Genomic DNA, 44,004 nt, shown 5'->3' with positions numbered 1-44,004 from the left:
TTATCCACTGAATAATACATTGTCTGAGGTCAGATTCTGGTGCAACGGAAATTTGCTCGACGTTCAGAACGTCAAAAACAAGGACCTTGAAGGTGTGCACTTTTAATTCTTAAAGTGTGCACTTTTGAACTTTAGCTAACATGAAAAAAAGGCATCTAAATAAAGAGGTTAACAACTCGGTTCCCCGTCCACGCATTCATTACACTTTCAAGAGCGTACAAAGGAAGGGCCCCGTTTTCAAGGAGCCTGTCATGGAACTCTTTGATGTCAAACCTTGCGCCGAGGGCCGTCCTTGCCTTTTCCCTGATCTCAAGTATTTTCAGTTCGCCTATCTTGTACGCGAGCGCCTGTCCCGGCATGGCAATGTAGCGGTCTACCTCCACCTCTATTTCATGCTCTTCCTCGCCGGAGTTTTCCATGCAGTATCTTATCGCCTCATCACGGCCCCATTTAAAAAAGTGGATGCCTGTATCCACCACCAGTCTGACGGCGCGCCATATCTCAAAGTTGAGTCTTCCGTATTCGGAGAAATCGTCCTGATAAAAACCCATCTCCCTGGAAAGCTTCTCTGCGTATAACGCCCACCCTTCGATAAAAGCGGTCGAGCCTTCGTATTTCCTGAACTCCGGCAGGTCTTCCCTCTCCTGCATTATCGCTATCTGGAGGTGATGCCCCGGAACAGCCTCGTGAAAAGACAACGCTTCTGTAATGAATCTGGGCCTCTGCTCAGGATTGTAAGTGTTGGCGTAAAAATAACCGGGCCTTGAAAAATCACGCGGGGGCGGATAGTAATACGCTGCTGGGGCAGACTGCTCCCTGTATTGCTCGATCTCTTTAATGTCGTACCTTGCCCTTGGCAGTCTCCCGAAATATTCAGGCAGCTTCTTGTCCATCCGGGATAAAATCTCCCTGTAGACATCAAGTATCTCCTGCCTGCTGCTGAAATTAAGCTCCTTCCTCTCCTTCACATAATCAGCGAACTCCCTCATGCTCCCGCTGAAGCCGGTTTTCTGCATAAGCTTTTTGATGTCCGATGTTATTCTTTCAACCTCTCTCCTGCCGGTTTCATGGATCTCTTCCGGGGAAAGGTCCGAGGTTATGTGATACCGCACAAAAAATCTGTACATATCAATTCCGTCCGGCAGCGCCCAGAGGCCTTCTTTTTCCCTGCAGTGTTCCATGTATTCCTTCTTCAGATAATCAAGCAGTTTTGCGTAAGCAGGTGTCACGCGCAAGGAAAGCGCTTCTCTTACCAATTTCCCAATCTCCTCTTTATCCTGCTCTGAAAATCCCTCTTTCAGTTTCGTGACAGGCGAAAACATCGGGTGGCCTTCAGGTGTAAATTTCGTGAAAGTCTCAACCTGTCCCGCTGTAAGCTCCATGACCTTTTTAAAAGCCGTAATTTTATGCGCTATACCTTTTTGCAGATTTTCAATTACCTGGTCTATCAGGCGCGGAAAGGCGTTCAGTCTCGCAATATAATTTTCAGCGTCCTTCCGGGTGTTGAATGGATGAAACTCAATCAACTGGGGAAAATCGATGTGCGGCCCGGTCATCTGGTCCAGGGGGATGTAATGAGTTTTGAAATCATACATCCTGATATGATTTTCGAGGGTCGTCTGAATAAGCTTGCGGTCCAGTCTATTCTCCGGAGTCAAAAGAGCTTCATCGATATCTCCGATCTTCGTCGAAAGGCTTTTAAAATAATTGACCTGCCCGGTGATCGCCTCCTCCGACAGGTCTTCAAGCGCGTCATCATACTGGTGGTCCCCGATATAAGTCGCAAAAGTTGGATGCGTCTTTAATATGTGTTCCCAGTAGTCTTTGAGATAATCCTGCAATTCTTCGTTTTTGTCGTTCATTTAATTTCTCCGATTCCTGCGCAGGTCTTTCGGCGCATGTAACATTGTAGCAGATTTTTTTCGTGAGAAAAGCTTTGCCGGACCAATTTGGTCCTGTTGTGTCTGAATTTCTTCTGGCGTGAAATTTCTTGGCAAAAATATTTATTGAGAGATAAAATACGTCATTAATTTTTTTGAATCAGGAGGGGACAAGATGCAGGCAATAGTGCCGTTGGAAGTAATCGAAAGAAGGATTCTGCTTATAAGGGGACAGAAGGTTATGCTCGACAGCGATCTCGCTCAACTTTATGGAGTAGAGACGAGAACACTTATTCAAGCTGTCAAAAGAAACATTGGACGATTTCCAGCCGATTTTATGTTTCAGTTGAATTATCAAGAGATTGCAACTTTGAGATCACAATTTGTGATCTCAAAAGCCGGCAAAGGCGGTCGCAGATATACGCCATATGCTTTCACGGAACAAGGCGTTGCTATGCTCTCAAGTGTATTGAACAGCGAACGGGCAATCCAGGTGAATATCGCTGTCATGAGGGCTTTTGTTAAATTGAAAGAAATGCTCTCAACAAACAAAGAGCTTGCCTATAAGCTGGCGCAGCTTGAGCAGAAGATGGAAAAGCATGATGGGGAAATTAAAGTAATCTTTGACGCGATAAGGCAGTTGATGGTCCCGCTGGAGACGAAGAAAAAGAAGATCGGGTTTAAGAGGGAAAAAGAGGGATAACGATAAGCAAACATTATCCCCTCTCCCCCTGCGGAGAGGGTTAGGGTGAGGGGTTATTCCAATGAAAACATTCTACGCGCACAGCATTGAAGGAAAGCCGGTTGATGACTGGCGTGGAAGGGAATAAATGACTGAATATTACGCGCATTCAGAAAATAGTCGTAAAGAAAAACATAGTTTATTAAAACATCTGCGCCAAACGGCGAAGTTCGCGGAATCCTTTGCACGTAAAGTTGACTACAAAGAAATTTTTAAGATAGCAGGCTTACTCCATGACTTCGGCAAATATCAGCCTGACTTTCAGAATTATCTTGAAAACGGAGGAAAGCGAGGAAGCGTTCCTCATGCAGCGTGGGGTGCCGGGTATGCTCGACTCCATAGAATTATTGAGGCGTCAATTGCGATTGACGGGCATCATAAGGGGTTGCCAGACAATTCGGCATGGAAGAGTGATACGGAACCGTTCAAGCGGGGCGAAGTCTCTGGCTTTGAAAATATTACAAGAAATTTTCTGGATGATGCAGGGGTTAATGAGGCAGATATTAAGAATCCTGATTCATTGTCGTTTACTGGTAAGTCACAGCGTGAAATTTTTATCAGATATCTTTTTAGCGCACTTACCGACAGCGATTGGCTCTCAACGGAAGAGCATTTTGATCAGGGCAAGTTTGATATGCGTGTCGGCGCTGTCTTGTCGACGGACACGATGATAAGCAAACTTGAAGAGGAATTCTTAAAGAAGTCAATAGATGGTGAAATCAATCAATTGAGAAATGACGCCCGTAATCAGGCCATTCAGAAAGCGGATATGCCGTGCGGATTTTATTCATTAGCTCTTCCAACCGGCATGGGTAAGACACTGACTTCTATGGCATGGGCGTTACGCCATGCAAAAAAGAATGTGTTGAAGCGAATAATAATAGTCCTTCCTTACATAAACATCATAGATCAGACTGCCCAGATTCTGAAAAGCATTTTTGGCGAGGAATTGGTACTTGAGCATCATTCTGCCTACAATGAGAATGACCACAACGGTCATAATTTGATGGGCAGTTGTTCTCCCATCGAGGAACGTAAAAAACTTGCATGTGAGAATTGGGATTATCCCGTTATTGTAACGACAACCGTTCAATTCTTTGAATCGCTGTTCAGCAACAGACCGTCCCAATGCCGCAAGGTTCATAATATAGCGGAATCTGTCGTGATATTTGACGAGGTTCAGGCAATTCCAAAAGAAGTAATATTGCCGACACTCCAAATGCTTAAAGATGTTCAAGCCGTTATGAAGACTTCTTTTCTATTCTGCACAGCTACGCAACCTGCTTTTGAAAAGAGACAAGGCTTTGACGGCATAAGTGAAATTTGTCCTCTAATTGACGACCCTGCTGCACTTTATGACAAAACAAAGCGCGTTGAGTATAACTTGTTGAACGATTTAATACCGATTGATTACAACAGGTTGCTTAAGGCTATTGTACAAACAGGTGACTCTACTCTTGTAATATTCAACACGAAGAAGGCTGTGTTAGAGTTTTATAATTGCACTCAGGAACAGGGGAATTGGAAAGAGAAATATCATTTATCAACGTCGATGTGTCCCTCGCATCGAAAAGCTGTGATTAAAAAAGTCAGAGATGCACTGGACGCAAAGAAGAAAATATTGGTGGTTTCCACTCAGCTTATTGAAGCGGGTGTTGATTTTGATTTTCCTGTGGTATTTCGTGCTATGGCGCCGCTTGAAGCTGTTATTCAATCAGCAGGCCGTTGCAATCGTGAAGGAAGTTTAGGTGAGTTGGGTGGAAAAGTATTTCTGTTTAAGTTGCAGGACAGCGGTATGCCGAATAAAACATACGCCGCCTGCGCAGGCCATGCAGAAGAGCTGATTAAACAAGACATAAACCAATTACATGGCCATAGGATGTTTAATGAATATTATGCTCAAGTAGTACGGCTCTATGTTGACCCTGACAAGTACAATATAAACGAAGCAAGAAGGCAATTTAATTTTGAAACTGTAAACGATGCTTATCATATAATTGAGAATGCCACCGAAGGATTGTTTGTCTATAACTACAGCGATGAGAGCAGGCAGTTGTTACATTCACTCGAATACAAGGAGTTCTTATCAAGAGACGACTACCGGAAAATGCAAATGTATACGGTACAGGTGTACAGGCATTTCATTTTCCAGAATGGTTCTATGTGTAAAACAATGCCGCAAGGTTTTAAGGTGTGGTACGGGAACTATGACAGTGAAACAGGTATTTCCGTAGCGCCAATAGATACTGATAAATTGATTCTTTAATCAGGAGGTGTATATGCTCGATGATCGAGTTGTAAAGGTCAAAGTAAAGGGCGATTTCGCGTGTTTCACAAGACCGGATTTGAAGGTTGAACGCATGACATATCCATGCATGACGCCATCGGCAGCGAGGGGTATTCTTGATTCTATCTTGTGGAAGCCGGAATTTCAGTGGTATGTCAGGAGAATAATTGTCTTGAAACCTGTTCGATTTGCCACAATCAAGCGCAACGAAATAAAGTTCAAACAGAACGTGACCCCGATCGTTGTTGATGAAGTTCTTGATTCTGGGAAGCCGAAGAACCGAGTTCAACGTAACAGCGTGGTTTTAAGGGAAGTGGCTTACATCATTGAGGCGTCAATTTATCAAAAGCAAGCATCTGATAGAAACAGGCCTGAAAAATATATTGGAAGAAAAGGAGTTGACGCTGATAATGACGGAATGTTTATCCGCCGTGTTAAAAGAGGCCAGTGTTGGCGCAGGCCGTATCTTGGTGTGCGTGAGTTCTCCGCCGAGTTTATGGAGCCGGATGGGATTGAGCAACCGATAAATGAAACAATTCCTGTTGGCAGCATGCTGTTCGACATATTCTATAACAATGGCAAACCGGAACCCTTGTTCTTCCATGATGTAGCTGTACGAAACGGCGTTTTGAACTGCGAAGTTCCTGAAAATGACAAGATGATGCAGTCCAGTCATGTCCAACCGCCCACAGACAGTGAAACCTCTGCCTTGATCTACGAGTTTAATCAGCGGGAAGAAAGAGAGGCGTCATTATGATTAAAGAGTTGAGCGAGTTTGGAAAGCCAGTCTGTGAGCAAAAATATGGAGAATGGAATCATGTTGCACTCAAAGAAGAACCTGTTTCGATTGATCTTGTCATTGATGACAATGGAAATTTTTGCAAATTCGTGCTGTTTGAAAAGAAGATGACGATAACTGAAACTCTAAACTCAAAGAAAGGCAAGGCTCGTTTATTACTGGACAAAGCAGAAGAATTGCTTTGTTATGGAGCTAACTCATCAAAGAAGTATCAGTTGTTTTTGGATAAACTTAAACAGTATGGCGAATTGGCAGACTTGAAACCGGTTCTAAGTTTCTATGGAGAGAATAGAAAGAACGGTATCGAAAAGGCGATGCAAGAATTCACTATACAAATACCTGATGAGAAAAACAGAAAGGGCAATATAGGATTTCGAATTCAAACGGAGGACATTCGCATTCATGAAAAACACGAAGTTAGACAGAAAATGATTGCAGAATATGAAACAATTAAGAAAGATGTCCCCAAGAAGAACTGTTCTGTTTGCAGCAAGAGTGACTATCCGGTTGAAGATGAGCCGCACGGCATGATTAAGAAAGTTCCAGATGGAAAGTCAAGTGGAAGCGCCCTTGTTTCTTATAATGATACGGCATTTGAGTCATATGGGTTAGAGGGTAACGAAAATTCAGCTATATGTGCCAACTGCGCCAAGACTTATGTTGAAGGATTGAACTGGCTTTTAAAAAACGACTACGAAGCTCCTCCAAAAAACAAGAAAGGTAAAGGGAAAAAAGAGTTTCGCTATACAAATCGTAAGAATTTCGGGTCGGACACGGCGATGGTGTTCTGGACTCGAAAGAATGAGAAACTGGAAGAAATAGACTACCTTGAAGAGCCCAATTCTGATGATGTAGCGAGGCTGATTGAATCAGTGGCATCCGGTACAGAAAGAGACAGCCGTTATCTTGAAGCTGACCAGTTTTATTCATGTACGCTTTCAGGCTCTGCGGCGCGTATTGCTGTACGTGACTGGATTGAAACGAGCCTGTTTGATTTTCGAAAATCCATAGCGAAGTGGTTTCAGGATATTGCAATTGACGAATACGACAAGGATTTCAAGAAGACTCAAACACATTATGCCCGGCTGTATGAACTGGCACGAAGCTGTCAGAGGAAAAACAAGGACGGTAAAAACGATAAAGACGATACATCATTGGCAAGAGTGGCTGCTCATTTATGGAACACGGCATTAAAGAATACATCGCCGCCGTTATGGATATTGACAAAGGTTCTTCAGCGCGCACGTTTAGACGGGGTCACTGCTGAACGGGCGGCTTTAATCAAACTCATTTTAAACAGACACAATAAAGGGGGTGATTTTATGATTACAGAAATGATTCAAGAGGGCGATAGGCCGGTGGCCTATGTCTGCGGGCAGATTTTTGCAAAACTGGAGAGTATCCAATATGCTGCTTTAGGGAATGTGAACGCCGGAATCCGGGAGAGGTATTTTACATACGCCATGACCTCGCCCGCATCCGCATTCGGGAGATTATTCAACCTGAATTCAAAGCATTTCACCAAGTTGAAAAGCGAAAAACCCGGGCTTGCTGTTACTTTGGACAAGGAGTGTCAGGCGTTATGTAAAGATGTTGATATTCATAGCTTCCCGGCTACTTTTTCACTGGAGCAACAAGGCCAATTTGCAATCGGATATTATCATCAGAGGCAATTACAATTTAGCGGGAATAAATCAAAAGAAAACAAGGAGGAGAAATAACATGAGCGAGATAGTAAAGAGTCGGTATGATTTTGTTTTTTTCTTTGATGTAAAAGACGGCAATCCCAATGGCGACCCCGATCAGGTCAACTTGCCCAGGGCAGATGCAGAGGATCAGCATGGATTGGTTACAGATGTTTGTATTAAGAGGAAGGTCAGGAATTATGTTGCTTTAAAAAAGGTAAAAGATGAAGATGGGAAAACCATTCCTGAAAAGCGTTATGACATTTTCATCAGACAAAGAGATATCAATAGCGCGGATAGTTATTTAAATGCAATCATCGGAAAGGCCCCAGGCAACACAGCATCTGAGAAGCGTACAAAACTCTGTGATGATTATTGGGATATCAGGACATTTGGCGCGGTGTTAAGCACAGGGGAGAAAGAAAGCGGTGAAGCCGCCGAAGAAGAAGGAGATGATGCAGCTAAAGGTAAGAAACAAAAGAAAGATAAAGTAAGAGGGGCTGGCACTGTCCGGGGTCCCGTGCAATTTACCTTTGCGCGGTCAGAAGATCGCATTTATCAGGCTGAACATTCCATAACGAGGTGTTGCGTTACTACTGAGAAAGAAAGAGATGACCAGCTTAAAAATGACCGTGAATTTGCATCGACCTTCGGAAGAAAAGCTACTGTCCCTTATGCACTTTACCGCATGCATGGATTTATTTCTGCTGTTGATGCAAAAAAGACCGGATTTTCCCAGGATGATCTAAAACTTCTATGGGAGTCTCTTATAAATGCTTTTGAAAATGACCATGCGGCTGCCAGAGGAGAAATGAACCCAAGAAAGCTGGTCATATTTAATCACAACCATCATTTAGGTAAAGAACTGTCAGGCAGACTGTTTGAGCGTGTGAAAGTTACGAAAAATGCAGAACTGCCGAGAGGGAAAGATGATTATACGATTACTGTAGATAGGAACAATCTTACGTCGGGGATTGATGTTCAAGAATGGCCGGAAGAGAAGGTGTTTTAAAGACAATCTAATAAAGAAAGAGGGGACAACACCAAATGACTAACCAGAAAAATATCCCGCAACTCATCCCGCCGCATGGCGGCTACCGCGATCTCCAGTCTTACAAAATGTCGGAGATTGTTTATGACGCCACGGTAGTATTCTGTGACCGCTTCATTGACCGCCGTTCACGCACTCATGACCAGATGGTGCAGGCGGCGAGAAGCAGCAAACAGAACATCGCCGAGGGCAGTATGGCGTCAGGCACATCCAAGAAAACCGAGCTGAAACTAATCGGCGTAGCGAGAGCGAGCCTTGAAGAACTGCTGCTCGATTATGAGGATTTCTTGCGGCAGCGAGGGCTGTCGCTCTGGGGGAAAGAGCATGAGCAAGCGCTTGTTGTGCGCAAGCTCGCGCACAGCAAGAATAGGTCTTATATGACCTATAAGACTTCTATCGAGTATTCGCCGGAAATGGCGGCGAATACTCTTATCTGCCTGGTCCATCAGACAAACTACCTACTGGACCAGCAGTTGAGAGCTTTGGAGAAAGATTTTTTGAAAGAGGGTGGTTTTACGGAGAGGCTTTATTCTGCGCGTTCGCAGGCGCGCAGAATAAAGAAATAGGTCGTATATGTCTTATACAACTCATAAGACCTATGCTTTTTCAGAAGAAGACTTAATTCAGCTTTCTGCTTTGCAGCATCTTGTCTTCTGCGAGCGGCAGTGCGCGTTGATCCATATTGAGCAGTTGTGGTCTGAAAACGTACTGACTGCTGAAGGAAAGATCATGCATGAGAAAGTTGATACCGCAAATCGTGAATCAAGAGGGAAGATTCGCATTGAGTATGGCGTGCCGATGCGTTCTCTCCGGCTTGGATTAATCGGCAAGGCTGATGTGGTGGAGTTTCACAAAAGAGACGACAGGACATGGCGGCCTTTTCCAGTGGAGTATAAGCGCGGCAAGCCCAAGCTGGATGACTGTGATAAGATCCAGCTTTGCGCTCAGGCGATTTGCCTTGAGGAGATGATGGACGTTGAGATACCGGAGGGTGCTTTATTTTACGGTCAGACGCGCCACAGATATGATGTGAAATTTGACAGCACATTGAGGAAGGAGACGGAGGACGCGGCGATGCGATTACATGAGTTTATTGCATCCGGCATTACTCCTTCGCCTGTTTATTCGGCAAAGTGCAGGAAGTGTTCGCTGGTTGAGCTATGCTTGCCGAAGGTGAGTAAGAAGGCGTGTAATTATTTGGCGAGGATGATCGAAGAATGAAAAAACATCTCAACACATTATTTATCACAACGCAGGGATCGTACTTACTTAAAGAAGGTGAAACTGTAGTCGTCAAGGCAGATGACGAAGTCCGCCTGCGTGTGCCTGTTCATACGCTTGGCGGGATTGTGTGTTTTGGACAGGTATCATGCAGTCCGTTTCTCATGGGCTTCTGCGCTGAGAATGGAGTGGCAATCAGTTTTCTCACGGAGAACGGTAGGTTCCTTGCAAAGGTCCAGGGGCCGGTGTCAGGCAATGTTTTGCTCAGACGTGAACAGTACCGCCGCGCAGATGATTGCAAATCATCAGTAGAAATTGCAAAGGCAATATTGACCGGTAAGATCGCCAACTGCCGCACAGTTCTTTCGCGTGTATTGCGCGATCATCCTGAAAAGATTGATACCGGCGAAATCACAAGGGCGGTCAATAAATTCGACAGCGCTTTGAGAGGATTGCAGAAGGAGTCAGATTTGGAAGTCCTGCGAGGAATCGAAGGTGAATCGGCAAATACTTATTTCGGCGTATTTGATCATTTGATCACAGCGCAGAAAGAGGATTTCAAATTTTGCGAACGCAACCGCCGTCCGCCGCTGGACAATGTAAATTGCCTGCTGTCGTTTTTGTATACGATTGTAATGCACGACATCCGCTCTGCCTTAGAAACTGTAGGGCTTGATCCGGCCGTGGGATTTCTGCACAGGGACCGTCCCGGCAGATACGGACTTGCTCTGGATATGATGGAGGAATTCAGGCCGTTCCTTGCAGACCGCCTCACTCTTTCATTGATAAATCTTTGCCAGGTGCAGGGCAAGGGATTTGACAGGAAAGAGTCAGGGGCTGTGTTGATGGACGACGATACAAGAAAGACCGTGCTGGTTACATACCAGACACGTAAGCAAGATGAGATAATGCATCCTTTCCTGAAAGAGAAGGTCACAATCGGACTGCTGTTTCACACGCAGGCATTGCTCATGGCAAGGTATCTGCGCGGCGACATGGACGCATATCCGCCGTTTGTATGGAAGTAAGAATCAAAAATATACCACAGAGGGAATAAAGAAGGGACAAAGGCACAAAGAAAGAGGGCAAGCGAGAGGAAATGAGAAACTATAGGGACCTTTTTGTATGGCAAAAATCGATGGCATTGGTAACCGAAGTTTATTCGATAACAAGATTGTTCCCTAAAGAAGAACTCTATGGATTGGTATCGCAAATAAGAAGGAGTGCAGTATCAATACCAAGCAATATTGCAGAAGGATATGGCAGACATTCTACAAACGATTACTCTCGTTTTTTACAGATAGCAATTGGCTCTTTATATGAATTACAAACTCAACTGGAGATTTGCTTGAATTTAGGGTATCTATCAAAAGATACTTTTGAAAAGATTTATGAACAGAGTAGGGAGATAGAAAGAATGCTGTGTAGCTTAATTAAAAAAGTAGGGTAATTACTTAGGTACAAAGGGGCAAAGGCACAAAGGAAAGATGAAAAAAAGATTTCGTGCACTTGATTAAAGTTTACACCTTCTTCTCCTTTTTACTTAGTGCCTTTGTGCCTCTGTGCCTTAGTTGGAGGGAAAATGTTTGTGCTTGTGAGCTATGATGTCGCAACGGAAAAACGCGGACAGCGCCGCTTGCGCCGGGTGGCACGTGCCTGTCAGGATTTCGGGCAGAGGGTCCAGTACTCCGTATTTGAATGTATTGTCGATCCGGCTCAGTGGACGATGCTGAAAGAGAGATTGATTTCAGAGATTGATCCTGAGACGGACAGCCTGAGGTTTTATTATCTCGGCTCCAACTGGAAGCATCGTGTTGAGCACGTAGGAGCAAAGGCCGGGATAGAGCAGGATGGGCCATTGATTATTTGAAAAAATAATTAACCACAGAGATCACGGAGGAACATATTGATAGTGAGAGAAGAAATAGTTACACAGGAGATTTATTAATGATAGAAAACATCTCTGTGCCCTCAGTGGTTTCTTTTATCTGCGAACCTCATGCTTACATACATTTCCGCATGGGTTCGCATAAGTAAAATTTGGTTTATAAAATATAACAGTCTGTAAAATGATCCTTGACAACAAGATGTTTGCGGGAATAAAAACAGTAGGTTCGCAAATAGCTAATGATTTGATTATTAATTTCGTAGAGTTGTAAAAGAACAGTCGCGCCCCGCGCGGGCGCGTGGATTGAAACTGATACGTTTGGGTTGCAGGATGTTGAGTTTCTTAGTCGCGCCCCGCGCGGGCGCGTGGATTGAAACGACTATCAATAAAATTAAAGGGTTAGGTTTATTGGTCGCGCCCCGCGCGGGCGCGTGGATTGAAACCCATTGTTCGTCATTTCGTCTTCCCTCCCTTTTTGTCGCGCCCCGCGCGGGCGCGTGGATTGAAACAATTGTCATATTAGGCATGGGTTAATGTAAGAGTCGCGCCCCGCGCGGGCGCGTGGATTGAAACTCTTATATCATAGTTGAGCGGGGATTGTCAATTGTCGCGCCCCGCGCGGGCGCGTGGATTGAAACTTATCATATGTGCCGTTTTTACGGTCTTTAGCGAGTCGCGCCCCGCGCGGGCGCGTGGATTGAAACTTATCATATGTGCCGTTTTTACGGTCTTTAGCGAGTCGCGCCCCGCGCGGGCGCGTGGATTGAAACCAAAAGCGTCTCCAAGTGCCTTTGCTATCTCTGGGTCGCGCCCCGCGCGGGCGCGTGGATTGAAACAAGATAGGACTTCCCTATCTTTTTGAGACTTGCGTCGCGCCCCGCGCGGGCGCGTGGATTGAAACGTAGCCGCCGTGATAACCGGCTAATATCCCGGCCGTCGCGCCCCGCGCGGGCGCGTGGATTGAAACATTTCCGCTTGGAAGTGTTATTTTTACAAACGCTCGTCGCGCCCCGCGCGGGCGCGTGGATTGAAACTCGATACTTTAAAACCATTCGCTCCGATTTTTTGTCGCGCCCCGCGCGGGCGCGTGGATTGAAACACAATATTACAAAGAGACGGCGGAGCTATTCCAAGGTCGCGCCCCGCGCGGGCGCGTGGATTGAAACCACACAGCGCAGTGTTGTCGATAGTTAAGACAACGTCGCGCCCCGCGCGGGCGCGTGGATTGAAACCTTCTGACGATACCTGCTTGCGGATCGCCGCGCGTCGCGCCCCGCGCGGGCGCGTGGATTGAAACCATCCTTTTATCGCAACATATATAACAGGCTCCTGTCACGCATTGCGAAACTGGAAAACTTATGCTGAATGGTTTTTCTTTTTCAGCCGCTGGTTAAGGGCCTGGCGGGTTATGCCCAGGAGTGAGGCCGCGCCTCCCTGGTTGCTGTGGGCGCATTTCATCGCCTCGGATATTACATAGTCTTCGACTTCCTTTAAGGTCGGGAAATGTCCGAAGATCTCAAACATGGAAACAGTGTCTCCATCAAGAGGCATAAGGCGGGACTGGGAAGATATGCCCTTCTTTTTCATAAAACCCTTAAAGCTCTCAAGAGAGAGTTTTCCTGATTCATGCTGCGCCACCGCGTCATGGACCATTGCCTGGAGCTCCCTGACATTGCCGGGGAAATTATAGTTGGACAGCAGGGTTATCAACTCCGGCGAGACCTCGGGCCTTTTTTTCTTCAGGGACTTCGATGACTCCTCAAGGAAGTGGTCAAGCAGCAAAGGGATATCCTGAAGCCGCTCGCGAAGCGGAGGGATCTGAATATTATGGGAGCAGAGCCGGTAGTACAGGTCCTTACGGAACTGTCCCTCCTCTATCTGTTTCTCAAGGTCCTGATTGGAGCAGCCGATGACGCGTGCGTTGCTTTTTTCAGGCATATCGGAGCCGAGCGGATAGTAGATCTTTTCCTCAAGAAGGCGCAGGAGTTTTACCTGAGAAGATTTATTCAGGTCTCCTATTTCATCAAGCATCAGGGTGCCTCCGGACGCCCGGACGATCAACCCCTCCCTGTCCTTTTCAGCGCCGGTGAAGGCGCCTTTTTTATGGCCGAACAATGTATCCGAGAACATCGTATCGTCAAGTCCTGCTACGTTGACCGCGATGTGAGCCCCCTTCAGCCCGCTCACCTCATGTATGATTCTTGCGATGAGCTCTTTGCCCACACCGGTCTCCCCGGTAATGAGAACGGGCTTCTGGGACTTTGCTATCGCCTCTATGTAATGAAAAACTGCAAGCATCTTTTTGCTCTTCGTAATGACGGGCGCAAACGACTCCTGGTGCTCCAGCTCCCCGGTGAGAAGATGTTTTTTGAGGGAGGATATCTCATTCATGAGGTTGCCCATTTCAAGCACCTTCTCCAGGCTGGACAAAAACCTGCTTTCCTCCACGGGCTTGACGAGATAATCCGCAGCCCCGGCCTTCATGCATTCCACGGCCTTTTCCAGTTCATTGATCGCGGTCATGACAATGATGGGGATATGGGGGAATTCCAGTTTTATCTTAGAGAGCAGGTCCATGCCTGAGACGTGCGGCATGACCAGATCAAGGACTATCGCCGCGACATTTTGTTTTGCGAGGAGAGGGAGGACCTTGCGGCTGTCTTTGACCGTCAGGATATTTTCAATCCCGGCGCTTCTGAGCATAAGGCTGTAGCCGAACAGTATTTGCTGCTCGTCGTCTACCAGAAGTATCGGTGAAGTTGAGTTATTCATTCTTACACCTTTTGCAATCAGACTTCAGAGATCAGCGCTCAGTTAATGCTAAGCCTGTTGATGGCTTACGGCTAAGCGCTGACGGGTTTTGTTTTTTGTCTTATATTATACACGGGAAGCTTGACGGTTGCAGTTGTGCCCTTCCTGTATTCGGATTCAAATTCCAGCGTCCCTCTGTGCTCTTTGATAATGGCATATGAGATCGAAAGCCCCAATCCCGTGCCTCCCCTTTCTAGCTTGGTGGTAAAGAAAGGCTCGGTGATGCGCTCAAGGGTATCTCTCGTCATTCCCACGCCCTCGTCTTTGACCCTGATTATTACATACTTCGATTTTTTATTGTAAGAGGTGGACACGCGGACCCCGCAGCTCTTGTCTTTCAGTGATTCCAGCGAGTTCATTATAAGATTAATTACTACCTGTTCTATCTGCTGGGAGCTGCCTCTGACCGACGGGATATTCTTGCCGCAGATCAATTGAAACTTTGCCGTGCACTTATTGATGTGATTATTGAGAATGGTCTTGGCCGCAACCACAATGTCATTAACATTGACCTTCCCGTCCAGGTTTGCCTTTTCGGGTTTGGCAAAATTTCTCAGGTTGTTCACTATCTCCTGTATTCTTACGGAGCCGTCATCGATCCCTTTGATCACCTCGGGCATGAGCCTTTGCACCTCGGAATAAGGCAGTCCCGCCGCAAGAAAATCTCCGTTCTTTTTGGAGAATTTCTCAAGGACTCGGCCTACGTCCTTCCATGTCTTGGCAATGAACTGCGCGTTGGATTTGATAAATGTGTTGGGGTTATTTATCTCATGCGCCACGCCTGAGACGAGTGTGCCAAGCGACGTCATCTTGTTGGCGTGGATAAGCTTTGCCTGGATCAGCCGGGACTCTTCTTCCATGCGCACCCTGACGGTTATATCTCTTGCAACCTCAATAACGCTTTTTACCTTTCCCGACTCGTCCGCAATCGGAAAGGCCCTGACGTCTAAAAACCTTCCGTCCGGAGATGATACCTGGCCGTTCTCTTCCCTGCCGGTTATAAAACTCATCAGCGTGGGACAGCTCTTCTGGTTGGATGAGAAATTGGAACACATCCTGTAACAGTACTGCCTGCGTGAATGAGATTTGTCATAGCTAAGCTCCGAGGAGGCGGCTTTGTTGGCCCACATTATTTTCAGCTCGGGTGAAAGCAGGACGATATTGTCCGGGATAGCGTCCAGGAGGACGTTGAATTCCTGCGAGAGTTTTTTGAATTTACTCTCGCTCTCGCGCAAAGCTTTTTCGACCTTCACTCGGACCGCGATCTCATTCAGCATCTCTTCATTGGCCGTCATTATCTCCGATGAGGCGTTCATCAGCTCCGCTGTCCGCTCATTGACGCGCATCTCTAATTCGTCATGCGCCCTTCGCAGCGCCTCTTCCATCTGTTTTCTTTCAGTGATGTCCCTGACAATATGGATCAGGCCAATGAGTTGATTACTGTTATCGAACTGCGGCATGGCCCTTATCTCAACGTACCTTTTTAGATGGGGCTCATATCTTTCAAAGATAACAGGCTCTCCTGTCTTTAGGCATTGGCAGCTGGGGCAGCCTGTTGGGGGCGAGCCTTCACCGTGGTAATGTTTATAGCATTTTGCCTTTGCGCCGTTTAAGAAAGACAGACCGAGGATTTTCTCCGCCGCTTTGTTGGCGTGGATGATGTTGTAGTCTTTGTCATGGATGGTGATCATGTCGGTGATGTTGTTGAAGGTCTCCTCCCAATTCAGTATTGACTGGAGGATAAGTTGATCGGCGCGCCTGTGGTCGCTTTCAAGCTCGGAAATGCGCCTGCGCATTCCTGCTAATTCTTTTTCGAGTTGCTCTCTGGTCTTTTCGTCATTCATGACATGCTGCTTTTGAAAAGCTTGTATTATTATAACCTACTTTGAGTCATTGTTCACCCTTGGTTTTTTCTGTGTCTCCTGAACGTCGCTAATCCGCATATTGTCAAAATGCTTGCTGTTAAAAACGGGTATTTGATTGAATAAACAACCGGTGTGAGCATCACTCTCGTGACCGCCTTTAATGATTTATGCTGTGAAATATAATCCGCAGCGGGCGGGGAATATCTGTAATAGAAATCTATCACAAAGGCCCGCCCAAGCGGATTTGTCAAAAGGTGTTTGTCCCTGAACTCTCGCAACTCCATCACTTCATCAGCAAGGTAACTGCCATAGGCTGCCGTGGCTATAAAACAATCACCGGGGCCTTCATTAGGAGCACTTCTTCCGTCTTTGCCGCTTGTGCTTTCTCCGGTGCCCGCAGTTTCCCCGGCATCACCGGGACTTTCATTGCCAGTAACCTCTGCGCAGCCCAAATCGCTTTCATCTGTCACGCCGTCACAATTATTGTCAATTGAATCACTGCATGTTGCATTACCAAACGGGCCTTCTTTTGCCGCCGGGCTGATTTCCGGGTCATTGTCATTACAGTCAACGGTAGGGCCGTTAACGCAATTGTCCCCTCCAGGATCACCGTATCCGTCGCCGTCTTTGTCATTACATGGCAGATCGAGTTTCCAGACTGAGTTGGTCCGATTAATCTCAATGTCCTTTGCTTTACCGCCGATTACATAAAATGCATTATTTAAAAACACGGCCATATGATCGACAGTAGGGTAAGGCAGAGGGATTTCAGTGCTGAATGTGTTAGTTGCCGTATCATATATTTGAAAATCGCCGGTTGGCACAATATCCGCACCGGCCAGGCCAGTCCACTTTGCGGCGGTCCAGCCGCCGATGAGATGTATTTTCCCGTCGAGGACCGGCGCAGAGCTGCTGCATGGAAATCCTCGCGGTAAAGATAGCGCTCCCATGCCTGAAGTAGTCCAGGTGTCTGAATCGAAATCATAGGCAATGACCTCAACCACTGCGTTATTGCTAATGTGATCAATGCCCCCGATAAGGTAAGCTTTTGGTCCCGCGACTGAAACCGCCATATTATTTATAAGCATCGGCATGTGAGCAACAAGACGCCATGTGTCCGTGGAAGGATTGTAAGCCTCTACCACATCAGAATAAGTTTCAGGAACAGTATTGCTTTTCCCGCCGAAGAGATAGATCTCTCCTTTGTAGACAACTGCCGGGGCTGAGGACACGGCAGCAGGTTTAGCCGCTTTCAAAGTCCAGGCATCGGTTGCAGGATCGTACTCTTGAACAAAGTTAAGAATTGCGGAAGGGCTTCCGCTGAGCGCGCCAAAGACATAAAGCTTATCATTCACCACCGCGCCGGACAGTTCTGCAACGGCAGTTTGATTGCTCTCCTGGGAACTCCATTTATCAGTTTCAGGATTATACATTTCTACCGATCTGAGATTTGATGAACCTCTCCCCCCGAAAACATAAATCTTCCCGTTAATAACGCCGCCTGTGAATTGATAGCGCGCGACACTTAAGGTTGCCGCCGCTTCCCATTCACCGTAATATGAATAAGCGGCTGCGGGCGTAAAATATGATGCAAGAACAGACACTGCCAGTGCGAATACAACAATGCTTTTTGACATGATTTGTCCCCCCGTGGTTTTTTGGTTATTAAATGCGGATTCAAGCCTGTCCCCTCTTAAATCCCGTGCAGTAATTATTATGTATCCTGTCCGGAAATTTCAAGCCGTTGTAACTTCAAACGCCGAAGATGATATATTAGTAGCATGAAAATTTTGATACGCGGGGTAAACTGGATCGGGGACGCGGTCCTCACCACCCCTTCTATCAGGGCCATACGCCGCGCATATCCTGATGCCCGCATAAGCCTGCTCGTCAAGCCGTGGGTCTCCGAGATATATAAAGAGAATCCTGACATCAATGAGGTCATTCTCTACGATGAAGGTTATAAAGGCATCGCGGGAAAATTAAAGCTGGCTAAACGACTGCGGCAGGAAAGATTCGATATCGCGATACTTTTTCAAAATGCATTTGACGCCGCTTTAATTACCTGGCTTGCGGGAATACCTAAACGGATAGGCTACAAAAGGGACGGCCGCGGGTTCCTTCTGACAAAGGCCATACCCGTAACAATAGACATCCTCTCACAGCATCAGGTCTACTACTATCTGAACATTCTTAAAGCCATCGGCATTGAAACAAAAGAGACACATCCTTACATTTATCTCTCCGATGAAGAAAGACAATGGGCGAGAGATGTGTTTTTTAATCCCCAATCCCCAACCCCCAATCCCCGGCTTTTAATCGGCATTAATCCCGGCGCAACTTACGGCTCTGCAAAAAGGTGGATGCCTGAAAGATTCGCGGAGGTGATACGCAGGACCATTGATGAAGTAAACGGAAGGGTCATAATATTCGGCAGTAAATCAGAGGTTGAGATTGCGGATGAGATTGTTTCATCTGTAGGGGCGATTCGCAAATCGTCCTTACTCAACATGGCGGGAAAAACCACCTTGCGGCAGCTCGCCTCATTAATCTCAGAATGTGATGCATTCATAACCAATGACTCAGGCCCCATGCACATGGCCGCCGCTCTTTTTGTTCCGGTTGTCGCAATATTCGGGTCAACTAACAAAATGACAACCGGCCCTTTCGGGGAGGGACACAGGATTATTGTAAAAGACCTTTCTTGCTCACCTTGCATGGAAAGAGAATGTCCTGAAGGACATCTGAAGTGCATGGCGGAGATTTCCGCAGATGACGTATTCGCCTCATTAAAAGAAGTCCTCCCGATGCGCAGCGCCGTCTTTCTTGACCGCGATGGAACAATCATTGAAGACAAGAATTATTTAAACAGCTTTGATGAGGTGGTAATTTCCCCTGATGCGAAAGAGAGTTTGCAGAAATTGAAAGACTCCGGCTTTAAACTGATCGGCGTAACCAATCAGTCGGGGATTGTTAGGGGAATTGTAGATGAAAAATTTGTGATTGAATTAAGCGCCTTCCTGCAAAAGGAGCTTGGGATAGATAATTTCTACTACTGCCCTCATCATCCTGATCAGCATTGCCCCTGCAGGAAACCTGAGCCGATGATGCCCCTTATGGCAAGGCTCAGGCACGGGACAACTCTAAGGTCTTCCTATGTGATCGGGGACAAGGAGTTGGACGTGCAGTTAGCCTGGAAAATCGGGGCCAGGGGAATTTTATTATCACCTTCACAGCCTGAAAGCACCTGCGCCGCATACGTTGCAAAAGACCTGACCCGCGCTGTCCAATGGATATTGGACAATGAAAAAGAGTAACCCCGAAATTATTAAAGTCTATTGCCTGCAAATCCGATAAAAGAAGCAGGAGATTTTTTATGCAGAAGATTCCTCTTTCCCTCGCCGCGCCCGCAATGGTACTGGCAAGAGATGTCAGAAAGATTGATGACGACCCTTCAAGCCCGCCGGTATGCGGCAAGGGGATCGCCCTGACCGAAGCATTGATTGCCCGCTTGGACAGGATGGGCATTCAGGCCGTGTTTGTTGAGGGACACCCAATTAAGATCGAAGGCGAAAATACTACCGGTGATATGTTGAAAGCGCTGGAGATACGTTTCAGCAAGGTCGCGGGCGATCCGTTAATGGATAAATTAAAAGAACTCTACAGGCAGCATATCATTGAATCCATGGGAGAAGAGGATGCAGGATAGAAGGACCGAGATAGGCCGCATCATAAAGGACACCCGATCACTTCCGACCCTCCCCGGCATTATTACAAAACTGACAGCGCTTGCGGAGGACGGCAAGGTATCGGTCAATGAAATGGCAAGGGTTGTCTCATCCGACCAGGTGCTCTCCGCGAAGGTCTTAAAGCTCGTCAACTCTCCCTTTTACGGTTTCTCGGGCCGCATCTCGACCGTTTCCAAGGCGCTGATTCTGCTTGGGGTAAACGTCGTGAAAAGCCTTGCGATCAGCAGTTCCATCTTTGAAATGATGGAAAAGAATATTTTAGGGCTCTGGGAGCATTCCCTGGGGACCGCTGTTGCCGCCAATATTATCGCGAGAAGACTGAATCTCCCTGAATGGGAAGAGATTTCCACTGCAGCTCTTTTGCACGACATCGGAAAGGTGATCATAAAAATAAGGCTCGAAAAGGAGTACGATGACCTCCTGTCCCTGATCAAGGAAAAAGAACTCTCAATGATAGAGGCCGAACGGCAACTGCTTGAGATCGACCACGCGGAGATCGGGCAGTGGCTTGCAAGGACCTGGAACATGCCTGAAAAGCTCATAGAGCCGATCGCGTTTCACCATAATGTTGAAAAATCATCCGCGCAGCAGGTGAAGACCGCGGTCGTGCATATCGCCGATGTCCTCGTCAAGGCCAGCGGCTTCGGTTACAGCGGGGACGGCTTCGTACCGCGCATCCAGCCGGTCGCGTGGGAGAGGCTCGGTTTAAATGAAGAGATTTTGAAAGATATCATAGAGGATTTTGAAGACCAGTTGATCGAAGCGAAAAATTTCAGTTTGGAGATCCAGGCCAAGAGTGAGCCCCAGGCGTAAGGTAGCATTGGTCTCAAAGAACCACGAGCTGTGCGCTCAAATCAGGCCCCGGCTGCTGAACAGGGACTTTCACGTCACTACTTTTTCAAACATCTATACGGAGCTGGGCTTTATCTACTCAGACCCCCCTGATGTCATGATCGTTGACCTGTCAATGCCTGATCTGGAGCCCCTGAAATTTGTCACTGAATTAAGGAAAGACAATTATTTCAGTACGATCCCTGTTATAGGATTGGTCGGCGAGAACACGAGTGAATCATTCAACTGGGAGAATTATCCACTCGATGATTTTATCACCCTTCCTGTTAAATACCCGGAGCTTTTCAGCCGCATCTCACTTGCGGCGCACAGGATACAGAGAATATTTGACAATAACCCGCTCACAAAACTTCCCGGCAACACATCCATCCACCAGGAGATAGAAAAAGCGCTGGGCAAACCGATGGCGGTCTGCTACGCGGACATAAACAACTTCAAGCCGTTCAATGATACTTACGGGTTCAGCCGGGGCGATGAGGTAATAAGGATGGTTGCAAGGATAATGTCAAACGCGGTCAGGGAAAGCGGAGGGTTCGCGGGCCATATCGGGGGTGATGATTTTGTATTTATAGTGCCATTTGACCATGCCGAGGGGATCTGCAAAACGATCATAGCCAACTTCAACATCATTATCTCCGACCTTTTCGGATGCGAGGAAAAAGAAAAAAGCTATTATATCGCCAAAGACAGAAAGGGCCATGAACAGAAGTTCCCCTTATTGGGAATAGCTATCGGCGTGGTCCAGGCTGATTCACCGAAAATCCGGCATCACGGGAAGGTTGCGGAAGTGGCAGCCGAACTGAAAAAGCTTGCCAAGAGATCCAACGAAAGCCGCTACGTCATAGACCGCAGGAAGACCTGATTTTCTCAGGCAGCACGGAGATGCAATTCTCGAAAAAGCCGAAGTGGAGACGTGTAACAAAGTGATATTTTACGGCAGACCAGGTTCATTCGTTACGATCTTTAGTATCCTGTTGTAATCTTCCGTTGTATCAACATCAATAATTACACCTTCATCAGTTACCGGGACAAGGATGACTCTGTCGGAATGCTTTCTGATAATATCTCTCAGTGTGCCGTCGGGGAAAATATCTTCCAGCAGATTTTTCGGCAAGAGCACGGGGTGGCCTTTCTTTGTTTCATATTGCGGGATCAGGATCTTGTCCGGTCCCTCTTCGTGATGGGCGACAAGGGTTTTTATCGTCTCGACCGAAACAAGCGGCTGGTCCGCAAGGCTTATCAGTACGCCGGTAGATGAATTCAGTACCGACTTCAGGCCGGTCCTCACGGATCCAGCCATATCGCTTTCTGGAACATTATTGAACACGATATACACCGGGAGTCCCTTCACCGCCATGACCGTGCGCATATCCCCGCTGCCAAGCACTACGACGATATCTTTTATTCCTGATGATATCAGGGCGTCGAGACAGTGCCTTATCATCGGCTTATCTTTAAGTGGAAGGAGTTGTTTCGATTGGCCCATCCTCTTTGATGAGCCTGCTGCAAGACAGATCGCTGAGACCTGATAGGGCATTTTCCCTCCTGTGCTGAATGATCTGCGCCATAATGCTTATAGCTATCTCCTCAGGCGTCACAGAACCGATGGAGAGTCCAACGGGAGTAATGATCCTGCTCACTGCTTCTTCCGAATGTCCTTCATCCCGGAGTGTTTTGAAAAGCAGTGCCTTTTTACGCCTGCTGCCAAGCAGCCCTACATAACATGCCTCTGTTTTTAGCGCGGCCCTCAATGCATCGAGGTCGTGATTGTGTCCCCTTGTAGCGATCACAATGTATGTATTTTTATCATTATCGAGTTTGGCGAATATGCTACCGAATTCATGAACGACAATATCATGCGCATGGGGGACGTTTTTCCTGTTTGCGTGTTCTTCCCTGTCATCACTGACCGTTACATGAAAACCTGAAAACCTTGCCACTGCCGAAAGCGCCTTCCCCACATGTCCCGCGCCAAGTATCACGAGACGCGGCTCGCGTATGACCGGTTCAATAAAGACAAGGACCTTCCCCCCGCAGACAAGGCCCCCGTGTTTTTCAGTGAGCTCAAACGGGATGGTCTGCGGAGCGCCGTTTTTCAGCGCCATCAATGAAGCCTGCACTACTTCCGCTTCGATGCATCCGCCTCCAAGGGTCCCCATAATGGAGCCGTCGTCCCGAACGAGCATCTTGGCCCCTTCCCTCTGAGGCGATGAGCCGATGCACTGCACTATAGTCGCAACAACGCACGCCCTTCCCTCATTTTTCAACCTGATTATCTCTTCATAAATTTCCATATCCAAATACTCCTGATTTGTATTTATGAGCAGGCATGGTTAAAAAATATATTGTGCGATACCTTAGCCGGTCATAGATGGCTGCACTGAATCCCTTCTAAAGAAGATTCCCGGCAAGCGGGAATGACATCTTCAGGCAGGCAATTTCAAAAAATTATCGCGTTCAAGATGTTTTTTAACCATGCCTGCTCATAATCAGTATTCTATGCCTTCACATCCTCTGCCCGTATCGGCAGACGATGAATGCGTTTACCGGTAATTGTAAAAAGCGCATTCGACACCGCTGCGGCAATGGGCGGCACCCCGGGTTCTCCAACGCCACCGGATTTCTCCTGACTCGGCATGATGTGGACCTCCACAACCGGCATATTTCTCATGCGCATGAGTTTGTAATTGTTAAAATTGCCCTGTATCACGCGTCCTTTCTTAAACGTGATCTCGCTGAATAGCGCTGCTGAAAGTCCGAAGACGATGCCCGATTCCATCTGCGCCTCGATGGTGTCGGGGTTTACGATCTTTCCGCAATCAACAGCGCACACTACTTTATGCACTTTCACCTCGCCGTCTTTGCCCACCGAGACCTCCGCAACCTGCGCGACATAACTTCCGAAAGATTTATGCACGGCAATGCCGCGCCCTTGTCCAGCGGGCAGCGGACTTCCCCAGCCGGCCTTCTCCGCGACAAGCTCAAGGAGCGCCTTGCGCCTTGGGTCTTTTGAAATCAGACTCCTGCGGAATTCATAAGGATCTTTGCCTGCCGCAAAGGCAAGCTCATCGATAAAGGTCTCAACGACAAATCCCGTATGTGAATGGCCGACAGACCGCCACCACTGAACTGTAATTGGATACGCCGGTGAATGGAGATCAACGAGGATATTCGGAATGTCATAAGGGATGTCTTTTGCTCCTTCAACAGACGTTTCGTCTATGCCTTCTTTAACAAGCATCTTTTCAAAGGCTGTTCCCGTGATGATGGACTGCCCTGCGATCGTGTGCTTCCAGGCGGTCGCTTTTCCATTTTCATCAAGGCCCGCGGAGATCCGGTCATACCACATCGGGCGGTAGTAGCCTCCTCTTATGTCATCTTCACGCGTCCACATTACCTTGACGGACTTCTTCACTGCCTTTGCCACCTCTGCCGCCTCGGACACAAAATCCGAATGAGGATTTGCGCGGCGTCCGAAACCGCCTCCCAGAAAAGTTGTGTGGAGGTTTACCTTCTCAGGCTTCAATCCAAGAATAGCCGCGGCTGAATTTCTGTCATTTGTCTGAAACTGGGTGCCCGTCCAGATATCGCAACTGTCGCCATGCAGATCAATTGCCGCGTTCAAAGGCTCCATAGTGGCGTGCGCCAGATAGGGGACTTCATATTCCGCGCTTATCTTCTTCACTGCCTTTTCAAGCGCCTCATCCGGTGAGCCCTCTTTTCTTGCGACTGCACCGGGTGTCTTTACGAGCCCGGCGTATTGCTTTCTCTGTTTCATAGTGTCGAAATCAGCAAGCTGCCCCTCGTCCCATTTGATCTCAAGAGCGTCGCGTCCCTGTTTGGCGGCCCAGAAGTTTTCCGCGACCACCGCAACCCCTGAAGGAATCTGCACAACTGATTTAACGCCTGAAACCGCTTTGGCTTTCCTGTCATTGAAACTTTTTACCTTGCCGCCAAAGACAGGGCAGCGCACAACAACAGCAGTGAGCATGTCAGGGACTTTCACGTCTATTCCGAAGACCGCCTTTCCCGTTACCTTCTCAGGCGTGTCAAGACGCTTTACCGGTTTGCCGATGAGCTTATATTCCGCCGGGTTTTTCAACTTGACTTCCTGAGGCACGCTCATCTGTGAAGCCTTTTCCGCAAGCTTGCCGAAAGACAACTGCCTGTTTGATCCGGGATGAATGACAAGACCGTTCTCCGCCTTGCAGGTAAACGGGTCAACATTCCACATCTCCGCTGCCGCCTGTATCAGCATCATCCGCGCTGCAGCGCCCGCCTTGTGAAGCTGGTCCCATGTTGTCCCGACACTGGTGCTGCCGCCTGTGCCCTGAATACCCCAGACTGTATGATTGTATGCGGGATCAACCGGCGCGGGCTCAATGCGGACCTTTGTCCAGTCAGCCTCAAGCTCCTCCGCCACCATCATGGGCAATGAAGTATAAACACCCTGCCCCATCTCCGACTTGTTGACGATTATGGTCACAATATCATCCGTGCCGATCCTGATGAATGCATTGGGTGCAAAGAGCTTTGCACCCTCACCCGAGGCTTCCTCATGACGGGGAAATACTCCGAGCACAAATCCACTTCCTATTAATGCGCCTGTTTTCAAAAAGTCCCTCCTGCTTATGTTGATGATCACGCTCATGACTTGCCTCCTTCCGCCATCATCTTTGATGCGCGATGGATGGAGCGGCGGATCCTTTGATAAGTACCGCAGCGGCATAGATTCCCTGTCATTGCATTATCAATATCATTGTCAGTGGGTTCAGGGTTTTCTTTCAGCAATGCGACAGCCGACATTATCTGTCCGGGCTGGCAGTATCCGCACTGCGGCACCTCGTCCTCAACCCACGCCTTTATCACTGGATGCTCTTCGGGTATACCTTCAATGGTGGTGATCTTCTTGCCCGCCGCGTCCTTCACCCGCGTCTGGCATGACCTTCTTGCCTTGCCGTCGATATGGACCGTACATGCGCCGCACTGCGCCATGCCGCAGCCGAACTTTGTGCCGTGCAGCTCAAGATGCTCCCGGATCACCCACAACAGGGGCGTATCGGGGCTTACGTCAATGTTATATATTTTCCCGTTGACATCAAGAGAAATCATGAGGACCTCCAATTGCAGTAATAAAAAAACCCGTTAACGGCTTTTATCCTGTCAAAATTATCTCACAGAATAACCGGGTCTGCAACCGGAAAAGAACGGAAGTGCAAAAGAACAGAAGAGCAAAAGAGCGGAAGAGGAGCAAGTCAGCGCATCGCTCAAATGTAATCATACCATGCTTTTCCAGTGAAGGATTAGTCGCGGGGGTCCTATTTTTCCTCTTCCAAAAATCATATGTCTTAGATTAGAATAACCACTGAAAGTTTTCAGTGAGACGATACAATAAAAAAAATGATTGAAAAAAATTTCAAAAAAGTGCAGATTATTATGCATAGAAATAAAAAACTATAACCCTAATATAGGAGGAGGTAAGGATGGCAGCAAAAAAGAAAGCCGTAAAAAAACCTGCAGCAAAGAAACCCGCCAAGAAAAAACCTGCAGCAAAGAAGACCGTTAAGAAGAAGAGAGCGCCGAACCCTGCATTCATGAAACCCATGAAGATCAGCGACGCCCTTGCGGCAGTTGTCGGAAGCAAGCCTATACCAAGGACCGAGGTCACCAAGAAACTCTGGGCGTACATCAAGAAGAACAAACTCCAGGATTCTGTCAACAGGAGAAACATCAATGCTGATGATAATCTGAAGGCAGTATTTGGCGGGAAAAAGACAGTCACGATGTTCGAGATGACCAAGCTGGTCAACAAGCACCTCAGTTAATAAAAGCGGTTTAGTTTTTTCTATAAACAAACAGGCGCAGGCATCAGTCTGCGCCTGTTTTGCTTTCTGCTCTGTTTACAATCCTTCCGCCGTTTTATTAAACTCATTTTATGAGACCCGCGTTCATAACAATTATCCTGTTGTCCTTATCAAATGTTTTTATGACCTTTGCGTGGTACGGTCATTTGAAGCACCTGAATACGAAGCCCTGGTATTTTGCGGCGCTGTTAAGCTGGCTTGTGGCATTATTTGAATACCTGCTGCAGGTGCCGGCAAACAGGATAGGATATACAAGCATGAGTCTTCCTCAATTAAAGATCATGCAGGAGATAATCACGATCTGCATCTTCATCCCCTTCGCGTTGTTCTACATGAAACAACCGTGGAAGACCGACTACTTCTACGCCTTTCTCTGCATTTTAGGCGCGGTGTATTTTACGTTTAAGAGCTAAAAAACAGTAACGCGTAACAAGTGACGGGTAAAGACTTTTTCTTCCCGTTACTCGTTACGCGTCACCCGTTACTATTTTCCTGTTTATTCCTTAAATAAATTTTCGCCGTTTGCTTCTTCCTCGTCCTGTTCGGCGAAACGCGCTACGCTGACGACCTTGTCGTCTTCTGCGAGGTCTATGAGCCTTACTCCCTGGGTGGCCCTTCCGATGGTGGAGATATTTGATGCCTTTATGCGGATCAGTTTACCGCTGCTTGCAATGATGATTATCTCATCATCGCTTGTCACCTGAAGCACCCCGACGACCTTGCCGTTCTTGGGTGTTACCTTTATCGTGAATATGCCTTTACCGCCCCTGCTCTGCAAGCGGTATTCTTCAGCCTTGGTCCTTTTTCCGTAACCTTTTTCCGTGACCGTCAGAAGCGTTGTATCGTCATCAAGGATATCAACAGAGACAACCTCATCATCCTGTTTTAATCTCATTCCCCTGACACCGTGAGCGACCCTGCCCATCTCCCTTACGTTGTCTTCGTTAAATCTTATTGACAGGCCATTCCTGGTGCTGAGATTAATATCTTTTTTACCGTCTGTCATCCGCACGCCAATGAGCTCATCATCCTCATCAAGTTTAATTGCGTTTATGCCTTTTGTCCGGGGATTGCTGTATGCGGCAAGGGATGTTTTTTTGACAACTCCCTTTTTGGTTGCCATGAAAAGGGAAGACCCTTCCGTGAATTCCTTTATTGCAAAGACAGCGGATATTTTTTCATATTGCGATAACTGTAAAAGATTTACAATTGCCTTTCCCTTGGCGGCCCTACCCATCTCAGGGATCTGATAAACCTTAAGCCAGTAAAGCCGTCCGAAGTTTGTGAAGAAGAGCACATGGTCGTGCGTTGACGCGGTAAAGAGGCGTTCCACAAAATCCTCTTCCCTCGTCTCCATGCCCATCGACCCCTTTCCGCCCCTCCTCTGGCTCCTGTACTGCGTGAGGGGGTTCCGCTTGATATAGCCGTTATGAGAAATGGTGACCACCATCTCCTCTTCCTGAATGAGGTCTTCAAGGGTTATCTCCTCTGCCTCCTCCGCGATTACAGTGCGCCTCTTGTCCGCGTATTTTTTCTTTATCTCAAGGAGGTCGTCTTTGATGATATTGTCTACAAGCGTGGGGCTTGCGAGGATCGCCTTAAGGCGTTCGATCTCCCTGATCGTATCGAGATAATCCTGGATTATTTTGTCCCTTTCAAGGCCGGTAAGTCTTTGCAGCCTCATATCGAGGATGGCCTGTGCCTGGATCTTTGACAGGGGAAATTTGCTCATCAAACCCTCAAGCGCCTCATCGGGCGTCTTTGATTTGCGGATCAAGGAAATGATCGCGTCAAGATTATCTAGCGCGATCTTGAGTCCTTCAAGGATATGGGCCTTCTCTTCGGCCTTGCGCAGTTCAAACTTCGTCCTCCTGACAATGACATCACGCCGGTGCTGGAGGAAATAAGAAAGCATCTGGGCGAGGTTCAGGACCTTTGGCTGGCCGTTGACGATCGAGAGCATGATGATGCCGAAGGTGGTCTCCATCGGGGTGTGTTTATAAAGCTGGTTCAGCACCACCTGCGCGATCTCGCCGCGCTTGACCTCCATGACGACCCTTATGCCTTCCCTGTCGGATTCATCACGGAGATCAGAGAGCCCTTCGATCTTCTTTTCACGCACAAGCTCGGCAATCTTTTCAATGAGCCTTGCCTTGTTGACCTGATAAGGCAGCTCTGAAATAATGATGCTCTCCCTGTCCCCCTTTTGGGGTTCAATTTCCACTTTGGCCCGTATCTTTAAATGTCCCCGGCCCGTATGGTAAGCGTCAATGATCCCCTTTCTCCCGTGAATAGTGCTGCCTGTCGGAAAGTCGGGGCCTTTAATCTTTTTCATTAGTTCTTTAACAGTGACCTCGGGGTTTTCTATCATCATCACAAGCCCGTCAATGATCTCTCCGAGGTTATGGGGAGGGATGTTTGTAGCCATGCCGACAGCTATGCCCGCTGACCCGTTGATAATAAGATTCGGGACCTTTGAAGGGAGGACAATAGGCTCTTCCGTGGTCTCGTCAAAATTCGGCGTAAAATCCACTGTCTCTTTATCGATATCAACGAGCAGCTCTTCGGCAAGTTTCGTAAGGCGTGATTCCGTATAACGGTACGCCGCGGCAGGGTCGCCGTCAATGGAGCCGAAATTCCCCTGGCCGTCCACGAGCGGATAACGCATATTAAAATCCTGGGCAAGGCGCACGAGCGCGTCATAAACCGCGGAATCGCCGTGCGGGTGGTATTTCTTCAGGACCTCGCCGACGACGCCGGCGCATTTGGAATATTTTTTTGTCGGTAAAAGCCCTTCCCTCAACATCGCATACATTATCCTGCGCTGAACGGGCTTCAGGCCGTCCCTGACGTCAGGAAGCGCCCTGCCCACGATCACGCTCATCGCGTAATCAAGGTAGGAAGTCTTCATCTCTTCTTCAATATTTATTGTAAGTCTTGCCATGTAGTCTCCTTCTTAAAACAGGTGAAAATATAAGACAGAATTCATAAGTGAATTATTAAAAACGTGACCCGAAATTATAACATTTTCAATGAGTATATTGTGAGAGAATTTGCAGTAACCCTATGCTCTTTGCTCCATGCCCCTGGCTTTTTTAATTAGTCTTTAAAGACATGCCCCAACAGCAAGTCAAAGACATCCCGTGCTTTTACGGTTTGTGAATTGAGAAGCTTTGGTTCGGTGGTCATAAAGACAGGCCCCTCGTCATCATTGCCGGTCACCCTGCCGTGAGAGCCTTTGACAAGGCCTGCGTCAAGAGGTATCACGTCCATGAGATAGCGGAAGCCGAGGGCCTTTTTCGCGAGCGTCAAGCCGATCTTTAATTTCGGAAATTTAATTGCGGGATCAATAAAAAGCTCACACGGGTCATATCCGGGCTTTGAATGGATGTTTACGGTCCTTGCGTAATCAGGCGCCTTTGCATCATCGTCCCAGTAATAATAGGTGAACCAACTGTCGCTTTTTGAGATGAGGACCAATTCGCCCGACCTCTCGTGATCGAGCCCGAATGCTCTTTTGCCTTCCTCATCCAGTACGCGCTCGACCCCTCGTGAATTTTCAAACAACTCTTTCACGGTTGGGACGTCAGATTTGTTTTGAATATAAACATGTGCTATTTGATGGTCTGAGACTGCAAAGGCGCGGCAGGCGCCGAAGTCAATATATTCACGGCCCAGGTCAACCTTGAGGGAAAGATAGCCTGCGTTCCTCAATACCCTGTTCGGGTGGATCGCGTTCTTCACAGGTGTTATTCCATATTCGGAAAGAACAACAACCCTGCATCCTCTATCTCGAAAGAAGTTGATGAGCCTTCCGCAGAGGGCATCGATCCCGGCAAGGTCTTTTTTAATATCTCCGTCAGGGCCAACTTTCTGAAGGATGTAATCGAGATGAGGCAGATAAACAAGATTGAGCGTTGGCTTATACATATCTTCAATTGCCATCGCGGCCTTTCCGATCCATTCGCTCGCCACAATAGAGGTTGCCGGGCCCCAGAATTGGAAGAGCGGGAATTGTCCGAACTCCCTGTTGAATTTGTCGCGCAGCTCAGGAGGAATGGAATAGCAGTCAGGGAGTTTTAATCCATCAGCGCAATACAACGGCCGCGGCGTCACTGCCCAGTCCGCGTCAGTCACCATGTTGTACCACCAGAAATTATTCGCGCAGGTAAAAGTAGGGTCGCGCCTCTTTGCGACATGCCATATCTTCTCTGACTGCACAAGCCTGTTGGACTGACGCCAGAACAATACCTCAGAGAGGTCGCGGAAGTACCAGCCGTTCCCGACAATGCCGTGCTCTGAGGGAAGCTTGCCTGTTAAATATGTCGATTGAACGGAGCAGGTGACAGCAGGGGTAATTGTTTTTATGTTCGCGCTGTTTGAAAGCAGAGAGCGCAAATTCGGTGTATGCCCGCCGATAAGCGAGCGGGTCAGCCCGACAACATTAATGACAACGGTGCGTTTCATAATAATATCCACAGATTTCGCAGTTTACACAGATTAAATTTTAATACTAACTCATAAATTAGGCGTCATGCCCGAGGTTCTTAATCGGGCATCCAGTTCTTTAATTGTCTGGATTCCCGCTCAAAAGACCGCGGGAATGACATTTATAATTATCCATAAAAAAGATCTGCGTCAATCTGTGTAAATCTGTGGCTACTCATCTATCTGTGCTTTCACCCAGAGTATCTCCCGGATTATTGATTGAGTAACTGTCTCCGTCTGCAATTCAGCGGGAAGGACATTCCATGTGTATGTTTCAACCTCAAGCAGGTTGTTCTTATTTAGAAGAGAAATAACCTCCTCCGTAAAATCTCTTGTCGTGCCATATGAGTCAGCCTTGTCAAGAAAGACAGGCACGTGAAAATGAATTCTCCACTCATCTTCCGCATTTTCCTGATAATCGTGTAACGCGTCCGAAAGGTCATTGTAGCGTACCAGCGTACCATCCCGTTTCTGAATCACTGTTTGATGAAGATAGCACGGCTCCGCAAACTTGTCCAGCGTTTCTCTATGCGGTTTTATTAATCGCAGAGCTGACGACACCTGGACCTTGCCGATCCTTATGCCTGAATCATCGATCCGGGAAAGAGATCTTGAAGCTTCTTCAAATTCGACTGCGTGGTGACAGCAGTCAAGACAGACCCCGATATTTCCTTTCAATTGACCGGGAAAATTCATCTGCCCGAAAAAACTGACCACGTCTTCCGTTGTCTCCAGCACACATCCCGGCTCCGGTTCAAGAGACAGGATGATCTCTTTACCGCTTCTCTGTTTCAGTCTGTCGAGGTGTTCAAGAACGGCTATCAAATTTCGCCTGATGAGATTGCAGTCCTCGTCCGCCACATGCTTTTTAAATCCGACAGGCACCGTTGAGATCGAGCCTGCCTTGCCTGCGGGCATCCAGGCATCCAATAAACCCGCGAGCCTTTTCGTATACCCGACGCGTTTTCTGTCCCGCCAGTCAGGGAGATAGACTTTTTCTTTTATGATTGAGGAATGAAATGAACCGTAGGGGAATCCGTTTATCGTTGCAACGTAGCAATCCTGCTGCTGACACCATTCAAGAAAAGATGCTGATGCGTTTTCGTCTATTTCAGTTGATGCAAGATTTGAAAGACGCAGGCCTATGGGAAATGGCCTGTCAGGCGACACAGCTTTTTTTACTTCAAGAACATGTGTGCGCAGGCTTAATAACGTCTCATCCCAGCTTTCGCCCGGATGAATGTTTGTGCAGTAGGTGATCATCCAGCCTTGAACTTCGGGCACTGGCTGAGGAAGGCTTTCGGGTTTTCGTAGAATACTTTCTGGATTAATGTTTCAGGATGTCCGCGCCTGCGCATTTCATTTGCGCATTTCACGGTGGCAAGAGGGTCGCTGACGCTCCAGTCGGCTGATGAGTTGATGCAGATATTATCGGAGCCGTAAGCCTCCACCGCGTCCACGGCCCTTTCGGGACTGCCTTTTGAGTTCGGGTAAAGGGTAAGGCCGAACCAGAAGCCCTTCTCCTTTATTTCCCCGATAGTGTGCTCTTCCGCATGATCGATCAGCACCCGTGAAGGTTTGATCCTCTTTTCATTTAGTATCATGTCCATGATGATGCGCGTGCCCTTGAGCTTGTCTTCAAGATGAGGAGTGTGAATAAGGACCAGCTCGTTTCTTTTAGCGGCTATTTCCAACTGCCTTTCAAGTACATTGATTTCGTTGCGGCTGTTTTTGTTGAGCCCGATCTCTCCAAGACCCAGCACAGTAGGCCTGTCAAGGTATTCAGGAATAATGCGCAATACTTCCTCGGCCAGTTTCTGGTTCTCAGCTTCTTTGGAATTTAAACCAATCCAGCAGTAATGCTTTATATTGAATCTTGCGGCCCTCGCCGGTTCTGTAACTGTGAGGTGGTGGAAATAATCATGAAAGCCGTCAACGCCCCTCCTGTCAAATCCCGCCCAGAATGCGGGCTCTGTTATTGTATGTATCCCGTTGATCGCAAGCGCCAGGTAATCGTCGGTGGTCCTTGAGACCATGTGGATGTGTGGGTCAATTACCTTCACTGAAGGTCCCCTCCCAGGCGCCGAATGCCTTCAGCCCGGCTGCGCTCTCTATGGGTTCCGCGGTCAGATCGCTGAAGAGCAGCTGGACATTTATAGTGCGGTCTTTCTCCGTGCCGATGATGAGCTTCAATGCCTTTATGAAAGACTTGTAGCGGAAATCGTCTTTTGCTGCGGCGGAGTCTTTGTACCTGTCAAGGCGGTCGAGGAATGAAGCGATCTCAAGAAGTCTTGCGCGGTTGTCAAGGAAGTATAGTTCTAATGCCTGTTTCGCCGGCATCGGGGAATTTTCCATAGTCATTTTTACTCTCCTTTTCCCTGCTTCTTTCAGCAAGGATATTAACACATTTTTTCAGCAGAACGGTATCTATCTCGTGGACCTCGATCCTGCCTCCGATGCCTTTCAGCATAGGGATGGTAAGCTCACCGCCGAGATGCTCCTGGAATTCTTTGAGGGCGCTGTTTATGTCTATCCAGCTGAGGGACCAGTGATAAAGGTCAAAGCCTATATCTTCCAGGGCTGAAAATATTTTGTGCAGCTCAATCTCGCTGATGAGCCCGGTGTGGTGAGAGTAAAGAGAATCAAGGGCAATGCCTATCGCCACTGCCTCGCCGTGCTGTATCTTGCCTCCGGTCAGCTCTTCGATCTTGTGGGCGGACCAGTGGCCGAAATCAAGGGGGCGGGACGAGCCGTATTCAAACGGGTCGCCGCTCATTCCGATATGTTCAATATGAAGCTCCGCGCACCTGATGATCATTTTTTCCATGACATCAGGTGCAAAGACGGCAAGTTTCTGCCGTTCATTATAGAGAAGGTCAAAGAAGGCCCTGTCCTTGATGAGGGCCACTTTTACAGCTTCAGAAATACCCGACCTCAATTCCCTTTCAGGAAGGGTGGCCAGAAAATCAAAGTCGTTGATAATTGCAAACGGCGGCGCAAAGGTGCCGAGAAAGTTTTTTCTGCAGAAGGCGTTAATGCCGTTCTTCACGCCCACGCCTGCGTCATTCTGTGCAAGCGTTGTGGTCGGCATCCTGATAAGACGGATGCCTCTGTGGGCGGTTGCGGCGGAGTATCCGGCAGCATCAAGTACGGCCCCGCCTCCGATTACAAGCACGAAAGAATGCCTGCACAGGTGGTGCTTATCTATCAAACCGTGCAACTTGTCAACTTCTGTAGAATCTTTTTTGCAGGCCTCTCCTCCCCTGATGATAAAAGGGGATGCAACAAATTCCATGAAGCTGTCGTTGTGTTTTGAATACTTTTCGAGCTTCTCTATCAGACCGGGCATCGCCTCAGATACATTAGAGTCAATGACGATCAGTATCCTGTTCTTCTTTTCCCCGGGGCCCTTAAGGACATCACACAACGCGGTATTGTTAATATTGAAAACATCACGGGTGAAAATAACTGGGAACCGGTAATTGACTGTGAATTGCTGCTCGATCTTTCTCATAGTTTATTAAAAACCGTAATCCGTGACGCGTGATGCGTAATCAGCAAGAAATTCATCACGCATTACGGATTACGCATTACGATATCCCTACATTCCTCTCCACACCATCTCTAATGCCAGAATAGAATATGAAGTCACCAGTACAGGGTCTTTCTCCATCCAGCGTCCGCTCTTTTCGTTGACCCAGAAACCCTCGCTCTTTTGCAGGTCGAGGAGACGTTTTGCAAGCGCCTCACGCCAGTTGACTGTTTTACCGTCCGCTGATTTCAACGTATCAACACCGTACAGGGTCAGCCCTTTTGCCATGGTGTGATAATAATAATAGAGGCCGTCCTGCCCGTCATTGCCCGCCCCTGGATTGGCGTCAAGGGAATAATTTTTTGAAAGCCATTCGTATACCGCCTTGATGCGGGGGTCATTCTTGTCCATTTGAGCGTAGATGTAACTCAGCAGCCCGGCATAGCTCATGCTCCCGTATGCCTTGGGAACAATCTTGCCGTCAGGAAGGGTCATGTCGCCGGCCCTGCTGTTTCCGGGGAAGTATGCAAATCCGCCTTTGTTGTAAGAGTCGTCGCTTGCCCATTTCTCATCGTTATAGCCTGGCAGATGCTGGGTCCGTGTTATAAATTTTTTTGCCGCTTCCCAGTTGAGGTCCGGGTCCTTTTCACCCTTCAGATAACGGCTGTAGTACAGTGCCTCCAGCGCGAGGACTGTGTTGGAAAGGTCGGGGTTTTTATCGGTGCGTCCATAACCGATGCCGCCGTCATAATGTGAATCACCCATCTCCGGACCGCCTTCGTTATGCTGGCTCTGTATCAGAAAGCTGCGCGCGTTTTTAATAACTCCTTCAAGCTCAGGACGGTTGGCTACTACAAGCGCAGTAGTGCATACAGCGGTATTGTAATTCTTGTAAGTTTCCGAAATAAATATTGAGCCGTCCGGCTTCGCTGCCTGTTTGAGATAATCGTATCCTTTGTTAATCGGCTCTGCGTATTTCTTCTTATAATACCCCGAAGGGTCTCCCTGAAAAGACATCAACACTAAACCGCTCAATGCGGGGAATTCCTGCTGGGACCAGAAGCCCTCCGGCTTTTGCTGGGCTGCAAGCCATGTGAGCCCCTTTCCAATGGCGCTTTCAACCTCATTTTTTAAAGAAACATCCGTCTTTGATGAACTAACCACGTTATCTGCATTTGAGATCATCGGAAGCAAAATCAAAGATGCTGCAAGCAAGAAAGTTTTAACAACCTTACTCATCCATCCTCCTTTATTCAATACACAATTATTTTTTAGTTTTTGCTTTTATAGTAATGGTAACCGGGGTACCAACCGGCGGGACCACGCCTTCTTTTACGAACCAGACTTCATCGCTTTCTCCGCCGGGGGAGGCATTGTCCACGAGGGCAGCCGGGTCGTGAAAGAGGGCAATCAGAGACCCGCTGACCTGGGCAAGGAACTGCCCGTTATAAACAACAGAACCGGTATAGACCCATTCCAGGTTTGCCGGGTTTTTTTGTTCATCCTTGTTCTTTATAGTAATCCAGTCCTCGCTTTTTGCCTGGACCATCTTATTTTCCTTGTTGTTGTAAGTTATGTTTATTACCACAGGCTCGCCTTTGGGAATTTCTGCAGAACCCTGCTCTTTCAGTGGGTGTTCTGTGCCCTCAAAGTCAAGGAGCAAAAATGCTATTTGCATGTCATAAGGCTGCACCTTTGTCCGGAACAGGCTTTCATGCACCTTGCCTCCCGTATTAACAAGAAGATATTCCAGAAGCCCTTTGTCCATATTTATCTGGGCCGGGAAAGAAATAAGATGCATTTTTTTGTTTATCTGTATTTCCCCGATGCGATATACCCCAGGCGCCAACTTTTCAACAACCTGTGCCGGAGGCGCTTTCTGAACAGGCGGTTTGCCAACAGGTACAGCCGGGACCGGAGGCTGGACAGGAGGCTTCTCTAAAGGGACATTTTGTGCCGGCGGTTTTTCCTGAGGCGTTTCCTGTGCGAGCGCATAACCGAAAACGATTACATTGATAAATGCGACTGACAGGAGAAAGAACAATCTCTTGCTATTTTTCATACTCGTTTCCCTCTTTCCTGCTATCAGTGATAGCATTTTTTATTTTACTGTTTAATTATATTGATTTCTTAACCTGTTTGCAATTCAAGAAAACCTTATTAAGATGAAAGAGAGATGATCGTCAGACTTTCCCCTGTGTTAGCAAAAAAATTAATTTTATACATTCAGAAGAGGTAGCGAATTGAAAGGAGGGGGTATTAAATACCCCCTCCTCTTTACTGCGTCTCAGACATTAACACTGCCTGCACTTACTATGGTCCAAGCGGTGGAATGTTGTTTACTACATAGTGCTTACCGTTAAAGTCGAAATCCGCCTTCCAGAGCCATGAGCCCGTAGGGATAATGCGTCTGTCGAACTTCAATTCGATTTCAGCGCTCAAGGCCGCCGGTGAACATGCAGAGGCCTTTTCCTCGCCTGCAGCGAGATTACCGAGAGTTACGGTATTTTTACCCGGCAGTATCTGCAGATTGGTCGGCGTCGACATTAGCGTCATCACCAGGTTCTCTGCTGTGCCGTTGCCGAGGTTCTTGAATTTGACCCTTATGCCAAGGCGTTCTTCAAACCTGCTTAGCTTCTGTCTGAAACAGGTATCGTATTGCTGACCGTAAACAATCGCAATGGACACGACATTGAGTGCATCAGAGGATGCGCCCGTTGCGTTGTGTGTGTCAGATACCCTAAGCACTGCTGAATGTGACATCGGCTCGGGGAAGCTTCTTGTTACTATGCTTCCGCCTACAGGCATGCCGTCCTCACCATTAGCTTCATTGAATAAACCGTCTCCATCCAGGTCCCATTCATAAGCCACTATTGAATCACCGGTACAGGAAGGATCACCCGGCGTTGTGCAGGAATTCGGATCATAGGATGCCGAGCCGTCAAATGTGATTACTTCATTCGGCAAACCGGCCCATGGTCCATTGGTAACTGCAACAGGCGCGACTTGGCCTGAAGCCACGGTTACGGTTGCAGTATCCGTGTCCGTCTGGACAGGGCTGCTGTCATCGGTTACACGCAATGTTACTGTGTATGTGTTATCTTGTCCGACATCAGGGTAAGATGTTGTTGGTGTTATTCCAACTGCGCCTTCTCCTGCGTCAGGGGCTGGTTTTGTCTCCCACCAGAGTCCGTTTGATGCGTCAAAATCCCATTCGTACTTGACAAGATTTTTTGCAGGGTCCTGATGATATGAGCCGCTGCCGTCAAGGTTGACTGCCTGACCGGCGTTCACATCAGGATAGGGACCTCCTGCGTCAGCCACAGGCGGCAATCCGGCAACCGCAGGTGCGAGGATCGCAAGAGCTGTATAGGTGGCAAAAGACTCGTCCATCCAGCAGCAGTCTCCCCATGCGTTGTTCCACGGATACTGGCTATTAACAAGATAATCGGTATATATCTCTTCCCAAGTACGTCCGTTGAGGTCTGCAAGGGACAAAAGCTTCATGCCCTTGTAAAAGCCATACATGGCGTAGATGTTACCCAAATTTCCATCAGTAGATGTCCAGCTCCATGCTGTATCCAGATAACCCAGCGCATTGCCAACGCGCGTATCCGCAGGCGTCTGGCCAAGGTACTTCAGCATTATCAATCCGGCAGATGTCTTGGGGAAGTTAAGCCAATCCCAATCAGCCCCGCCCGTATAACCAAAACCACCGTTTGCATTCTGGCTGTAGAGAAGCCAGTCATTAAGCTCCTCGTTTACTCTCGGATTGACATTTATATGCCAGCGGTCACGCGCCTCCTGAAGAGCAAGTGTGGGCCATTGTGTAACGGAGTTGTCGCTGTCACCGTAGTTTCTCTCGTAGCGCCAGCCTTTAATATAATTCATGGTCTCGTCGCATTGTACTACGTCAGCTAAATTAATCTGTGTAGTACAAAGCTCTGTACCTTCGTGCCGCACGGTTACATTATAGGACCCTGCAGAAGCATAATCATGTGTAAGGTATTGCACGCCGGTCTGTGGATAATAGCACCAGTCAATACCAGCAAATATCTCAGGGGCAGTGCCATCACCCCAGTCAACTGTCAAGGTTCCCGGACAAGCATCAACAGAAGTGTCAAAACTCCAGCGGTAAGCATCAAGCTCAGTTACGGAAAGGCCATTGGTGTATATATACACATAAGTATTTCCCGTAGAGCAGGTGAAACTGTTGCCGCTGCTACCAGGCGTAGCATCGCCTTGGGCAAAGGCAAGAAAGTCTTTGGCGTCAACTATGACATCCCAGAGGTTCATGCCGTTAACATCGCCGCTCGTTGTATTTACCGTTAGGGCTTTGGCAAATGCCTCCTCACTACTGTTAACAATTGCCAGCATCGCAATCGGGTCCGTGTACATTTCAGGTCCGCCACCAGAAAAAATAACCCCAAGGTCGTCGTTGTCGGTATCGCCGTCATTGGCCTCAGGATCACCTATGCAGGCTTGATCTGATAGTTGAACGTTGTATGCGCTATTAAGGAGATATTGTATCCCCTGCTGCACTGACTTCTTGTAAATGTCGCTGTCCGGCGACTGCAGGTTGTGCCCATGGTTCTCTAATGCAACAAGCGCCATGCCGGTACTCCCAATGGGATATCCACTGCCCGGCCAGGAACTGCCTGAGGCTGAGAGCCCCTCCTGCAGGTACAAGTATCTGAGTCCACGGTCAATTGCCGAATTCTTTTTACGGTTCAAAGTATCGCTGGCAGCGGCTATTACTTTCAGGCCTATAGTAGCTGAGCTTGAATTGCCGTCTGCATCACTTACTGTTAATCTCGCCCATTGATCTCCGGCGCTGCCGAAGACTACTCCGTCAATAGAGATATAACGCGGGTCGCCAACCAGAACGAATCCCGTGTCGGTCCCGTTGCTTATTTCCCATCTGTAGTCATATGGAGGCGTACCCCCCTCCACATTGCCGAATAATGTCCTTGCCTCGCCTGTAATAACATATGCATTGGAAAAAGCCTCGCCGCTTGGCTGCACCCGAACAATTAACGGGCCGGCTGTGGCTGACTGGGCCAATGCCAGGCAACCAATAATCAAGAAGATGGACAGAAAAAAATACTTTAACGTTATCTTCTTTTTCATAGTTTATCGTACCCCCTTTCGTAAAAAGTTTTCCCTCCCCTTTTGATAAGGAGAGGGAAAGTTTAATTTGTTTTGTCTTAAGTTGTTTGTTTACAGTTTTAAGTTCTCTTTCTCATATACCATGCACCTGCAAGACCGGATGCTAACAAAATGAGAGTTGATGGTTCAGGAACCGACGGCGGCGGCGGCACGGTGTAAGGAGTGCTGCTAAAGTTGTCAATGTGGAATGCATCTCCATACATTAATTCATTGAGATTATCATAGATGTAAAGGGTGTCGGCCCCACTTGCAAATGTAAGCAGCATGTTGTGATAGCTGTTATCATTGACAACGAGAGACAGGCTTTCAACCGGAGCGCCGCTGAGGAGCCCTTGTAACCAAAGAGTGGATCCGCCCGGCAATTGATACTCTGACAGAATATCAAAAGATACTTCACCGAACAGTGTAGCAGTAGGAGCGCTGACACCGATAAAAGTATCATACGATCCAGGACTGTTTCCTGTTCCGTCATCAATTCCGTTCATAAGATACGGATTACCGGAGGACAATGAATCGTCAACAAAAGTGTCGTATAATACCACTGGGTCGCCTGCCCAAAAACTCACTCCGTCTATAGTGGGATCTGTTGTTCCTAACGGAACCTCACTAAAGGTAATTGCGAATGCCATGCTCGCGATAGATAGCGAGATGAGCATTACCAAACTGCTTAGAAAAAGTTTTTTCATCTTTTCACCTCCTTTATTGGTTTGCATAAAGTATTACAGAAAATTTCCAGCTTTTTTTCCCAGTGACGAGATTTCGACCTTACTCTGTCAGTAATTAACTAAATTCATTGCAAGTTCACTGCCAGAATTACAACAGCTTGATTTTACAGAATGTTTTCAATTTTATCTTTAATTATAACCAGGAACAATGTAAAGATACCCGACGTATTCATGGCATGATTTTTCCTTTTACTTAAAATATTCTGACAAATAAAAGGGTTACGATAAGATTAAATTGCGTAAAAAAACTCGACACTTTCAAGTAAACCCGACACTTTCTGAACAGGCTATTGTATTATCTGAATTTAAAATAGCATTGATTTTTCAATGGTTGTTTAGAGGCAGGAAATCAAGGTTAATCACCACAGAAACACAGTTCATCTGCTTGTTGCTTGAGAATGGAGGCCTTACTCTCTTTAACAGATAACAGTTTCTGGATATCCTGTGCCTTCATCTGTGCAAGGTCTTTCATAAGGATAACCCTATGTTCGATCAGTCTCCTGATCTGGGCGGAATTCAGGGTTGACATTACCGTTACGGGGTACAGTTTTTTGTCCTCGATCATTTTCTCAAGACTGTTGTTGTCCGGATACCGCCAGCTTTTTACCTTGAGGCCGATGCATCGGGAATACTGAAGGGCATCAGAGGTGAAGCGGGTATTTGTTACCAGCCATCCGGCAAAGGCCTTGTTTGGATATCGGCTTTTGATCACAGGCTTGAGGTCCTGAAAGCGCGAGTTAACATACAGCGTGGTCTTTACATCAGGAGCGCCTTCAGCGGTGTTGCGGTATTTGCATTCCACAAGAAGGATTTCCTTTTCACTTTCCGCAAACACATCGATTTCGTGTTTAACGCACTGCCCCTCCATTATTACATTAACGTCCGCGTGGTATCCGTAGTGCCTCAACAGTTCGGCAAAAAATTTCTCGAATGGATAGCCTGAAGGGCCAAGCCTGAAGAGGGCCCTTTTTAACGAGTACCTCAGCACAGAGGCGTGGTTGAATTGTCTGAGATATTTATGCGCGAGCCTGAAAATCCTTTTCGTACTTGTGTATGGAGTTATTTCCGGGACCATCCTTTCGATAACTTCTTCCGCATGTTCCCTATCCGCTCCTGACCTGATCAGGGATTCCAGGAGCTTCTGGGAATTGAAGTCCTCAATTATTCCCGATGCCTTTTTAATCTTTATGTTCATTTGAAGATTCCCTCCGGTTTAGGCCAATTGTTTTTTTCCAGTATGCAGCAAATGTCCAGACTACAAACAACAGCACAATAATTAATAACCATACGGTCCCCGGTGTAAAAAAAGAAAGGATCCCCCCCGGGCCTGCATGTTTGTGATTATATTTAATCATAGGCTCTTCAGCCCTAAGCCATGATAAACCTGTAAAGGCCCCCGTGTACCAGTTTACAGCATCCGGGGTGTTGGAAAGACAGAGGCCGATTATGATTAAGTCAATAGTTATAATTCCGGCAAGCAGGCTGACAGAGAGTTTCTTTACAGGCTTACTGATAACTCCCGGTTTGATCCCTTTCCACATCGCGAGTTGAAAGATCCCTCCTCCAAGGGTGTTAAAGCCCACATCCCTGAAATCCCAGAATCTTTGCGGTATTAACCACTGAAAAAACTCGTCCGCCGTGCCAAATAACAACACGCATAAAACAGTGGTCAAGTATATTGTCCGGTCTTGGATCCGGTAGCTGAGCGCATTGAACAGGCAATACGACAGCAGCCCGTATTCAATAAAATGGACCGCCTCTTCAGGACTTTGTATATGTATAGTGAAGTATGAATACAGCCCTGCGCACGCGAAAATCCAAATGTACTGGGAAGCATTTTTTATCTTCAGTTTAAAAATAAAAAAACAGATGACCGCAGCCAGTCCGATCGCGACAACAAAAAGTACCGAATAAGTAAAAAACTCCCGTCCGGCTGTTTTATAAACAAGCCGTTGAACACCCCGCGCGACAGGGACCGTGGCCATGATACCAGCGGCGCATAAAAAAACCCACAGCCACGCCCTCAGGTTCCATGTTTCAACACGTTCTTCAATCATATGGACCTGCCGTAAGCAGCCTGGCCGAGGGCTATGCCGCCGTCATTTGGAGGGACAAGCTGGTGGACCAGCGGCCTGAACCCGGTTTCTTTAAGACGCCGGAAGGTGTTTTCAAGCAACACCGCGTTTTGAAATACTCCTCCTGATAATGCAACGGCGGTTATGCCGGTTTCATCCCTGACGGACTCTGAAATGTTAACGATTATCCCGACGACCGTATTGTGGAATTTCTTTGCAATCACCTCAGTAGGGGTCCCGGCCTTTAGATCATCGACTATGCTATCGATGGCAGTGAATTGATAAATCATGTTGTTTTTGACAACAACCGGATACGAGCCGGTTATGTCAGATTTCACAGCCGCCTGTTCCAGTTCAATAGCGGCCTGGGCGTGGTAGGATGCCCTGTGCTTTAATCCGGCAATAGAGGCAACCCCGTCAAAGAGTCTTCCCATGCTTGTTGTGAGCGGGGAGTTAATGTCCTTTTCCATCATGTTGATCAGGAACGATCTCTCCTCTTCGCTCAGGGGGATGAAATCAAAAGTTTTTGTCCTTTCACCAAACGTCTCGTATAAAAGAGAAAGGGCCGTCCTGCAAGGCTCTTTAACAGCCTTCTCCCCGCCCGGAAGTTTATAGGGTTGTAAATGATACGCCCTCTTAAATCCCCTGTATGAAGATATCAAAACCTCACCGCCCCAGATGGTTTTGTCAGTCCCGTAACCAGTCCCGTCAAACGCGAAACCTATTACTTCCGCATCTTCAGGTATTTCATTTTCAACCATGCACGATAATATGTGGGCATAATGGTGCTGCACCTTTACCAGCCTGTCCGCGTAATGCGCTTCACCGTATTTTGTGCTGTAATATCCGGGATGCAGATCCGAAACAACTATTTCGGGTTTAACGTCAAATAACCTGAGAAAATCTTTTATCGTCTCATCATAAAATTCCACTGCGAGCGGAGTATCGAGGTCTCCTATATGCTGGGACAAAAACACCCTGTCATCAATGCCCAGCGCGATGGTGTTGTTCATGAAAGGCCCCAGGGCGAGGACGGGTTTATTGAATTTGAAAGGCACGTTTACAGGCAGAGGCGCAAAACCTCTTGAACGCCTTACCGGCATCTGCCTTTCCGCCACAATTCTTACGACGGAATCATCACACCTTCTGACGATCTCCCTGTTATGCGAGAGAAAATAGTCGGCTATCGCTGAGAGCCGGGAAAGGGCGTCAGCTTGATCTTTTGCAATCGGTTCGTCCGTGGTGTTGGCGCTTGTGGCCACAACAGGCTTTTTCAGTTTTTTTAAAATTAAATGATGCAGCGGCGTATAGGGAAGAAATA

General features: G+C 47.5%; 36 protein-coding genes, 1 pseudogene and 1 CRISPR repeat array (1 of these 38 cut by a window edge). Of the genes and pseudogenes, 16 read left to right on the top strand and 21 right to left on the bottom strand.

The annotated features are described in order from the left end of the window. Window positions 1-155 precede the first annotated feature (155 nt). Window positions 156-1,862, bottom strand: coding sequence for a DUF885 domain-containing protein (locus tag HZB61_05890; GenBank protein MBI5056127.1), 1,707 nt, complete (start codon window positions 1,860-1,862; stop codon window positions 156-158). 193 nt (window positions 1,863-2,055) lie between these two features. Between HZB61_05890 and HZB61_05885 the strand changes: the two genes are divergently transcribed. The 10 genes from HZB61_05885 to cas2 all read left to right on the top strand — a co-directional run bounded on the left by HZB61_05885 (window position 2,056) and on the right by cas2 (window position 11,535). Further along, entirely contained in the window at window positions 2,056-2,583 is a 528-nt protein-coding gene (locus HZB61_05885) for an ORF6N domain-containing protein (GenBank protein ID MBI5056126.1), read from the top strand. Between the two features lie 127 nt (window positions 2,584-2,710). Beyond that, the gene (gene cas3 / locus HZB61_05880) at window positions 2,711-4,888 is read left to right on the top strand and encodes a CRISPR-associated helicase Cas3' (protein ID MBI5056125.1); all 2,178 of its coding nucleotides are present in this window, start codon (window positions 2,711-2,713) and stop codon (window positions 4,886-4,888) included. Window positions 4,889-4,901: 13 nt separating this feature from the next. Continuing rightward, on the top strand, window positions 4,902-5,666 hold the full coding sequence (gene cas5c / locus HZB61_05875; protein ID MBI5056124.1) for a type I-C CRISPR-associated protein Cas5: 765 nt from the start codon (window positions 4,902-4,904) through the stop codon (window positions 5,664-5,666). Then, a complete protein-coding gene (gene cas8c, locus HZB61_05870; GenBank protein MBI5056123.1) occupies window positions 5,663-7,429 on the top strand; it encodes a type I-C CRISPR-associated protein Cas8c/Csd1 in 1,767 nt (588 codons plus the stop codon). Before cas5c ends, cas8c begins: the two co-directional genes overlap by 4 nt. A 1-nt stretch (window position 7,430) precedes the next feature. Next, window positions 7,431-8,405, top strand: coding sequence for a type I-C CRISPR-associated protein Cas7/Csd2 (cas7c, locus tag HZB61_05865; GenBank protein MBI5056122.1), 975 nt, complete (start codon window positions 7,431-7,433; stop codon window positions 8,403-8,405). Window positions 8,406-8,440: 35 nt separating this feature from the next. Continuing rightward, a complete protein-coding gene (locus HZB61_05860; GenBank protein ID MBI5056121.1) occupies window positions 8,441-9,010 on the top strand; it encodes a four helix bundle protein in 570 nt (189 codons plus the stop codon). Window positions 9,011-9,017: 7 nt separating this feature from the next. Continuing rightward, window positions 9,018-9,665 (top strand): CRISPR-associated protein Cas4, encoded by a 648-nt coding sequence (gene cas4 / locus HZB61_05855; protein ID MBI5056120.1) that lies wholly within the window; start codon window positions 9,018-9,020, stop codon window positions 9,663-9,665. Beyond that, entirely contained in the window at window positions 9,662-10,693 is a 1,032-nt protein-coding gene (cas1c, locus tag HZB61_05850; GenBank protein MBI5056119.1) for a type I-C CRISPR-associated endonuclease Cas1, read from the top strand. Before cas4 ends, cas1c begins: the two co-directional genes overlap by 4 nt. Window positions 10,694-10,764: 71 nt before the next feature. Next, the gene (locus HZB61_05845; protein ID MBI5056118.1) at window positions 10,765-11,115 is read left to right on the top strand and encodes a four helix bundle protein; all 351 of its coding nucleotides are present in this window, start codon (window positions 10,765-10,767) and stop codon (window positions 11,113-11,115) included. A gap of 132 nt (window positions 11,116-11,247) precedes the next feature. After that, window positions 11,248-11,535, top strand: coding sequence for a CRISPR-associated endonuclease Cas2 (gene cas2, locus HZB61_05840; protein ID MBI5056117.1), 288 nt, complete (start codon window positions 11,248-11,250; stop codon window positions 11,533-11,535). 296 nt (window positions 11,536-11,831) lie between these two features. After that, window positions 11,832-12,850: direct repeats of the CRISPR family, unit length 32 nt; unit sequence GTCGCGCCCCGCGCGGGCGCGTGGATTGAAAC. Between the two features lie 59 nt (window positions 12,851-12,909). On the opposite strand, the gene HZB61_05835 is transcribed toward cas2, so the two are convergent. From HZB61_05835 to HZB61_05825, 3 genes are all read right to left on the bottom strand, one after another. Beyond that, entirely contained in the window at window positions 12,910-14,325 is a 1,416-nt protein-coding gene (locus HZB61_05835; protein ID MBI5056116.1) for a sigma-54-dependent Fis family transcriptional regulator, read from the bottom strand. A 71-nt stretch (window positions 14,326-14,396) separates the two neighbouring features. Further along, on the bottom strand, window positions 14,397-16,208 hold the full coding sequence (locus HZB61_05830; protein ID MBI5056115.1) for a PAS domain-containing protein: 1,812 nt from the start codon (window positions 16,206-16,208) through the stop codon (window positions 14,397-14,399). Between the two features lie 53 nt (window positions 16,209-16,261). Continuing rightward, on the bottom strand, window positions 16,262-17,866 hold the full coding sequence (locus HZB61_05825; GenBank protein MBI5056114.1) for a hypothetical protein: 1,605 nt from the start codon (window positions 17,864-17,866) through the stop codon (window positions 16,262-16,264). Window positions 17,867-18,010: 144 nt separating this feature from the next. Here HZB61_05825 and waaF point away from each other — a divergent pair, with 144 nt between their 5' ends. The 4 genes and pseudogenes from waaF to HZB61_05805 all read left to right on the top strand — a co-directional run bounded on the left by waaF (window position 18,011) and on the right by HZB61_05805 (window position 21,692). After that, window positions 18,011-19,546, top strand: coding sequence for a lipopolysaccharide heptosyltransferase II (gene waaF, locus HZB61_05820; GenBank protein MBI5056113.1), 1,536 nt, complete (start codon window positions 18,011-18,013; stop codon window positions 19,544-19,546). A 59-nt stretch (window positions 19,547-19,605) separates the two neighbouring features. Continuing rightward, window positions 19,606-19,938, top strand: coding sequence for a hypothetical protein (locus HZB61_05815; GenBank protein MBI5056112.1), 333 nt, complete (start codon window positions 19,606-19,608; stop codon window positions 19,936-19,938). Further along, complete coding sequence (locus HZB61_05810) at window positions 19,928-20,791, top strand: HDOD domain-containing protein (GenBank protein MBI5056111.1); 864 nt, start codon at window positions 19,928-19,930, stop codon at window positions 20,789-20,791. The genes HZB61_05815 and HZB61_05810 overlap by 11 nt, the downstream gene beginning before the upstream one ends. 103 nt (window positions 20,792-20,894) lie before the next feature. After that, window positions 20,895-21,692: pseudogene (locus tag HZB61_05805) on the top strand (diguanylate cyclase). A 69-nt stretch (window positions 21,693-21,761) separates the two neighbouring features. Here HZB61_05805 and HZB61_05800 read toward each other — a convergent pair. The 4 genes from HZB61_05800 to HZB61_05785 all read right to left on the bottom strand — a co-directional run bounded on the left by HZB61_05800 (window position 21,762) and on the right by HZB61_05785 (window position 25,942). Continuing rightward, complete coding sequence (locus tag HZB61_05800; GenBank protein ID MBI5056110.1) at window positions 21,762-22,316, bottom strand: nucleotidyltransferase family protein; 555 nt, start codon at window positions 22,314-22,316, stop codon at window positions 21,762-21,764. Beyond that, a complete protein-coding gene (locus tag HZB61_05795; GenBank protein MBI5056109.1) occupies window positions 22,285-23,124 on the bottom strand; it encodes an XdhC family protein in 840 nt (279 codons plus the stop codon). The genes HZB61_05800 and HZB61_05795 overlap by 32 nt, the downstream gene beginning before the upstream one ends. Window positions 23,125-23,327: 203 nt before the next feature. Next, on the bottom strand, window positions 23,328-25,481 hold the full coding sequence (locus HZB61_05790) for a xanthine dehydrogenase family protein molybdopterin-binding subunit (protein ID MBI5056108.1): 2,154 nt from the start codon (window positions 25,479-25,481) through the stop codon (window positions 23,328-23,330). Beyond that, window positions 25,478-25,942, bottom strand: coding sequence for a (2Fe-2S)-binding protein (locus HZB61_05785; protein ID MBI5056107.1), 465 nt, complete (start codon window positions 25,940-25,942; stop codon window positions 25,478-25,480). The genes HZB61_05790 and HZB61_05785 overlap by 4 nt, the downstream gene beginning before the upstream one ends. Window positions 25,943-26,313: 371 nt before the next feature. Here HZB61_05785 and HZB61_05780 point away from each other — a divergent pair, with 371 nt between their 5' ends. Beyond that, a complete protein-coding gene (locus tag HZB61_05780; protein ID MBI5056106.1) occupies window positions 26,314-26,655 on the top strand; it encodes an SWIB/MDM2 domain-containing protein in 342 nt (113 codons plus the stop codon). Between the two features lie 110 nt (window positions 26,656-26,765). Next, window positions 26,766-27,107 carry a DMT family protein gene (locus HZB61_05775; protein MBI5056105.1) on the top strand — a complete coding sequence of 114 codons (342 nt, stop codon included), beginning with the start codon at window positions 26,766-26,768 and terminating at the stop codon, window positions 27,105-27,107. Window positions 27,108-27,190: 83 nt separating this feature from the next. Here HZB61_05775 and gyrA read toward each other — a convergent pair whose 3' ends face one another. The 13 genes from gyrA to hypF all read right to left on the bottom strand — a co-directional run. Then, window positions 27,191-29,638 (bottom strand): DNA gyrase subunit A, encoded by a 2,448-nt coding sequence (gene gyrA / locus HZB61_05770; GenBank protein ID MBI5056104.1) that lies wholly within the window; start codon window positions 29,636-29,638, stop codon window positions 27,191-27,193. A 155-nt stretch (window positions 29,639-29,793) separates the two neighbouring features. Beyond that, window positions 29,794-31,161: an alkaline phosphatase family protein gene (locus tag HZB61_05765; protein MBI5056103.1), complete on the bottom strand. Its 1,368-nt coding sequence runs from the start codon at window positions 31,159-31,161 to the stop codon at window positions 29,794-29,796. Window positions 31,162-31,353: 192 nt separating this feature from the next. Continuing rightward, window positions 31,354-32,445, bottom strand: coding sequence for a metabolite traffic protein EboE (gene eboE, locus HZB61_05760; GenBank protein ID MBI5056102.1), 1,092 nt, complete (start codon window positions 32,443-32,445; stop codon window positions 31,354-31,356). Next, the gene (locus HZB61_05755) at window positions 32,442-33,245 is read right to left on the bottom strand and encodes a TatD family hydrolase (GenBank protein ID MBI5056101.1); all 804 of its coding nucleotides are present in this window, start codon (window positions 33,243-33,245) and stop codon (window positions 32,442-32,444) included. The genes eboE and HZB61_05755 overlap by 4 nt, the downstream gene beginning before the upstream one ends. Beyond that, window positions 33,232-33,522 carry a hypothetical protein gene (locus HZB61_05750; GenBank protein MBI5056100.1) on the bottom strand — a complete coding sequence of 97 codons (291 nt, stop codon included), beginning with the start codon at window positions 33,520-33,522 and terminating at the stop codon, window positions 33,232-33,234. Before HZB61_05750 ends, HZB61_05755 begins: the two co-directional genes overlap by 14 nt. Continuing rightward, on the bottom strand, window positions 33,485-34,696 hold the full coding sequence (locus HZB61_05745; protein ID MBI5056099.1) for a 3-dehydroquinate synthase: 1,212 nt from the start codon (window positions 34,694-34,696) through the stop codon (window positions 33,485-33,487). The genes HZB61_05750 and HZB61_05745 overlap by 38 nt, the downstream gene beginning before the upstream one ends. Before the next feature lie 87 nt (window positions 34,697-34,783). Then, complete coding sequence (locus HZB61_05740) at window positions 34,784-35,953, bottom strand: terpene cyclase/mutase family protein (GenBank protein ID MBI5056098.1); 1,170 nt, start codon at window positions 35,951-35,953, stop codon at window positions 34,784-34,786. Between the two features lie 25 nt (window positions 35,954-35,978). Next, complete coding sequence (locus HZB61_05735; protein MBI5056097.1) at window positions 35,979-36,776, bottom strand: hypothetical protein; 798 nt, start codon at window positions 36,774-36,776, stop codon at window positions 35,979-35,981. A 251-nt stretch (window positions 36,777-37,027) separates the two neighbouring features. Further along, the gene (locus HZB61_05730) at window positions 37,028-39,844 is read right to left on the bottom strand and encodes a PKD domain-containing protein (protein MBI5056096.1); all 2,817 of its coding nucleotides are present in this window, start codon (window positions 39,842-39,844) and stop codon (window positions 37,028-37,030) included. A 98-nt stretch (window positions 39,845-39,942) separates the two neighbouring features. Continuing rightward, window positions 39,943-40,569, bottom strand: a complete 627-nt coding sequence (locus HZB61_05725; protein MBI5056095.1) for a PEP-CTERM sorting domain-containing protein — start codon at window positions 40,567-40,569, stop codon at window positions 39,943-39,945. A 394-nt stretch (window positions 40,570-40,963) separates the two neighbouring features. Further along, window positions 40,964-41,803 carry a restriction endonuclease gene (locus HZB61_05720; GenBank protein ID MBI5056094.1) on the bottom strand — a complete coding sequence of 280 codons (840 nt, stop codon included), beginning with the start codon at window positions 41,801-41,803 and terminating at the stop codon, window positions 40,964-40,966. Beyond that, window positions 41,787-42,665, bottom strand: coding sequence for a VanZ family protein (locus tag HZB61_05715; GenBank protein ID MBI5056093.1), 879 nt, complete (start codon window positions 42,663-42,665; stop codon window positions 41,787-41,789). Before HZB61_05715 ends, HZB61_05720 begins: the two co-directional genes overlap by 17 nt. Next, window positions 42,662-44,004, bottom strand: partial view of a carbamoyltransferase HypF gene (hypF, locus tag HZB61_05710; GenBank protein MBI5056092.1) — the 3' portion only. It continues 910 nt past the right edge of the window; only the last 1,343 of its 2,253 coding nucleotides appear in the window; its start codon lies beyond the right edge, outside the window — the gene reads right to left on this strand; it ends in the stop codon at window positions 42,662-42,664. Before hypF ends, HZB61_05715 begins: the two co-directional genes overlap by 4 nt.

Source organism: Nitrospirota bacterium (assembly GCA_016214845.1).
GTDB lineage: Bacteria > Nitrospirota > Thermodesulfovibrionia > UBA6902 > UBA6902 > SURF-23.
The sequence above is the reverse complement of the archived record's forward strand: the minus strand, read 5'-3'. Positions and strand labels throughout refer to the sequence as shown.

Excerpts from the sequence above, each read along its gene's own strand:
- HZB61_05890 (MBI5056127.1), bottom strand. The coding sequence starts at position 1,862 with ATGAACGACAAAAACGAAGAATTGCAGGATTATCTCAAAGACTACTGG.
- HZB61_05885 (MBI5056126.1), top strand. The coding sequence starts at position 2,056 with ATGCAGGCAATAGTGCCGTTGGAAGTAATCGAAAGAAGGATTCTGCTT.
- cas3 (MBI5056125.1), top strand. The coding sequence starts at position 2,711 with ATGACTGAATATTACGCGCATTCAGAAAATAGTCGTAAAGAAAAACAT.
- cas5c (MBI5056124.1), top strand. The coding sequence starts at position 4,902 with ATGCTCGATGATCGAGTTGTAAAGGTCAAAGTAAAGGGCGATTTCGCG.
- cas8c (MBI5056123.1), top strand. The coding sequence starts at position 5,663 with ATGATTAAAGAGTTGAGCGAGTTTGGAAAGCCAGTCTGTGAGCAAAAA.
- cas7c (MBI5056122.1), top strand. The coding sequence starts at position 7,431 with ATGAGCGAGATAGTAAAGAGTCGGTATGATTTTGTTTTTTTCTTTGAT.
- HZB61_05860 (MBI5056121.1), top strand. The coding sequence starts at position 8,441 with ATGACTAACCAGAAAAATATCCCGCAACTCATCCCGCCGCATGGCGGC.
- cas4 (MBI5056120.1), top strand. The coding sequence starts at position 9,018 with ATGTCTTATACAACTCATAAGACCTATGCTTTTTCAGAAGAAGACTTA.
- cas1c (MBI5056119.1), top strand. The coding sequence starts at position 9,662 with ATGAAAAAACATCTCAACACATTATTTATCACAACGCAGGGATCGTAC.
- HZB61_05845 (MBI5056118.1), top strand. The coding sequence starts at position 10,765 with ATGAGAAACTATAGGGACCTTTTTGTATGGCAAAAATCGATGGCATTG.
- cas2 (MBI5056117.1), top strand. The coding sequence starts at position 11,248 with ATGTTTGTGCTTGTGAGCTATGATGTCGCAACGGAAAAACGCGGACAG.
- HZB61_05835 (MBI5056116.1), bottom strand. The coding sequence starts at position 14,325 with ATGAATAACTCAACTTCACCGATACTTCTGGTAGACGACGAGCAGCAA.
- HZB61_05830 (MBI5056115.1), bottom strand. The coding sequence starts at position 16,208 with ATGAATGACGAAAAGACCAGAGAGCAACTCGAAAAAGAATTAGCAGGA.
- HZB61_05825 (MBI5056114.1), bottom strand. The coding sequence starts at position 17,866 with ATGTCAAAAAGCATTGTTGTATTCGCACTGGCAGTGTCTGTTCTTGCA.
- waaF (MBI5056113.1), top strand. The coding sequence starts at position 18,011 with ATGAAAATTTTGATACGCGGGGTAAACTGGATCGGGGACGCGGTCCTC.
- HZB61_05815 (MBI5056112.1), top strand. The coding sequence starts at position 19,606 with ATGCAGAAGATTCCTCTTTCCCTCGCCGCGCCCGCAATGGTACTGGCA.
- HZB61_05810 (MBI5056111.1), top strand. The coding sequence starts at position 19,928 with ATGCAGGATAGAAGGACCGAGATAGGCCGCATCATAAAGGACACCCGA.
- HZB61_05800 (MBI5056110.1), bottom strand. The coding sequence starts at position 22,316 with ATGGGCCAATCGAAACAACTCCTTCCACTTAAAGATAAGCCGATGATA.
- HZB61_05795 (MBI5056109.1), bottom strand. The coding sequence starts at position 23,124 with ATGGAAATTTATGAAGAGATAATCAGGTTGAAAAATGAGGGAAGGGCG.
- HZB61_05790 (MBI5056108.1), bottom strand. The coding sequence starts at position 25,481 with ATGAGCGTGATCATCAACATAAGCAGGAGGGACTTTTTGAAAACAGGC.
- HZB61_05785 (MBI5056107.1), bottom strand. The coding sequence starts at position 25,942 with ATGATTTCTCTTGATGTCAACGGGAAAATATATAACATTGACGTAAGC.
- HZB61_05780 (MBI5056106.1), top strand. The coding sequence starts at position 26,314 with ATGGCAGCAAAAAAGAAAGCCGTAAAAAAACCTGCAGCAAAGAAACCC.
- HZB61_05775 (MBI5056105.1), top strand. The coding sequence starts at position 26,766 with ATGAGACCCGCGTTCATAACAATTATCCTGTTGTCCTTATCAAATGTT.
- gyrA (MBI5056104.1), bottom strand. The coding sequence starts at position 29,638 with ATGGCAAGACTTACAATAAATATTGAAGAAGAGATGAAGACTTCCTAC.
- HZB61_05765 (MBI5056103.1), bottom strand. The coding sequence starts at position 31,161 with ATGAAACGCACCGTTGTCATTAATGTTGTCGGGCTGACCCGCTCGCTT.
- eboE (MBI5056102.1), bottom strand. The coding sequence starts at position 32,445 with ATGATCACCTACTGCACAAACATTCATCCGGGCGAAAGCTGGGATGAG.
- HZB61_05750 (MBI5056100.1), bottom strand. The coding sequence starts at position 33,522 with ATGCCGGCGAAACAGGCATTAGAACTATACTTCCTTGACAACCGCGCA.
- HZB61_05745 (MBI5056099.1), bottom strand. The coding sequence starts at position 34,696 with ATGAGAAAGATCGAGCAGCAATTCACAGTCAATTACCGGTTCCCAGTT.
- HZB61_05740 (MBI5056098.1), bottom strand. The coding sequence starts at position 35,953 with ATGAGTAAGGTTGTTAAAACTTTCTTGCTTGCAGCATCTTTGATTTTG.
- HZB61_05735 (MBI5056097.1), bottom strand. The coding sequence starts at position 36,776 with ATGAAAAATAGCAAGAGATTGTTCTTTCTCCTGTCAGTCGCATTTATC.
- HZB61_05730 (MBI5056096.1), bottom strand. The coding sequence starts at position 39,844 with ATGAAAAAGAAGATAACGTTAAAGTATTTTTTTCTGTCCATCTTCTTG.
- HZB61_05725 (MBI5056095.1), bottom strand. The coding sequence starts at position 40,569 with ATGAAAAAACTTTTTCTAAGCAGTTTGGTAATGCTCATCTCGCTATCT.
- HZB61_05720 (MBI5056094.1), bottom strand. The coding sequence starts at position 41,803 with ATGAACATAAAGATTAAAAAGGCATCGGGAATAATTGAGGACTTCAAT.
- HZB61_05715 (MBI5056093.1), bottom strand. The coding sequence starts at position 42,665 with ATGATTGAAGAACGTGTTGAAACATGGAACCTGAGGGCGTGGCTGTGG.